This window comes from Streptomyces sp. T028 (assembly GCF_048159505.1).
Classification (GTDB): Bacteria; Actinomycetota; Actinomycetes; order Streptomycetales; family Streptomycetaceae; genus Streptomyces.
On sequence record NZ_JBLRVZ010000045.1, the window covers coordinates 1 to 51753 of the forward strand.

At 70.5% G+C, this 51753-nt stretch carries 50 protein-coding genes and 1 pseudogene; 11 read left to right on the forward strand and 40 right to left on the reverse strand.

Annotated elements, in window-relative coordinates; genetic code table 11:
- Positions 1-89: 89 nt before the first annotated feature.
- A pseudogene (locus tag ACLZN2_RS36990) lies at positions 90-1266 on the forward strand (family 43 glycosylhydrolase); the annotation flags it as partial.
- Here the strand turns inward: ACLZN2_RS36990 and ACLZN2_RS36995 are convergent.
- From ACLZN2_RS36995 to ACLZN2_RS37105, 23 genes are all read right to left on the reverse strand, one after another.
- A complete protein-coding gene (locus ACLZN2_RS36995) occupies positions 1259-2056 on the reverse strand; it encodes an HAD family acid phosphatase (protein ID WP_416983946.1) in 798 nt (265 codons plus the stop codon). The pseudogene ACLZN2_RS36990 and the gene ACLZN2_RS36995 sit on opposite strands and share 8 nt — an antisense overlap.
- A gap of 110 nt (positions 2057-2166) precedes the next feature.
- A complete protein-coding gene (locus tag ACLZN2_RS37000) occupies positions 2167-3279 on the reverse strand; it encodes a right-handed parallel beta-helix repeat-containing protein (RefSeq protein WP_416983947.1) in 1113 nt (370 codons plus the stop codon).
- Positions 3280-3317: 38 nt separating this feature from the next.
- Positions 3318-4481: a dienelactone hydrolase family protein gene (locus ACLZN2_RS37005; protein ID WP_416983948.1), complete on the reverse strand. Its 1164-nt coding sequence runs from the start codon at positions 4479-4481 to the stop codon at positions 3318-3320.
- Complete coding sequence (locus ACLZN2_RS37010; RefSeq protein ID WP_416984086.1) at positions 4465-5514, reverse strand: pectinesterase family protein; 1050 nt, start codon at positions 5512-5514, stop codon at positions 4465-4467. The genes ACLZN2_RS37005 and ACLZN2_RS37010 overlap by 17 nt, the downstream gene beginning before the upstream one ends.
- Positions 5515-5521: 7 nt before the next feature.
- Positions 5522-6640 (reverse strand): pectinesterase family protein, encoded by a 1119-nt coding sequence (locus ACLZN2_RS37015; RefSeq protein WP_416983949.1) that lies wholly within the window; start codon positions 6638-6640, stop codon positions 5522-5524.
- Positions 6641-6727: 87 nt separating this feature from the next.
- On the reverse strand, positions 6728-8041 hold the full coding sequence (locus ACLZN2_RS37020) for a pectate lyase family protein (protein WP_416983950.1): 1314 nt from the start codon (positions 8039-8041) through the stop codon (positions 6728-6730).
- Positions 8042-8117: 76 nt separating this feature from the next.
- Positions 8118-8909: a rhamnogalacturonan acetylesterase gene (locus ACLZN2_RS37025; RefSeq protein WP_416983952.1), complete on the reverse strand. Its 792-nt coding sequence runs from the start codon at positions 8907-8909 to the stop codon at positions 8118-8120.
- Between the two features lie 107 nt (positions 8910-9016).
- Entirely contained in the window at positions 9017-10354 is a 1338-nt protein-coding gene (locus ACLZN2_RS37030; RefSeq protein ID WP_416983953.1) for an ABC transporter substrate-binding protein, read from the reverse strand.
- Between the two features lie 53 nt (positions 10355-10407).
- A complete protein-coding gene (locus tag ACLZN2_RS37035; RefSeq protein ID WP_416983955.1) occupies positions 10408-11418 on the reverse strand; it encodes a pectate lyase family protein in 1011 nt (336 codons plus the stop codon).
- A gap of 115 nt (positions 11419-11533) precedes the next feature.
- Entirely contained in the window at positions 11534-13072 is a 1539-nt protein-coding gene (locus ACLZN2_RS37040; RefSeq protein ID WP_416983957.1) for a family 43 glycosylhydrolase, read from the reverse strand.
- Positions 13069-13920: a PmoA family protein gene (locus ACLZN2_RS37045; RefSeq protein ID WP_416983959.1), complete on the reverse strand. Its 852-nt coding sequence runs from the start codon at positions 13918-13920 to the stop codon at positions 13069-13071. The genes ACLZN2_RS37040 and ACLZN2_RS37045 overlap by 4 nt, the downstream gene beginning before the upstream one ends.
- Positions 13920-15074, reverse strand: coding sequence for a Gfo/Idh/MocA family protein (locus tag ACLZN2_RS37050; protein ID WP_416983961.1), 1155 nt, complete (start codon positions 15072-15074; stop codon positions 13920-13922). Before ACLZN2_RS37050 ends, ACLZN2_RS37045 begins: the two co-directional genes overlap by 1 nt.
- Entirely contained in the window at positions 15071-16375 is a 1305-nt protein-coding gene (locus tag ACLZN2_RS37055) for a pectate lyase family protein (protein WP_416984087.1), read from the reverse strand. The genes ACLZN2_RS37050 and ACLZN2_RS37055 overlap by 4 nt, the downstream gene beginning before the upstream one ends.
- Positions 16375-17274 (reverse strand): carbohydrate ABC transporter permease, encoded by a 900-nt coding sequence (locus ACLZN2_RS37060; protein ID WP_416983963.1) that lies wholly within the window; start codon positions 17272-17274, stop codon positions 16375-16377. The genes ACLZN2_RS37055 and ACLZN2_RS37060 overlap by 1 nt, the downstream gene beginning before the upstream one ends.
- Positions 17271-18206 carry a carbohydrate ABC transporter permease gene (locus tag ACLZN2_RS37065; protein WP_416983964.1) on the reverse strand — a complete coding sequence of 312 codons (936 nt, stop codon included), beginning with the start codon at positions 18204-18206 and terminating at the stop codon, positions 17271-17273. Before ACLZN2_RS37065 ends, ACLZN2_RS37060 begins: the two co-directional genes overlap by 4 nt.
- Positions 18207-18276: 70 nt before the next feature.
- Positions 18277-20022, reverse strand: coding sequence for an L-arabinonate dehydratase (gene araD, locus ACLZN2_RS37070; RefSeq protein WP_416983965.1), 1746 nt, complete (start codon positions 20020-20022; stop codon positions 18277-18279).
- Positions 20019-20930: a dihydrodipicolinate synthase family protein gene (locus ACLZN2_RS37075; RefSeq protein WP_416983966.1), complete on the reverse strand. Its 912-nt coding sequence runs from the start codon at positions 20928-20930 to the stop codon at positions 20019-20021. Before ACLZN2_RS37075 ends, araD begins: the two co-directional genes overlap by 4 nt.
- Positions 20927-21583 carry a GntR family transcriptional regulator gene (locus tag ACLZN2_RS37080; RefSeq protein WP_416983968.1) on the reverse strand — a complete coding sequence of 219 codons (657 nt, stop codon included), beginning with the start codon at positions 21581-21583 and terminating at the stop codon, positions 20927-20929. Before ACLZN2_RS37080 ends, ACLZN2_RS37075 begins: the two co-directional genes overlap by 4 nt.
- Before the next feature lie 154 nt (positions 21584-21737).
- On the reverse strand, positions 21738-22490 hold the full coding sequence (locus tag ACLZN2_RS37085; protein ID WP_416983969.1) for an MBL fold metallo-hydrolase: 753 nt from the start codon (positions 22488-22490) through the stop codon (positions 21738-21740).
- Positions 22491-22593: 103 nt separating this feature from the next.
- Positions 22594-23202, reverse strand: coding sequence for a TIGR03086 family metal-binding protein (locus ACLZN2_RS37090; protein WP_416983970.1), 609 nt, complete (start codon positions 23200-23202; stop codon positions 22594-22596).
- A 29-nt stretch (positions 23203-23231) separates the two neighbouring features.
- The gene (locus ACLZN2_RS37095) at positions 23232-23651 is read right to left on the reverse strand and encodes a DUF6010 family protein (protein WP_416983971.1); all 420 of its coding nucleotides are present in this window, start codon (positions 23649-23651) and stop codon (positions 23232-23234) included.
- 103 nt (positions 23652-23754) lie between these two features.
- On the reverse strand, positions 23755-24918 hold the full coding sequence (locus ACLZN2_RS37100; protein WP_416983974.1) for a hypothetical protein: 1164 nt from the start codon (positions 24916-24918) through the stop codon (positions 23755-23757).
- On the reverse strand, positions 24915-25862 hold the full coding sequence (locus ACLZN2_RS37105) for a 5-dehydro-4-deoxyglucarate dehydratase (RefSeq protein WP_416983976.1): 948 nt from the start codon (positions 25860-25862) through the stop codon (positions 24915-24917). The genes ACLZN2_RS37100 and ACLZN2_RS37105 overlap by 4 nt, the downstream gene beginning before the upstream one ends.
- Before the next feature lie 170 nt (positions 25863-26032).
- Here ACLZN2_RS37105 and ACLZN2_RS37110 point away from each other — a divergent pair, with 170 nt between their 5' ends.
- Complete coding sequence (locus ACLZN2_RS37110; RefSeq protein WP_416983977.1) at positions 26033-26857, forward strand: NAD-dependent epimerase/dehydratase family protein; 825 nt, start codon at positions 26033-26035, stop codon at positions 26855-26857.
- Between the two features lie 106 nt (positions 26858-26963).
- Positions 26964-28142 (forward strand): TerD family protein, encoded by a 1179-nt coding sequence (locus tag ACLZN2_RS37115; RefSeq protein ID WP_416984088.1) that lies wholly within the window; start codon positions 26964-26966, stop codon positions 28140-28142.
- Between the two features lie 182 nt (positions 28143-28324).
- On the opposite strand, the gene ACLZN2_RS37120 is transcribed toward ACLZN2_RS37115, so the two are convergent.
- The 5 genes from ACLZN2_RS37120 to ACLZN2_RS37140 form a co-directional block, all read right to left on the reverse strand.
- Positions 28325-28891: a TetR/AcrR family transcriptional regulator gene (locus ACLZN2_RS37120; protein WP_416983978.1), complete on the reverse strand. Its 567-nt coding sequence runs from the start codon at positions 28889-28891 to the stop codon at positions 28325-28327.
- A gap of 48 nt (positions 28892-28939) precedes the next feature.
- Complete coding sequence (locus ACLZN2_RS37125; RefSeq protein WP_416983980.1) at positions 28940-29191, reverse strand: DUF5959 family protein; 252 nt, start codon at positions 29189-29191, stop codon at positions 28940-28942.
- Positions 29110-29388: a hypothetical protein gene (locus ACLZN2_RS37130; protein ID WP_416983981.1), complete on the reverse strand. Its 279-nt coding sequence runs from the start codon at positions 29386-29388 to the stop codon at positions 29110-29112. The genes ACLZN2_RS37125 and ACLZN2_RS37130 overlap by 82 nt, the downstream gene beginning before the upstream one ends.
- On the reverse strand, positions 29385-29600 hold the full coding sequence (locus ACLZN2_RS37135; protein ID WP_416983983.1) for a hypothetical protein: 216 nt from the start codon (positions 29598-29600) through the stop codon (positions 29385-29387). The genes ACLZN2_RS37130 and ACLZN2_RS37135 overlap by 4 nt, the downstream gene beginning before the upstream one ends.
- Before the next feature lie 108 nt (positions 29601-29708).
- The gene (locus tag ACLZN2_RS37140; RefSeq protein WP_416983984.1) at positions 29709-30917 is read right to left on the reverse strand and encodes a helix-turn-helix domain-containing protein; all 1209 of its coding nucleotides are present in this window, start codon (positions 30915-30917) and stop codon (positions 29709-29711) included.
- A 495-nt stretch (positions 30918-31412) separates the two neighbouring features.
- Here ACLZN2_RS37140 and ACLZN2_RS37145 point away from each other — a divergent pair, with 495 nt between their 5' ends.
- Genes ACLZN2_RS37145 through ACLZN2_RS37155 form a run of 3 tightly spaced genes read left to right on the forward strand, consistent with a single transcriptional unit; the run spans position 31413 to position 34432 of the window.
- On the forward strand, positions 31413-32576 hold the full coding sequence (locus tag ACLZN2_RS37145) for a HesA/MoeB/ThiF family protein (RefSeq protein ID WP_416983985.1): 1164 nt from the start codon (positions 31413-31415) through the stop codon (positions 32574-32576).
- Positions 32573-33790: a hypothetical protein gene (locus tag ACLZN2_RS37150; RefSeq protein ID WP_416983986.1), complete on the forward strand. Its 1218-nt coding sequence runs from the start codon at positions 32573-32575 to the stop codon at positions 33788-33790. The genes ACLZN2_RS37145 and ACLZN2_RS37150 overlap by 4 nt, the downstream gene beginning before the upstream one ends.
- A 30-nt stretch (positions 33791-33820) precedes the next feature.
- Entirely contained in the window at positions 33821-34432 is a 612-nt protein-coding gene (locus ACLZN2_RS37155; protein ID WP_416983987.1) for a DUF6879 family protein, read from the forward strand.
- 35 nt (positions 34433-34467) lie between these two features.
- On the opposite strand, the gene ACLZN2_RS37160 is transcribed toward ACLZN2_RS37155, so the two are convergent.
- From ACLZN2_RS37160 to ACLZN2_RS37175, 4 genes are all read right to left on the reverse strand, one after another.
- Entirely contained in the window at positions 34468-35493 is a 1026-nt protein-coding gene (locus ACLZN2_RS37160; RefSeq protein ID WP_416983988.1) for a 1-aminocyclopropane-1-carboxylate deaminase, read from the reverse strand.
- Positions 35494-35507: 14 nt separating this feature from the next.
- Positions 35508-36146 carry a GntR family transcriptional regulator gene (locus ACLZN2_RS37165; RefSeq protein ID WP_416983989.1) on the reverse strand — a complete coding sequence of 213 codons (639 nt, stop codon included), beginning with the start codon at positions 36144-36146 and terminating at the stop codon, positions 35508-35510.
- 95 nt (positions 36147-36241) lie between these two features.
- Positions 36242-37699: an alkaline phosphatase PhoX gene (locus tag ACLZN2_RS37170; protein ID WP_416983990.1), complete on the reverse strand. Its 1458-nt coding sequence runs from the start codon at positions 37697-37699 to the stop codon at positions 36242-36244.
- 190 nt (positions 37700-37889) lie between these two features.
- On the reverse strand, positions 37890-39320 hold the full coding sequence (locus ACLZN2_RS37175) for a hypothetical protein (protein ID WP_416983991.1): 1431 nt from the start codon (positions 39318-39320) through the stop codon (positions 37890-37892).
- A 259-nt stretch (positions 39321-39579) separates the two neighbouring features.
- Between ACLZN2_RS37175 and ACLZN2_RS37180 the strand changes: the two genes are divergently transcribed.
- Positions 39580-41406, forward strand: coding sequence for an endonuclease/exonuclease/phosphatase family protein (locus ACLZN2_RS37180; RefSeq protein WP_416983992.1), 1827 nt, complete (start codon positions 39580-39582; stop codon positions 41404-41406).
- Between the two features lie 21 nt (positions 41407-41427).
- On the opposite strand, the gene ACLZN2_RS37185 is transcribed toward ACLZN2_RS37180, so the two are convergent.
- Entirely contained in the window at positions 41428-42168 is a 741-nt protein-coding gene (locus ACLZN2_RS37185; RefSeq protein ID WP_416983993.1) for an SRPBCC family protein, read from the reverse strand.
- Positions 42169-42188: 20 nt separating this feature from the next.
- Complete coding sequence (locus ACLZN2_RS37190) at positions 42189-42824, reverse strand: ArsR/SmtB family transcription factor (protein WP_416983994.1); 636 nt, start codon at positions 42822-42824, stop codon at positions 42189-42191.
- 164 nt (positions 42825-42988) lie between these two features.
- On the opposite strand from ACLZN2_RS37190, the gene dapA reads away from it, so the two are divergent.
- Positions 42989-43888: a 4-hydroxy-tetrahydrodipicolinate synthase gene (gene dapA / locus ACLZN2_RS37195; RefSeq protein WP_416983995.1), complete on the forward strand. Its 900-nt coding sequence runs from the start codon at positions 42989-42991 to the stop codon at positions 43886-43888.
- Between the two features lie 24 nt (positions 43889-43912).
- Here dapA and ACLZN2_RS37200 read toward each other — a convergent pair whose 3' ends face one another.
- Positions 43913-45121 (reverse strand): WD40 repeat domain-containing protein, encoded by a 1209-nt coding sequence (locus tag ACLZN2_RS37200; protein WP_416983997.1) that lies wholly within the window; start codon positions 45119-45121, stop codon positions 43913-43915.
- Positions 45118-45675, reverse strand: a complete 558-nt coding sequence (locus tag ACLZN2_RS37205) for a SigE family RNA polymerase sigma factor (RefSeq protein ID WP_416983999.1) — start codon at positions 45673-45675, stop codon at positions 45118-45120. Before ACLZN2_RS37205 ends, ACLZN2_RS37200 begins: the two co-directional genes overlap by 4 nt.
- 141 nt (positions 45676-45816) lie before the next feature.
- Between ACLZN2_RS37205 and ACLZN2_RS37210 the strand changes: the two genes are divergently transcribed.
- Positions 45817-46443 carry a hypothetical protein gene (locus ACLZN2_RS37210; RefSeq protein ID WP_416984000.1) on the forward strand — a complete coding sequence of 209 codons (627 nt, stop codon included), beginning with the start codon at positions 45817-45819 and terminating at the stop codon, positions 46441-46443.
- Here ACLZN2_RS37210 and dapD read toward each other — a convergent pair.
- Entirely contained in the window at positions 46367-47356 is a 990-nt protein-coding gene (gene dapD / locus ACLZN2_RS37215; protein ID WP_416984001.1) for a 2,3,4,5-tetrahydropyridine-2,6-dicarboxylate N-succinyltransferase, read from the reverse strand. The genes ACLZN2_RS37210 and dapD overlap by 77 nt on opposite strands.
- A gap of 33 nt (positions 47357-47389) precedes the next feature.
- Positions 47390-48733, reverse strand: a complete 1344-nt coding sequence (locus ACLZN2_RS37220; protein ID WP_416984002.1) for an MFS transporter — start codon at positions 48731-48733, stop codon at positions 47390-47392.
- A 160-nt stretch (positions 48734-48893) separates the two neighbouring features.
- Here ACLZN2_RS37220 and ACLZN2_RS37225 point away from each other — a divergent pair, with 160 nt between their 5' ends.
- On the forward strand, positions 48894-49799 hold the full coding sequence (locus ACLZN2_RS37225; RefSeq protein ID WP_416984003.1) for a winged helix-turn-helix transcriptional regulator: 906 nt from the start codon (positions 48894-48896) through the stop codon (positions 49797-49799).
- Here ACLZN2_RS37225 and ACLZN2_RS37230 read toward each other — a convergent pair.
- Positions 49747-50325 carry a TetR/AcrR family transcriptional regulator gene (locus ACLZN2_RS37230; RefSeq protein ID WP_416984004.1) on the reverse strand — a complete coding sequence of 193 codons (579 nt, stop codon included), beginning with the start codon at positions 50323-50325 and terminating at the stop codon, positions 49747-49749. The genes ACLZN2_RS37225 and ACLZN2_RS37230 overlap by 53 nt on opposite strands.
- The gene (locus tag ACLZN2_RS37235; RefSeq protein WP_416984005.1) at positions 50325-50645 is read right to left on the reverse strand and encodes a DMT family transporter; all 321 of its coding nucleotides are present in this window, start codon (positions 50643-50645) and stop codon (positions 50325-50327) included. The genes ACLZN2_RS37230 and ACLZN2_RS37235 overlap by 1 nt, the downstream gene beginning before the upstream one ends.
- Positions 50646-50844: 199 nt before the next feature.
- Between ACLZN2_RS37235 and ACLZN2_RS37240 the strand changes: the two genes are divergently transcribed.
- A complete protein-coding gene (locus ACLZN2_RS37240) occupies positions 50845-51723 on the forward strand; it encodes an AbfB domain-containing protein (protein WP_416984006.1) in 879 nt (292 codons plus the stop codon).
- Positions 51724-51753: the final 30 nt, after the last annotated feature.

A 51753-nucleotide genomic window follows, 5' to 3' on the forward strand; every position in this document is an offset into this window, starting at 1 on the left:
GCCACAGTCGTAGCCGCCTGGTCAGGCCACGACCAGCCCGACAGCCCCACCCGAAAGCCCGAAACGGGCATCACGTCACGTACTGCCCTCTCAGTGAGTACGTCGTGTTCTGGGCGTCCAAGGTGTACGCCGACGACGATCCCGAGCACACCGGCTCGACGTACAACAAGATGCTCTACGCGACGACCAAGGACTTCCGCACGTTCAGCGAGCCCAAGGTCTGGGACGACCCGGGTTACTCGGTCATCGACTCGACGGTGGTGAAGTACCGGGACACCTACTACCGGTACACCAAGGACGAGCGCGACCCTGCCTCCAGCTCCCCCTGCTCGAAGTTCATCACCGGGGAGAAGTCGACGAGCCTGACCTCCACGTCGTACGACTTCGTCTCCGACTGCATCGGCAGCGGCTCGATCAGCCGGGGCGAGGGGCCGACGGTGTTCAAGTCCAACACCGGGGACAAGTGGTACCTGTTCATCGACGAGTACGGCGCCCGCGGCTATGTCCCCTTCGAGACCACCGATCTCGACTCGGGCCGCTGGACCATGTCGACGGACTACCAGCTCCCGGCGAACCCGCGCCACGGCACGGTGCTGCCGGTCACCCAGGCGGAGTACGACCGGCTGCTCACCGCCTATCCGAGCACGTCGGCGCCGGTGACGGACGTGACGGCGAAGGGGCAGCAGGGGTACGCGATCGCCGCAGACGTACACGGTGACGGCGGCCGACGGGACGCGCCGCGTCTGGACCGTGGAAGCCATCCGCGTCCGCGGCCTGCCTGCAGATGAGCACCACCATGCCGTACGTAGCGATCCCGCTACAGCTGGTCATGGTCGGGGGTGAAAGCCCGCGGAGGTGCGGGACATCACCCCGGAGAACTTCCGCGAGGGGTCCTTCGTCGTGAAGCGCGGCGGGACGTACTGCTTCATGTGGTCCGAGGACGACACCCGCAGCGAGAACCACCACGTGGCGTACGCGACGGGACCGTCCCCGCTCGGCCCGTGGACCAAGCGGGGGACGATCCTGTCCAAGCGTCCCGAGTACGGCATCCTCGCCACCGGTCACCACGCCGTGGTGAACGTGCCCGGCACGGACGAGTGGTACATCGTCTACCACCGGTTCGCGCTGAACTGTCCCGGCAGGCCGGGCGGTGACGGGATGCACCGGGAGACGACGATCGACCGGCTGAGGTTCGCCGCGGACGGCACGATCGAACCCGTCGTACCGACCCTGGAGTCGATCCGTCCGCTGCGGGGGCTCAGCTGACGAAGTACGTCGGGTTCGGCAGCTTGTACTTCCGGTCGGCGTAGCCGCCCTCGAGGTCGGAGTACTGGTCGCCGAAGTTGGCGATGATCTCGTACCCGAGGTCGTCCTCGATGTGCTTGCGGGTGCCCGACTTGTACTGGACGGTGGTGCAGGTCCAGTTGTTCGCGGTGGCGCAGGCGCTCAGGTAGGACGGCGGGTTGGCCGCGTCCTTGAGGAACATGTGGCCGGCGTCGAGGTTCACATCGGCGCCGACCTTCTTCAGGTTCTCGACGGCCGCGGCGCGCTGGGATTCCTTCAGGCCCGAGTTGTAGAAGACCTCGACGCCCTTGGACGTCGCGTACCGCACCAGCTCCGGGCTGCCGAAGACCGCCGGACGGTCGGCCTTCGCCACGTACTCGGCCCAGGTGGACGAGTTGTACGTGTAGTTGGTCTTCTTCTCGTAGTCCAGGCTGAGCAGCAGCGTGTCGTCGATGTCGAAGACGACGGCGGGCTTCTCGCCGTGGTGGCGGGCCTTGCGGGCCGCCTGGTCGATGTACTTCTTCGCGGCCTTGTCGATCGCCGCGAGGTCCTTGGCGTACGGGCTGGTCGGCGACGCCTGGTACACGCCGTTCGCGTCCGCCGTGGTGCCGTAGTAGGTGTCGATGTCCTTCACCAGGAGCCCGATGTTGTACGGCTCGTGGGTGGAGTTGGCCGTGGACTGGCCGGCCGTGGCCGCGCCGGCGCCGTAGAGCGCGGCACCGGCGACGGCACAGGCGGCGACGGTGGCCGCGATGCGCAGTGACTTATGCATGACAGATTTTCTACGCGCGTCACGCGGTCGGGCGCGAGACCCGTTGCCCGATCGATACGCGTTCGGCGGGCAAAAATCGGGTCAAGCGCCCTGGACGGCTCGGCCGCAGGTCAGTCCATGGTCGCGCCGATCGTCGTCGAACCCGTCGTCAGGAACGTGGTGGCGGGCAGGGTGCCGCTGGAGCTGCGGGCGTTGTACGTCGTCGAGGCGTCCGTCGACCGGAAGGCGGGCGTCGAGACGCCGCTGTCCCAGTTGTTGCCGGCGGAGACCACCGACGAGCCCTTGTTGACCAGTCCGCTGCCGTTGCTCACGGCGAGGTTCTTGCCGAGCCTGGCGGCGCCGGTGGCGAAGTAGTAGCCCCACTTGCTGTTGGCGTAGGCGGTGGTGCGGTTGATGACGATCGCGCCGGTGTTGGAGTTCTCGGTGAAGCCGTTGCCGGCGTTGCCCCAGGCGGCGGAGTTGTTGACGACGTGCGCGACGACCTCGCCGTCGCCGCCCAGTTTGTAGCCGTTGCCGTCACCGGCGAACGCGGAGTCGGACCAGCGGTTGACGCCGTTGCCGAAGGACCAGGTGTGCTCGATGGTGACGGGCGAGGAGAAGGACCAGAAGTCGATCCCGTCATCCGAGTTGTTGTAGAGGCGGGCGCCGGTGATCAGGTTGCCGGTGCCGGAGCCGTACTTGACGGCGATGCCGTCGGCGTTCTCGCCGTGGCCCGCGGCGTCGTAGTGGCCGTAGGAGTCGATGTTCCTGACGGTGTTGTTGACCGTGCCGTCGCCCGTGAGGGTGAAGCCGGAGTCGCCGCCGTTGATGGTCTTGATGTTGTTCCAGACCGTGCCGGTGCAGGACTGGCAGACGACCGCGCTGTCCGGGGAGTTCTGGAAGGTGATGTTGGAGACGTTCCAGTAGTCGGCGGTCAGCTTGAAGATCCAGTCGCCGTCGGGGAGCGAGGAGCCGTCGATCCTCACCGTCTCCGAACCGTACGCGGTGAGCGTGACCGGCGAGGAGGAGGTGCCGTTGGCCGTGGACTGCAGAGTGGCCGTGGGGTAGTAGGTGCCACCCCTGACCTGGATGACGGTGCCCGCGGTGGCGTTCTTGACGGCGTTGGACAGGTCGGTGGAGTTGCTGACGACCACGGTGGCCGCCTGGGCCTGGGTGGGGAGGACGGCGAGACCTGCGCCGAGGGCGAGGGCCGCGATGAGCGCGAAAGCGGTGCGACGAGACATGGAGTGCGGGTCCTTTCTCGTGTGGGGAGAGGGGTGGTTCACAGGGTGAGGTCGAGCCAGTCGAAGACCTCGTCCTGCATGCGGTCGGCGAAGACATGGCCGAGCTCGGGCCAGGTCTTCAGCCGCAACCGCTCCTCGGCGTGGCGGGAGCGCCAGACGGCGCGCAGTTTCTCGTGGGCGGTGCGGACGCCGTCCGTGGGGAAGAGCGGGTCCAGTCCGCCGGAGAAGAACAGCATCGGCCGGGGTGCGGCGATGCTCGCCACGTCGGGGAAGTCGAGGAACCGGGGCAGGCCCGGGTGGAGCATGTAGTACGAGGACTGCCCGCGCAGGGTGTTGTTGCCGGGCACCATCATTTCTTTCAGGCCGGTCATCCAGCAGACGCAGGCGGCGGCGCTCACGGCGTCGGTGAGGGCCGCGGTCTGCCAGGCGCGGTAGGCGCCCATGGAGAAGCCGACGGCCGCGACCCGGCGGGCGTCCACCCGCTCCAGCCCCGCCAGGAAGCCGGCGGCCCTCGCGTCCTCACGCGCCGTCAGTCCGGCGAGCGAGGAGCCGAGGTTGAAGAAGTTCGAGGCGAGCGCCTGCTGCTGGTCGTAGGCGAGGGGGCCGCGGTCGCCCCAGCCGAGGGCGTCCGCGCACAGCACGACGTACCCGCGCCGGGCCAGCTCGTCGCCGACGAACCGTCCGCTGAAGCAGCGGTCCGCCCAGGCCTGCGCGGAGGCCAGCCGGGTGTCGTCGTCCCAGGGCCGGACCAGCTTCTCCTTGCCGATGTCGAACTTCGCCCCGTGGTCGTGCAGGAGCAGCACGGCCGGGAAGGGGCCCGGGCCTTCGGGGGTGAGCAGGGCGGCGCGGACGCGTTCGTGCCGGGTGAGGGAGAGGGTGACCGGCTCGGCCCGGTAGCCGTCCTGTTGGACGGACGGGCCGAACTCGGGGGCGTACGGGGTGCCGTCCTCGCGGTCGACGATCAGCAGTTCGTCGACCTTGGTGCGGGCGGCCCGGCGCCAGGCGCGGAAGTCCCGGATCGGGGAGGTGCCCCAGGCCAGGGGGAAGGTCAGGGCGGCCTTGAGGGCGGGGTGGAAGTCGGGGAGCGGACCGTCCACGACAGCCGCTTCCGCGGTACCGGCGGCCGCTCCCCCGGCGAGCAGCGCGGCGCTCGCTCCGACGACGAACGCCCGCCGTCCGACGGGGTCACGGACGCCGCTCATAGGGCCTCCAGTCCCCGAGGTAGGTCCGCGGGGTGTGCGCGACGGCCTCCTCCGCCGTCAGCTGGGGGCGGTTGTCGGGGACCGTGATCTGCGCGCCGGGGCCGGAGTTGGCGTGCTCACGGAAGCGCATGGTCTGCCAGGGGTAGGCGTCCCGCATGTTGGTGTAGGGGGCGACCGCGTCGATGCCGGGGCCGATCCAGGTGTCCCGTACGACCAGGGAGGGCCAGGCTGTCGTCTCGTACGACGGGACCCAGGGCCGGGCGATCTTGTACGCCGCGTCCTCCGCGCCGGAGGTGATCCGGCCGCGCAGGGCGAGGAAGCCGTAGGGGTTGGCCCGGGCAGTGGAGGGGGCGAAGACCATGCCCTTGGGGGTGAAGGTCACGTCCCTCTGGAGGGTGTGGAAGCGGCAGGCGTCGAAGACGGCGCGGGCCCGCCCGAAGACGAAGTCGACGTCTCCTTCGATGTAACAGCCCCGGTAGTACTGCCGGTCGAAGGCGTCGAGTGCGGTCGTGTCCGCGAAGAGGGTGTCCTGGTGGGCGAGGAGACGGACGTTCTCGAAGTGGCTGCGGTCGCCGGTGACGTAGGCGGCGACGGCCTGGGTGCCGGTGATGTCCGGGTGGTCGGCGCGCAGCCAGTCGTTGGCGAGCGTGAGGTCGTGGACGGTGAGTCCCGGGGCGGCGGAGGTGAAGGTGGCGGAGCCGGCCGTGCCGTAGGTGCCGGAGCCGTCGGGCTTCGGGGTCCCGTTGGCGTTGTCGTGGACGATCACGGCGGCGCGGGGGTCGCGGCTCGCCCCCCGCAGCGTCAACTCCTCTTTGTCTGCTGGGATGTTGACGACCCCACGATACGTTCCGGGGTGCACGACGATCGTCCAGCCGGGGCCGTCGACCGTGTCCACGGCGGCCTGGACGGAGTCGCCGGGGCGGACGTGCAGGACACGGCGGGAGTGGGCGGGGGCGGCCGGGGCGGCGAGGGCCGGAGCCGCGGGGAGCAGGGCGGTTCCGGTGAGGCCCGCGAGGAGTGTGCGTCTGCGCAGGGACATCTCAGCACTCCCCCTTCCACGGCTCCCAGTCGCCCAGGTGGGCCGCGCGGGTCGCCGACTCGGCCTGTTCGTCGGTGAGTTGCGGCCGGTTCTCGGGGACGGTGATCTCGGCTCCCGGGCCGGTGTTGCGGTACTCGGCGAACCGCTGGTTCTGCCAGGGGAAGGAGGCCGACATGTTGGTGTAGGGGGCGACCGCGTCGATGCCGGGGCCGATCCAGGTGTCCCGTACGACCAGGGAGGGCCAGGCGGTGGTGTCGGAGCTGGGGACCCAGGGGCGGGCCAGCTTGTAGAAGGCGTCCGGGGCCTCGCTGCTGATCCGGCTGCGGGTGACGAGGTGGCCGAGCGGGTTGGCGCCCGCCGTGGAGGGGGCGAAGACGAACCCGTAGGGGGCGGCGACCAGGTCGGTGCGGTTCAGGGTGCGGAAGTGACACTGCTCGTAGACGGCGGTGGCCCGGCCGAAGACGAAGTCGACGTCTCCTTCGACATAGCAGTGGGCGTAGTACTGCCGGGCGAAGACGGCCAGGGCGATCGAGTCCGAGTACAGGGTGTCCTGGTGGCCGAGGAAGCGGCAGTGGTGGAAGGCGGAGCGGTCGCCCTGGACCTTGATGGCGACGGCCTGGGTGCCGGTGATGTCCGGGTGGTCGGCGCGCAGCCAGTCGTTGGCGAAGGTGATCCAGCGGGCGGTGAAGCCGTCGGCCTGCACGGTGGTGGTGGCCGAGCCGGTGGTGCCGTAGGTGCCGCCGCCGGGCTTGGGGGTGCCGGCCGCGTTGTCGTAGACGATGACGACGGCCCGCGGGTCCTCGGCGGCGCCGATCCAGGTGGCCTCGGTGCGGGTGGCGTCGAGGAGGACGGTCTCGCGGTAGACGCCCGCGGCGAGGACGAGGGTCCAGCCGCTGCCGGTGGTGGCGGCGACGGCGTCGCGGACGGTGGTGAAGTCGCCCCGGCCGAGCGGGTCGACGTACAGGGTCTGGGGGGTGAGGCGGGCGGCCGGGCTGCCGTGGCGGCCGAAGGGGCCGCGTCTGCCGGTGGCGGCGGCCTGCGCGGGCCGGGCGGCGAGGCCCAGGGCGGCCACGGTGCCGCCGGTCGCGGCGAGGAACCGCCTTCTGGAAGGGGAGTGCATGCGGGTGCTCCTTGGCGGTGTGCGGCGGTGCGGGGAGGGGCCGGGGTGACGACGGGAGGCCGCCGCCCCGGCCTTCGGGGAGAGGGATCAGCCGAGGTGTCCCGCGCCGGCGCCGCAGTCGACGATCCGGGGGACGGACTTCGCGGGGTCGACCTTGGTGCGCAGGGTCGGGGTCCAGCCCGCGCCGGACTCCAGGACCTCTCCGGGGATCTCGGCGTTGTGGACGGCGATCAGGTCGGTGGCGGTGCCGTTGACGTGGTTGTCGTCGGCGGTGACCGGGGAGACGTTCCAGCGCTTGAGGACCTTGGCCGCGCTGACCCCCTCGGGCAGGGTGAACGCGTTGTGCTCGGCGACGAGCTGGGACTCCTTGCCGATGCCGAAGCTGTAGGAGTAGTCGCCGTTCGCGACGAAGTGGTTGTTGTAGGAGTCGACCTGGCCGAAGCGGACGCGGGGCGCGCGTTCGACCAGGTTCGAGAACAGGTTGTGGTGGAAGGTCACCTTCAGGTGGCCCCGGTCCCCCGCCGCGGTCGACTCGCTGTCGCTGTTGCCGATGAGGATCGTCTTGTCGTGCTCGGTGAAGACGTTCCAGGAGGCGGTGACGTAGTCGGCGCCTCGGACGATGTCCAGCTCGCCGTCGTGCTGCTGGTAGAGCATCCCGAAGTAGGTGGGGGCGGCGCTGTCCGGGTGGGAGCCGTCGGTGAAGGTGTTGTGGTCCAGCCACACATGGGTGGCCCCGTAGACGACGGCGGTGTCGTACTCGGAGTTCCAGTTGCCGTTGCTGCCGTCGGTGGGGTCCCACTGCGGGAAGCAGTCGATCGGGGACTCGAAGGACAGGTTCCGGATGATCACGTTGTCGACGGCCTTGATCTGCAGGCTGACGCCCTTGAAGCCGGCGCCTCGGCCGATGCCGACGATGGTGGTGTTGGAGGGGACGCTCGCCTTGATGGCCTTGTCCTGGTTGGCCTGGGAGACGCGGCGCAGCCCCTCCGGGCTGTCGTCGGGCTCGGCGCTGAGGTCGGTGTCGAGCCCCCAGGCCTCGGGTGAGTACTTGGCGAGGTAGGCGTCGAAGTCGTAGCCGGGCGCGGCGAAGGCGTCGCAGCCCTCGGCGACGGCGTCGATGACGCCCTTCACCTTGATGATCTTCGGGGCGGAGCCGCCCGCGGCGAGGGCGGCCTTGAACTCGGCCCAGGTGGTGACGGTGTGGACGTGCTCGGCGTCCGCGGCCGACCCGCCGGTCGTCCCCGTCCCGTACGAGGCCCAGCCGTCCGAGGTGGGCAGCGTCTGCCGGCCGAGGTCCCGGGGCGCGGCGTGGGCCGCGGCCGTACCGGTGACGGACAGCACCAGCGCGGTGCATCCGACCAGGGCAGCGATGACGCGTCCATGACACTTCTGTGTACGCACTGTACGGTTCTCCTCTTGCTTACGACAGCGGCTCTTGCTTGCGACAGCGGCTCTTGCTTGCGACAGCGGCTCTTGCCTACGACGGTTCGGGCCAGGTGATCCACGACGTGGGGATCACCTCGTGCAGCCGGACCACGTCCCGCGGTCCGAGCACCCGGGTCCGCAGCAGCTCCCGCGCGACGAGCCGCGCCACGGCGATCGCGCCCGGCGGATTGAAGTGCGTGTTGTCCTGCTCGGTGTCGGTCCAGTTGAAGTAGGTCTTCGTCGCCTCGACCCCCAGCTCCTGCCAGAGGGCGAGCGACAGCGCCTGGAGGTCGAGCAGCGCCACCCGCTCCTCCTCGGCGAGCGCCCTCATGGCGGCGGGGTACTCCCCGTGCGTCGGCACGGCGTTCCCCTCGGCGTCGAACCTCCGCCGCTCCACGGGCGTGGCGAGCACCGGCCGCGCCCCCTTCGCCCGGGCACCGGAGAGGTACATCCGCAGATGGTCCTGGTACGTCGTCCAGGGCTCGGTGTAGCGGGTGGGGTCGGTGGTCTTCTCGTCGTTGTGCGCGAACTGGACGAGCAGGAAGTCCCCCGGCCTGATGGCCGCGAGGATCGCGTCCAGCCGCCCCTCGTCGACGAAACTCTTGGAACTGCGCCCGTTCACCGCGTGATTGGCGACGGACAGACCGGAACAGAGGAAGAAGGGCAACGCCATGCCCCACCCGGTCTCGGGCGCGGCGTCGGAATACTTCTGGGCGGCGGTGGAGTCACCGGCGATGAAGACGGTACGGGACCGGCCGTGGGCTTCGGCGGTACCGACCGCGACGGCCGCGAGCGGAAGGGCGGCAAGGGCCGCGGTGGTGACCTGCCTACGGGTAAGAGACACGAAGTGCACCTCTCAAGAAGGGTGAGCGGATTCCCTTGAGGGGCGCGGGGAACTGCGCGACCAGCCACAACGGACCCGCAGCCGCCCCGCGACCCGAACCACCCGAGCTACCCGTGGTTCTTCTTCCAGTCCGCCTGCGCGGCGTTCAGCTGCTCGGCCAGCGTGTCCAGGAACTCCTTCGCGCTCATCTTCCCGAGCAGCACCTTCTGGAAGTTCGGCTCGTTGTCGGCCTTGGAGATGGTGTTCCAGTCGGGCAGGTAGTAGGGAAGCTGCACGATCTTCGTGCCGTCCCCGGACAGCGCCTCGGCCGCCAGCTTCGTCGGCTCCGACGACTGCACCCAGCTGTCCTGCGCCGCCTCCAGGTTGGCCGGCACCTGTCCCGCCGACTCGTTCCACTTGCTGTTCGCCTCATGACCGGCGGCGAACTCGATGAACTTCCAGGCGGCGGTCTTGTTCTTGCTGGACTTGAACAGCCCGAGCCCGTCGACGGGGTTGGACACCTGCACGCGCGTGCCGTCGTCCTGCGTCGGCGCGGGGATGCCCTTGAACTTTCCGGCGAGTGCTTTCTGGTGGTCGGCGTAGGAGCCGAGGTTGTGGCTCAGCATGCCGATGGTGCCGCTGTCCCACTGGGCGACCATCTTGGTGAAGTCGTTGTTGACGTCGGCGGCCGGGGTGTCCTTCTTGTACAGGCCGACGTACTTCTCCAGCGCGGCCACGTTCTTCGGGTCGTTGACCGTGGTGTTGTCGCCGTTCCAGAACTCGGTGATGCCGCTCTGGCCGTACGTGGCGTCGAGCGCCTGGGCGATGGACCCGGCGCCGCCGCGGATGGTGTAACCGAACGCGTTCTTGCCCTTGTTGGTGAGCTTGTCGGCGGCCGTGTAGAACTTCGTCCAGGTCGTCGGCGCCTCCAGGCCCGCCTGCTCGAACAGGTCGGTCCGGTACCACAGGGTGCCGTTGTTGGCGGAGGTCGGCACGCTGTACGTCTTGCCGTCGACCCCGGCCGCCTTGACGCTGTCCAGGAACTTGGCGTTGAGCTGGTCCTTCAGGTCGCTCTCGGCGAGGCGGTCGTCCAGCGGCTCGAGGGCGCCCTGGGCCGCGACCTCGGCGAGCATCGCGGTGCCCACACCGCCGACGTCGGGCAGACCGCCGCCCTGGATGGCGGTGTCGTACTTGGACTGGACGCTGTCGGCGGGGACACCGACGTACTTCACCTTGATGTCCGGGTTCGCCTTCTCGAAGTCGGCGATGATCGTCTTCCAGATGTCGGTGCGGACACCGCCGTTGTTGTCCCAGAAGGTGATCTCGCCCTTGCCCGAGCCCTCGCCTCCCTTGTCCCCGGCGCTGCCGCTGCCGTCGTCACCGCAGGCGGTGGCGGTCAGCGCGAGCACGGAGCCCAGGGCGACGGCCAGTGCGGCGCGCCTGCTTCTGCGGATGCTGCTCTTCATATGGTCGGCTCTCTTCTTCTTCTGGGTCCAACGGAGGTATGAAGTTGTGGGGGTCAGTGACCGATCCGCGCCTGCGGACCGGAGAAACGCTCGACCAGCGCGGGGACGGCGGCGGCCGGGTCCAGGCGGTAGTCGTAGAAGGCGTGCGGGTCGAAGGCGGTACCCCACGCGTCCGTCCGCCCGCTCGTGTTCTTCAGGATCGATCCGCGCTGCACCAACTCGGCCGTGGCATCGGCCTGGTAGGGGTGCTGGACGCCGTCGAAGTAACTGTTCTCGATGACCATCCGGGTGTTTCCGCGCGACCAGTTCCCGTACGTCCACACCGGGTCGCCGTCCGCGACCTGCGCGGAGAGGTAGTTGTTGTAGAGGTGGGCGTAGGCGCAGTTGTCCGCGGACGGGTTGCGCTGCTTGGTGCCCGTGAACCAGTTGTGGTCGATGGTGATCTGGGTCAGGACGTTCGTCGTCCAGCCGATCCCGAAGGCCTTGTTGTGGCTCGTGAACCGGTTGTAGGAGACGGTGATGTACTGGCTGTCCTTGCGGATGTCCAGCAGCCCGTCGCCCATGTGCGTGAAGCGGTTGTGGTCGATCCAGACGTGGTCGGCGGTGTCCATCTGGATCGCGTCGAAGTCGGTGGTCTTGCCGTCCCAGTCGCCCTCGACGTACGAGTCCCGGATGGTGAGGTTGCGGATGATGACGTTGTGCGTGCCGGGGGCGAGGTGGAGCTCGCCGTGGACGATCTCACCGGTGTCACCGACGCCGATGATCGTCTTGTTCGAGCCGACCACGATGTCCGAGCCGAACGGCTCCACCGCCACCGAGCCCCTGACCCGGATGACGTACGGCTCCTCGGCCGCCGCGTACTTCGCGAGCGCGGCCTGGTCGGTGACCGTGACGACCTTGCCGCCGGCCCCGCCGGTGGTGCCCCCGGCGAGGGAGGCGAAGCCGTGGGCGCGGTCGGTCCAGCGGTCGGGGGTGGGGGCGGAAGACACCGGGTCGGCGGCCCTCGCCTCGCCGGTCGCGCCGAGCCCCAGGGCGGCGACGAGGCCGACGATCGCGGCGAGCACCGCGCCCGCTCGCGGTCGTGGTCCCGGTCCCGGTCCCGGTCTCGGTCGCAGTCTCGGCAAGCGCTTGCTATGGAAGTGCGTCATTGCGGCTCCCAACGGCGTGTGGGGGAAGAGGTCAGAGCGGTCTGATCCGGAACTGCGTGAACGAGGCCGCTCCGGCGTGCCCCGGTCCCGAGGGGGCGAGTGCGAAGAGACCGAGCAGGGCGCCGACCCAGCGCCAGGGGGTGGCGGCGAAGACGGGGCCGGAGTGGCGCAGGCCCTCGCCGATGTCGTAGGCGAACCGGCAGCGGGCGCCCGCGCCGATCTCGATCCGCAGCCGTGCCCGGCCCTCGGGCGCGAGCCGTGCAACGGCGGCGTCGCGCTCCCCTTCGGCGACCGCTTCGGCGAACCGGTGGACGAGCCGGACGCTTCCGTCGCTCCCGCGCTCCAGCCCGATCCAGGCGAACGCGTCGCCGAGGACCGCGAGTCCGGCGCGGGCACCGGGCTCCTCGCCGGGCAGGCTCAGCTCCACCTCTGCGGCCGACGGGACACCCGGGAGTCGCTGGGTGAGGATGCTCGGCAGCCTGCGCAGGTCGTGGGCGTCGGCCGTCCGGACGCAGGACAGGCGCAGACCGTCGCCGGAGTGGTGGGTGGCCCAGCCGTCCTGGGGGTTGGCGGTCCAGGTCCACTGGCGGCCGAAGCGTCCGCCGGGGAAGTCGTCGTCGGTGGCGGGCGCGGCGGGCGGCTGTGCGGGCAGGTCGGGGCGCCGGTGGACGAGGACGGGGGCGCCCTCGTCGCCGAGCACCGGCCAGCCGTCCTGACCCCAGCGCATCGGCTGGAGGTGGACGACCCGGCCGTAGGCGCCGCGCTGCTGGAAGTGCAGGAACCAGTCCTCGCCGGACGGGGTGCGCACCCAGCCGCCCTGGTGGGGGCCGTTGACCTCGGTGTCCTTCTGCTCCAGGACCACCTTCTCCTCGTACGGGCCGAAGAAGTCCCGGGCGCGGAAGGCGCCCTGCCAGCCGGTCTCCACTCCCCCGGCGGGCGCCAGGATCCAGAACCAGCCGTCGTGCCGGTAGAGCTTGGGGCCTTCGAGGGTGAACCAGCCGGGGATGCGGTCCCCGTCGACGATCAGCTTGCCCTCGTCGAGGAGGGAGGTGCCGTCGGGGTGCATCCGGTGGCCGGTGAGCCGGTTCTTGACGCCCGCGCGGGACTTCGCCCAGGCGTGCACGAGATACGCCTCACCGGTCTCGTCGTCCCACAGGGGACAGGGGTCGATGAGTCCCCTGCCCTCCTTCACCAGGTGCGGCTGGGTCCAAGGGCCCCTGATCTCGGGAGCGTTGACCTGGAAGATGCCCTGGTCGGGGTCGCCCCAGAAGATCCAGAAGCGGTCGTCGTGGTGGCGGATCGAGGGGGCCCAGACCCCGCAGTCGTGGCGGGGCGCGGTGAACTCCGCCGCCGGTTCGAGGCGTTCGAGGGCATGGCCGACCAGCGTCCAGTTGACGAGGTCCCGGGAGTGCAGCAGCGGCAGGCCGGGGGCGCGGCCGAAGCTGGAGGCGGTGAGGTAGAAGTCGTCGCCGACCCGTACGACGTCCGGGTCGGACCAGTCGGCGTTCAGGACCGGGTTGGTGTAGGAGTCGGCGGCCAGGACGGGGCTGGTGTAGGAGTCGGCGGTCACTGGCTCACCGCTTTCCTGGCCAGCGCCGCGGCCTCGTCGCGGCCCAGGCGGCCGTCGGCGACGACGGTGACGATCCGGCGTACGGCGGTGTCGCCGGGGGCGATCGTGAGGCGGGTGTGCGAGGCCAGCGAGGAGCCGACGCCCGGGTACTCGGCGGTGCGGACGAACCAGGGGTCGCGGCGGGTGGTGTCGGTGGCGCCCGCGAAGACCAGGGTCCAGTCGGCGCCGGCCATGGCCAGCCAGTCGGCTCGGCCGCCGTGGACCTCCGTCTCGCCCTCGGCGTCGGCGGTGAAGACGTCCGGAGCGGTCTCCTCCTTGCGGGCCCGCCAGAAGTAGCCGCCGTAGGCCGCGCCGGGGCGTCCGTTGGTCGCCGGGCTGCCGATGGACAGCTCGGCGTCGGTGACGTTGGTGAGGGAGAAGGTGAAGTCCAGCGCCCAGGCGGCGTCGGTGAGTTCGGTGGCGGCGACGGTACGGCGCTCGCGCAGCAGCTCGGCGCCCGAGGCGACCCAGCGCAGCTCCTCCACGAAGCCGTCGGGGTCGCGGAGCTGGAAGGAGGCGTGGCGCTGGACGCCGTGGTTGTCGAGCTCGGTCGGGCCCCGGTCGCGGACGTAGGTGCGGCCGCCCCAGAAGTTGTTCCCCTCGACGTCGGGTACGGCTACACCGACGCCGAGGTGGTGGAGGTGGTCGGCGGGGGTCAGCTCGGTGACCTCGGTGCCGGCCAGGGTGGTGACGGGGTGGAGGTAGGGGCGCGGGGAGAGCCGGGCGGGCAGCTCGGGCCGGGTGACGTAGCGGCCGACCGGGCGGCCCGCGACGCGCAGCACGACCGGTGCGTCGGGTGCTGGTGCCATCAGGTGCTCACCTCTTTCGGATGCGCGGTCGTGAGCGCCCAGGGGGCGCCCAGTTCGGAGTAGAGGGCGAGGGTGTCGGCGGCGGCCGCGACCAGCCCGTCGATACCGGGGACGACCCTGCGGTCCTCGTCCTTCAGCAGGTGCCAGGTGTCCTGGTCCAGTTGCACGGGGTCGGGGGCGACGCGGATCGCCTCGACGACCCGCATGAACGCCTCGGTGGCGGCCGGCGGGACCAGCAGGTCGGTTCCGTCGGTGAGGTGCTCGACGAGGTTGTCCAGCAGGTCGGTGCGGCCGTACTCGAACTCCTCGGGGCCGTGGTCGGCGCGCTGGAGCAGGACGCGGTCCTGCTTGTACCAGTAGGTGATCCGGCCGCGGTCGCCGTGGACGACGACGTACGGGTCGTCGGGGTCCTCGGCGCACAGGGTCGCGGCGACCACGATCGGCAGGCCGTCGGCGGTGGTGACACGGACGCAGGAGGTGTCGTCGGACTCGATGGCGTTGGCGTGGGCCAGCTCGGTCTCGATGCCGGTGACGTCCTCGGCGCGGGTGGCGCCGGCCAGGGCGAGGGCGGTGGCGACGGCGTGCGCGAGCGGGTTGGTGAGGGCGCCGTCGATCACGTCGACGCCGTTCAGCCGCCGCTTGCCCGCCCAGGGTGCCCGCCGGAAGTAGGCCTCGGCACGCGCCCAGGCCCCGGCGCCGCCGACCCCGGCGATCTCGCCGATCACCCCGTCGGCGATCAGCCGGCGGATCGCGGGCACGGCGTGCGAGCCCAGCGACTGGAAGCCGATCTGGCAGACCACGCCCGCCGCGGCGACCCCGTCGGCCATACGGCGGAACTCGGCGTAGGACGGGGCGGGCGGCTTCTCCAGGAGAAGGTGCACGCCGCGGGCGGCGGCCGTGAGGGCGAGGTCGGTGTGGGTCGGGATCGGGGTGCAGATCACCGCGATCCGGGCACCGGTGGAGTCCAGCAGGGCGCCGAAGTCGGCGGACTGCTCGGGGGTGCCGAGGCCCTCGGGGATCTCGTCCGGGGTGAGCGGGGTCAGCTCGCAGATGCCCGCCAGCCGGACGATGCCCTTGTCCTGGAGCCGGCGGATGTTCTCCAGGTGCCAGTGGCCGTGGCCGCGCGCGCCCGCCAGAACGATGTCGATGGTCATGGGATCCTCCCTGCGCCCGCGCCGTGGGCCACCTCGTGGTCGGCCACCTCGGCGCTGTCGATCTTTCCGTGCAGGGTAGGCGTCCAGCCGACGTCCGCGGTGAGATCGCGCTCGCTGCCGCTGTTGTAGGCGTTGTGGATGGCGAGGAGGTCGACGGGCCAGCGGTTGAAGAGGGTGCCGCTCTGGTGCAGGGCGGTGCCGTTCCAGCTCTTGACCAGGTCGGCGACCTCGACATGGCCGGGGGTGTGGAAGGCGTTGTTCTCGGCGAAGATCCCGGACTCGGTCGACACGCCGAACGAGTAGCGGTACTCCGTGCCCTCGGGGACGACGTACCGGTTGTCGTAGACGTGCACCTGTCCGAAGCGGACGCGCGGGGCGCGCTGGACGACGGACTCGAACTGGTTGTGGTGGAGGGTGACCCGGAGCTTGCCCCGGTCCCCGGTCGCCGAGTCGCCGCTGCCGATCAGCATCGCCTTGTCGTGGTCGGCGAACCGGCTCCAGGACACGGTGACCAGGTCGGAGCCGTTGGTGATGTCCAGCAGGCCGTCGTGGCGCAGGTAGTTGCGGGCGAAGTAGGTGGGCTCGTCCGCGTCGGGGTGGCCCTTGTCGCTCGTCGTGATGTGGTCGACCCAGACATGGGTGGCGCCGGTCAGCCAGATGTTGTCGTACGCCGTCTTCCAGTCGCCGAGGCCGCCGGTGTTGGGCTGCCAGACGGGGAAGCAGTCGTAGGCGTCGCGCAGGTCGAGGTTGCGGAGGATGACGTTGTCCGCGTTCCTGACCTGGAGACTCGCGCCCTTGAGGACGGCGCCCCTGCCGAGGCCGACGATCGTGGTGTTGGAGCCGACGGTCAGGACGATCCGCTCGGCCTGCCGGGCCGCCGAGGCCTGGCGGGCCTCCTCCTGGGCGCCGGCCGGCTTGGCGGAGCCCCAGGTGCGGGGATCGTAGGCGGCCAGGTACTTCCTGGTCGTGTAGCCGTCGGTGGCGTAGTCGGCGCAGTCCAGGTGGTCGCCGTCGTCGTCGGTGTTGGCGTCGATCGTCCCGGCGATCTTGATGATCTTGGGGGTGGCGCTGCCGCCGTCGAGGGCGCGGACGAGTTCGGCGCGGGTGGTCACCGTGTGGACGTGGGCGTCGTCGGCGGCCGCGCCTCCGGTGGTGCCGCTGCCGTACGCCGCCCAGCCGTCGTCCGTGGCGAGGGTGTCGCGGCTGATGTCCCGGGCCTCGGCGTGCGCGGGGACACAGAGAAGACCCAACGCGGCGGCCACCACGGTGATCTGACGGAGTCTCACCAGATGGGGTTTCATCATCCCTTCACCGCCCCGGCGCTGAATCCGGTGATCAGCCACTTCTGGATGAAGGCGAACACGATCACCACGGGGACCGCGGCGATGATGCCGCCCGCGGCGAGCGCGCCGAGGTCGACGCTGTCCGCGCTCATCAGGGTGTTGAGGCCGACCGGGATCGTCTGCTTGGTCTGGTCGGAGAGGAACATGAGCGCGAAGAGGAAGTGGTTCCAGGCGTGCACGAAGGCGAAGGAGCCGACGGCGATCAGCCCGGGGCGGAGCAGGGGAAGGACGACGATCCGGAACGCGGTGAGCCGGTTGCAGCCGTCGACCCAGGCGGCCTCCTCCAGGGAGTAGGGCACGTTCCGGATGAAGCCGCTGATCAGGATCATCGACAGGGGCAGCTGGAAGACCGTCTCGGCGATGATGACGCTGCCGAGTGAGTTGATCATCTTCAGTTCGGCGAAGATCTGGAACAGCGGGACCAGCAGCAGCGCGCCCGGTACGAACTGGGTGCACAGCAGGGCCAGCATGAACCCGCGCTTGATCCTGAAGTCGAAGCGGGCGAGGGCGTAGCCGCCGGTCAGCGCGACGAGCGTGGTGAGCAGCAGGGTGGCGACGCCGGTGAGCACGCTGTTCTGGAAGTAGATCCCGAAGTCACGTTCGTTCCAGACCTTCTCGAAGTGCTCGAAGGTCATCGGCCAGGGCACGAGCGAGGTCGAGCCGGCCGGGCGGAGTGCGAAGAGGAGGATCCAGTAGAACGGGATCAGGGTGAAGAGCAGGTAGATCGACAGGGGGACGTAGATCTGCCAGCGGGGGACCTCGTCCCAGGCGCGGTGCTTCCCGCGCGGCCGCTGGTCGGCGGCGGGGGTCACGGGCGCGGGTACGGGCGCGACCTCGGTGGCCTCCTTGGTGATCACTTGCCTTCACCTCCGAACTTGCTCAGCCGCAGATAGACCATCGAGCAGAAGAGCAGGATCACGAACGCGACCGTGGTGAGGGCGGACGCGTAGCCGAAGTTGTGGGCGTCGACGGATGTGTTGGCGATGTAGAGCGGGAGGGTGGTGGTCTCCCCCGCCGGGCCGCCGCCGGTGAGCGTGTACAGCAGGTCGACGTTGTTGAACTCCCACACCGCGCGCAGCAGCGTGGACAGGACGATGGCGTCCTTCAGATGGGGCAGGGTGATGTGCCAGAACTGCTGGAGCCTGCTTGCCCCGTCGACCTCGGCGGCCTCGTAGAGGTCCTTCGAGACGGACTGGAGGTCGGCGAGGATGAGGATCGCGAAGAAGGGGACACCGCGCCACAGGTCGGCGACGATCGCCGCCGGGAACACGGTGGAGGTGTCCGACAGCCAGCTGGTGCCGTAGGAGCCGATGCCCGCGTCGGCGAGGTAACGGGTGATGCCCGTCTGGGAGTTGTAGAGGAGCACCCAGATCGCGGAGGTCAGTACGCCGGAGACGGCCCACGGGGAGAAGACCAGGGCGCGGCCCAGCGCCCGGCCGACGAAGGTCTGGTTGACGATCAGCGCCAGCGCCAGACCGAACAGCAGCTGCAGCCCGACCTCGACGACGACCCACTTGGCGCTGAAGGTGAGTGTGTCCCAGAACTGCGGGTCGTCGGTGAAGGCGTGGACGAAGTTGTCGAAGCCCGCGTAGCCGTTCCGCCACGGCTTGGTGGGGTTGTAGTTCTGCAGGCTGTAGTAGAAGACGCTGATCACCGGGTAGGCGATGAAGCCCAGCATCAGCAGGGCCGCCGGCGCGATCAGCAGGTACGGGAGCCTGCGGGGCGTGGCGGAGGCACGGCGCCGCCGGGGTGGCGCGGGCGGTTTCGCCACGGCTGCGGCTTGGGCCATGAGTGGGAACTCCGTTCGTGTGCGGGGGCGCGGCCCCTTGAAAGCACGGGGTACCGCCAAGTCAGAGCGTTCAGCCTGCGTATGGGTCCTGGACCTTGCCCGGCCTTGACAGGAACTCGAAGTCGCAGCCTGTGTCGGCCTGGGTGATCTGGTCGTTGTAGAGGGCGCCGTAGCCGCGTTCGTAGCGGGTGGGCGGGGGTGTCCATTCCGTCTTGCGGCGGGCCAACTCCTCGTCGTCAACGTTGAGTTGGAGGGTGCGCGCCTTGACGTCGAGGGTGATCTGATCTCCGCTGCGGACCAGGGCGAGCGGTCCGCCGATGTACGACTCCGGCGCCACGTGCAGCACACAGGCGCCGTAGCTCGTGCCGCTCATGCGGGCGTCGGAGATCCGGACCATGTCCCGTACGCCCTGCCTCAGCAGGTGGTCGGGGATGGGCAGCATGCCGTACTCGGGCATGCCCGGGCCGCCCTTGGGGCCGGAGCCCCGCAGCACCAGCACGCTGTCGGCGGTGATGCCCAGCTCGGGGTCGTTGATGGTGCGCTGCATGGTCCTGTAGTCGTCGAAGACGACCGCGGGACCGGTGTGCTTGAGCAGGTGCGGCTCGGCGGCGATGTGCTTGATGACGGCGCCGTCCGGGCAGAGGTTGCCACGCAGCACGGCGACCCCTCCCTCGCTCGCGACCGGGTTGTCGCGGGGCCGGATGACGTCGTCCTGGTGGACCTGGGCGCCGGCGAGCTGCTCGCGCAGGGTGTCGTACGAGACGGTCGGCCGGTCCAGGTGGAGCAGGTCCGGGATCCGGGAGAGGAAGCCGGGCAGGCCGCCGGCGAAGTGGAAGTCCTCCATGAGGTACTTCTGGCCGCCGGGGCGGACGTTGGCGAGGACGGGGACCGTGCGGGCGATGCGGTCGAAGTCGTCGAGGGCGAGGCGGACGCCGGCGCGGCCGGCCATGGCGATGAGGTGGATGACGGCGTTGGTGGAGCCGCCGAGGCCCAGGACGGTGGTGACGGCGTCCTCGAAGGCTTCGGCGGTGAGGATCTCGGAGAGGACGCGTCCCTTGTGGACTTGTTCAACGATCCTCATGCCGGCCTGTGCGGCCATCCGGTCGTGTCCCGAGTCGACGGCCGGAATGCTCGACGCCCCTGGGACCGTGACGCCGAGTGCCTCTGCGGCGGCGGTCAGGGTGGACGCCGTGCCCATCGTCATGCAGTGGCCCGGCGAGCGCGCGAGGCCGTTCTCCAGTTCGGCCATCTCGCAGTCGCCGATGAGGCCGGCGCGCTTGTCGTCCCAGTACTTCCACATGTCGGTGCCGGAGCCGAGGACCTCGTTGCGCCAGTGCCCCGGCAGCATCGGTCCGGCGGGCACGAAGACGGTGGGCAGGTCGACGCTGGCGGCGCCCATGAGCAGCGCGGGGGTGGTCTTGTCGCAGCCGCCCATGAGGACGGCCCCGTCGACCGGGTAGGAGCGCAGCAGCTCCTCGGTCTCCATCGCGAGCAGGTTGCGGTAGAGCATCGGCGTCGGCTTCTGGAAGGTCTCGCTGAGTGTGGAGACCGGGAACTCCAACGGGAAGCCGCCCGCCTGCCAGACGCCCCGCTTGACCGCCTGCGCGCGATCACGGAGGTGTACATGACAGGGATTGATGTCCGACCAGGTGTTGAGGATCGCGATGACGGGCTTGCCGAGGTGTTCCTCGGGCAGGTAGCCGAGCTGGCGGGTGCGGGCGCGGTGGCTGAAGGAGCGCAGGCCCTCGGTGCCGTACCACTGGTGGCTCCGCAGCTCCTCGGGCCGCTTGCGGGGAAGATCGTCGAAGCGCTTCACAGGGACCACCCCGCGGCGATGGCGGCAACCTCGGCCCGCTCGCTCTCGGGCAGCCCGCGGCTCGGCGGACGAACCTCGCTGCGGCACAGACCAAGGGAAGCAAGGGCTTCCTTGACCACGGTGACGTTGTTTGCGGAGCCGTTGGCCGCCCGGAGCTCCTCGAAGCGGCGGATCTGCTCCCAGACCTTCATCGCCGCCGGATAGTCCCCTGATCGAAGCGCTTCGATCATGTTCAGCGAAACGGCAGGGGCGACGTTCACGAGCCCCGAGGTGAAGCCGGTGGCGCCCGCCGAGAAGTAGGAAGGGGCGTAGGGCTCGGCGAGGCCGGCCACCCAGACGAAGCGCTCCAGGCCCGCGTCCCGGGCGAAGGCGGCGAAGCGGGCCGCGTCCGGGACGGCGTACTTCACGCCGATGACGTTGGGGCAGGCGTCGGCGAGTTCGGCGAGGCGTTCACCGTGCAGTTGCGCGTTGCGGATGTACGGGACGACGCCCAGCTCCGGCACGGCCTCGGCGATGGCCCGGTGGTAGTCGACCCAGCCGCGCTGGGAGACGTAGGGGTGGATGGGCTGGTGGACCATCACCATCCGGGCGCCCAGCTCCCGGGCCTGCCGGGCGGAGGCGACGGCGGTGGGGATGTCGTGCCCGACCCCCACGAGGATCGTTGAACGATCCCCCGCCTCGTCGATCGTCAGTTCCGTGACGAGCCGCCGCTCCTCGGGGGTGAGGGCGTAGAACTCCCCGGTGTTGCCGTTCGGGGTGAGGGTGGTGATCCCGCCGTCGAGCAGACGGCGCAGCAGGGCCCGGTGGGCGACCCGGTCGACGGAGCCGTCCTCGGCGAACGGGGTCACCGGGATCGCCACCACGTCGGCCAGGGCCGCACGCTGGGTCTCGAACGCCACGCTGCTCATTCCTGACCTTCCTGGTTCGCTGCCTCGGGGAACGCTCGCTCGACGAACGACGCGATGTGGGCGTGCAGGGCGCGGGCCGCGCCGTCGGCGTCGCCGTCGAGGGCGAGCCGCAGGATCTCCCGGTGCTCGCCGGCCTCCCGCTCCCACGAGGGGGAGGCGGCCCAGGCGACGGCGGAGACCAGGGCGGCCTGGTCACGGACCTCGTCGAGCATCCGGCCGAGCAGCGGATTGCCGCACGGCAGGTAGAGGGCGCGGTGGAACTCCCGGTTGGCGAGGGAGCGTTCGGCGGTGTCGGTCGCGTCGTCGGCCCGGGCGAGCGCGTCACGGGCGGCGTCCAGCGAAGCCCCGCGCCTGACGGCCCGCCTGAGCGCCTCGGGCTCCATCAGCAGCCGTACGTCGTAGACCTCGCGCGCCATGTCCGCGTCCACCATGCGCACCGTGACGCCCTTGTACTGGCTCATGACGACCAGTCCGGTGCCGGCCAGGGTCTTGAGCGCCTCGCGCACCGGGGTCTTGGACACCCCGAACTGCGCGGCGAGCTCGGTCTCGACCAGGGCCTGGCCCGGCGTCAGCCGCCCGGTGAGGATGCGGCGTTTGATCTCCTCCAGCACGTACTGCGTGCGGGAGGGGATCGGCGTGGGCACAGAGGTCATGCGCGCCTCTCGGATCTCAACGGATCGGATCTCAAACGGATGGGATCTCGCGTCTCATATATGACGTACGAAGTACGACGCGTTGAAGGTAGGGAGGGCCTCTGTGTTTCGTCAATGCTTCTGACAGAAGAAGCCGGAAGGGGCTCGCCGGAGATCAGAAGGGGATGGTTTCGCCTTCGCGAGCGGTACGGGTCGTCCTGCCGAAGGCCGCCCCCGCCCGGGCGGTCGCGTCCTCGCGGGTCAGCTCCGGGCCGACATGGGTGACGAACAGCTCGCCCACACCGGCCTTGCGGGCCGTCTCACCGGCGTCCTCGGGTGTCAGATGCGCCTGTTTGCCTTCGCGACGCCGGTCGATGTCGGCCTCGCACAGGAACAGGTCCGCCCCGGAGGCGAGTTCGGTGAGGGCGTCACACGGTCCGGTGTCCCCGGAGTACGCGAACACGCTCCCCTGGCACTCGACGCGCAGCGCGTACGCCTCGGTGTCGTGGGCCACCGCGCGCGTGGTGAGCCGCAGGTTCCAGTGCCGCACGGTGTGGCCGTCGTACAGCGGGCGGAAGTCGAAGGCCCCGCTCAGAAACCGGATGTCCGCCCGCCCGAAGAAGCCGGCCAGCCGCAGCGCGCAGTCCATGGGCGCGTACACCGGGATCGGGGCCGGCGGGGTGAGCCCGCCGAAGGCGAAGGCATAGGAGGCGGCGAGGAGATCGGCGCTGTGGTCGGCGTGGAGGTGGGAGATCCAGATCGCGGTGAGCCGGTCGGGATCCGTGTGCCGCTGCAACGCGGCGAACGTACCGGGCCCCGCGTCCACCCACACCTCGGCGCCCGCCCCGCGCAGCAGGTAACCGGAGCAGGGGCGGCCCGGCCTGGGGTACGGGGAGGCGGTGCCGAGGACGGTGAGACTGAGGGGCATGGTGGGGAGCGTACGGATCGGGCCACCGGTAGGGGGCCGGTTTGCGTTTGTCTACGCCGCGTGCGGGGGTGACGTACACCTCCTGGCCCGCCCGCCCCGGCGATCACGCCTCTGCCGACCCGGCCCACTGCGGGTCCCGTCCGCTCAGCCCGAGCGCCCGGTCCAGCAGCGGGGCGTCCTCCGGGACGGGCACCACGGGGCCGAAGATCCCGCCGCCGCGGCTGGGATCGTCGGCGGCCGCGAGCAGGAAGGCGTACGACGCCTGCAGCGCGCCCGGGTCGGGGGTGTACTCCTGGCCGGTGGCCCGGGCCAGATCCCAGCCGTGGATCACCAGTTCGTCGGTGGCGACGGCTCCGGCGACCGCGCCGGGCAGGTCGACGGCGCCGGCCCGGGTCATACCGGTCCAGGCGGCGGGGTCCCGCCAGGCGTCGGCCAGTTCGTCGAGGACCCGGGGCAGCTCGGTGCGCCAGTCGGGCCCGAGCCGGGGTTCGGCCTCGGTCGGCGCGGTGTCGGTGGTGGGCCCCAGATCCTTGCGGGCGGCGTCCCGGAAGGCGGCGGCGAGGCCGGTCAGATGTCCGAGCATGGTGCGCACGGGGTACGCCGGGCAGGGCGTGCCGTCCGCGAGCTGCTCGTCCCGGACGGCCGCGGCGAGACGCGCCACGATCCGGGTCTGGGGTCCGAGGTCGAGAATGCCGGTCGTCGTGTCACTCATACACGGTGGACTGCCCGGGACGCGGGAACTCATCGCACCTCGGTCAACCTCCCGCGCGCCGGTCGCCAGGCCCGCAGCAGCTCGGCCGGTGTCCGTCCGCCGCCCAGGCACCACACCGCGATCACGGGATCGCAGATCGCGCAGCCCAGCGAGGAGTCGTGGGCGAAGGGGACGATCGGGTTGCCCTTGAGGTGATGGACGACGTCCCACGCGGTGTGCAGCAGCCAGCCGACGCCGATGAACGTCCAGGAGTCCAGTCCGCGGTAGGCGACATAGGTGGCGACCGCGGTGAACGCGAACTCCCAGCCGCCGAGGCCCCCACCGCTGAGGTAGGCGGCACCGGCCCCGGCCACCATCACGGCGTTGAGGCGGCGCCGGTGCGGTGCACGTAGGAGGCACATGAGGAGGACGTAGAGGAGCCCGATCAGGACGGGAGCGGCGTAACTCATGGCCTCGACGCTAGGGCCGACGCGGGACGCGCCCCAGGGGCGTTGTCGACAGGTTCCGACGGATTCCCGCCGGGCCGCCCAGGCCTGGAGCTGTCCCCGGTGCTCAGCGGGCCGCCAGTGCCTCCCGTACGGCGGTCAGGTCGGCGTCGGAGGCCAGCCCCGCGTGGTACAGCCGGATCTCCGTCGCGCCCAGCTCACGCGCGCGTGCCGCGTCCGCGGTGAGCGTGTCCGGGCTGCCGCCCATGCCGGAGACCACGCCGAAGTTGGCGGCGATCACCGCGTCCGCCCGGCCCTGCCCGGCGAACGGCGTCAGCAGGCCCGGCCCGCCCGCGCACGGCACCACCACGCCGTCCGCGACGGACAGGACGTGCGCGGGGTCGACGCCCGGGTTGGCGCCGACGTGGTACGTCACGGGGTCGGCGTGCAGCAGCACCTGGAAGCCCTCGGGGGCGGCCGCGCGGACGGCGGCGACCGCCGTCTCCTGGAGCGTGCGGGCGGTTTCGTCGCGCCACGCGCGCGTGGCGGCCGCCGTCTCCTCCCCGAGCAGCTTCTCGACACCCGCCCAGCCCCCGTCGTCCGGCGTACCTCGCCACAGCGGCTCCAGCGCCTCGCGTACGGCGGTGGCGAGCGCGTCGGCGTCGAGGCCCTGGGCGCCGTAGCCGGCCCGGCAGGCGGGGCAGAAGCAGAGCGCCATCAGGTACTGACCGGCGTCGCCGAGGCCGACCCCGCCGGTCTTGTCGTGAGCGTGCAGATGCTGCAGGCCGTACCAGCCGAGGGACTCCAGTTCGGTGCCGCGCGCGCCGGGGCGTACGGCGGCCTCGGCGGCGAGGTCGACAAGGTACGCGCGTGTGGCGGGCTGGGCGATGCACGGCGCCCAGGGGTAGTGGTCGCCGTAGGCGTTGACGACGGAGGTGTCCGGATGGTCGGCGCCCAGACGGGAGTTGTGGGCGAGGACCACCCAGGTGTGCACCTCCAGACCGGCGCCCGCGAGGGCCTCGGCGGCCTCCCCGTAGGCGTCGCCGGGGGCCCAGTCGCCGGCCGGGTACGGGCGCAGTTCCCGGCCCTCCCAGCGGGCGTCCGCCGGGTAGAGCACGGCCGCGTGCTCGGCGGTGACGATGCGGTGGCGAGGATGGCGGGGGGTGAGGGCGCGGGTGGAGTGGTAGGCGGCGGCGAGGGTCACCTGCTCCACGCCGAGGGAGGCGATGCGGGCCGGGGCCGCCGGGTCGCCGTTGACGTCCCAGGGGTAGACGAACGTTGACGCCTTCACTTGGTGGTGTCCTCCTCCAGGAGCGCGTGTCCGCGCTCGATCACCTGGGCGAGCTGCTTGAGATGATGCTCGCCCGGTTCGTGCAGCGGCGGGCGGACTTCGCCCACGTCGAGGCCGCGGAGCCGGACGCCCGCCTTGACGAGGGAGACGGCGTATCCGCGGCCACGCGCGCGTAGTTCGACGAACGGGCGGTAGAAGCCGTCGAGCAGGCGGTGGGCCGTCGCCTCGTCGCCGGTGGTGAGCGCGCGGTGGAAGGCGAGGGCGATCTCGGGGGCGAAGCAGAACACGGCGGAGGAGTAGAGGGTGACGCCGAGGGCGCGGTAGGCGAGCTGGGTCTGCTCGGCGGTCGGCAGGCCGTTGAAGTAGAGGAAGTCACCGGGGACCCCGGTGCGCACGGCGCTGATGATCCGCTGCATGAGGTCGAGGTCGCCGAGGCCGTCCTTGAGGCCGATGATCCCGTCGGTCCGGGCGAGTTCCACGACGGTCTCGGGGGTGAAGACGGCGTTGTCGCGCTGGTAGACGATCACGGGGAGCGCGGTGGCCGCCGTCATCTCCCGGTAGTGCCGCAGCAGGCCCTCCTGGGCGGCGAGGACGAGATAGGGCGGCAGGGCGAGCAGCCCGTCGGCGCCGGCCTCCTCGGCGAGGCGTGCGTAGCGTACGGCGAGGGCGGTCCCGTACCCGGCGCCCGCGACGACCGGCACCCGTCCGCCGGTCTCCTCGACGGCCGCCCGGACACAGGCCTGGAACTCCTCCGGGGTGAGCGCGTGGAACTCCCCCGTACCGCAGCAGGCGAAGACGGCCGCGGCGCCGTCCTCCACGCCCCGGCGGACATGCGCGCGGTAGACGTCGAGATCGACGGAGCCGTCCCGGCCGTAGGCCGTGACGGGGAAGAACAGCGGTCCGCTGGGGATGCCGAGTCGAGTGGCCAGGTCGGCGGGCGTCACGGGCTCTCCCTGGAGTCAGTACCGAGGTGTATGTGCATGCTTCTGATCGGAGTTTATATTTATGAACACGCCTTGCGCCACCCTTGACCGGGCAAGCCGGTGATCCTTAACTTGTCCATGAATGTGAATACCGTGCACGCAGGAAGCCCGTGACTCAAGGAGACCCGAGGATGCCCGCTCCCCGCACTGTCCTGCTCACCGGGGCCGCCGGCGGCCTCGGCACCCTGATGCGGGACCTGCTCCCCGCCTACGGCTACGAGCTGCGCCTGCTGGACCTGCGCCCGATCGAGGGCGAACCGGACGCGATCGTCGCCGACCTCGCCGACCGGGAGGCCCTGCGGGAGGCCGTCCGGGGTGTCGACGCGATCCTCCACCTCGCGGGCATCTCCCTGGAAGCCCCCTTCGAGAAGATCCTCAAGGCCAACATCGAGGGGACGTACAACCTCTACGAGGCCGCCCGCGAGGAGGGTGTCGGACGGATCGTCTTCGCCTCCTCCAACCACGCCATCGGCTTCACCCCCCGCCCCCAGGGCGACACGCCTCTTGATCCGAGCGTGTTGATCCCGGTCGACACCCCGCACCGCCCGGACACCTTCTACGGCCTGTCCAAGTCGTTCGGTGAGGACCTCGCCCAGCTCTACTGGGACAAGCACGGCCTGGAGACGGTGTCGGTGCGCATCGGCTCCTGCTTCGGCGAGCCCACCAGCGTGCGCATGCTGTCGGTCTGGATGAGCCCCGCCGACGGCGCCCGTCTCTTCCACGCGGCCCTGACCGCCGAGAACGTCGGCCACACGATCGTCCACGGCTCCTCCGCCAACACCCGTCTGTGGTGGGACCTCTCCTCCGCGCGGGCGCTCGGCTACGAGCCGCAGGACGACTCCGAGCCGTACGCCGAGAAGCTGATCGCCGAGCAGGGCGAGCTGGACCCGGAGAACATCGCGCACGCCCACCTGGGCGGCCACTTCGTCAGCGACCCGCCGATCTGGCCGTACTGACTGTCTTCGACTGGAACTCCGCGGACACCTGGGGCCGGACCCGCCCGTTCGGCCGCAGGTAAGGGAACGGCAAAGTGGTCTCGTTCGTTCCCCCTGCATGACAGCTATGACCCCCGGCTCGAACATCCCTCTCCCCGCCGCGCGCGTGACGGTGGACGTCGCCGCTCCGGTGCGGCTCGACGTATCGGGCCTGCTGCTCACCGCCGACGGCAAGGTGCGCTCCGACGACGACTTCATCTTCTACAACCAGCCGAGCGGCCCCGGCGTGACGTACCGCTCCGGCGGCGGTACGTCACCGGACGCGATCACGGTCGACACGGCCGCCGTCCCCCCGGGCATCGAGAAGATCGTCGTCACGGCGAGCCCGGACGCCGCGGGTCAGACCTTCCAGGGCATCGAACCGACGGCGACGATCCGCAACGCGGACGACAACAGCGTCCTCGCCACCTTCACTCCGCCGCAGCTCGGCACCGAGACGGCGCTGGTGGTCGTGGAGATCTATCTGCGCAACGGCGCCTGGAAGGCCCGGGCGGTGGGCCAGGGATACGCCAACGGCCTGGCGGGCATCGCGACGGACTTCGGCGTGACGGTGGAGGAGCCGGCCGCTCCGGCCGCCGCCGCGCCTGCGGCCCCGGCTCCGGTGGCCCCGGCCACCCCGCCGATGCCGCAGACCCCGCCGCCGCCCGCCCCGCCCGCGCCGGGCACCGGGAAGATCAACCTGGACAAGGGCAGGGTCAGCCTCCAGAAGAACCAGACCGTGTCCCTCGTCAAGGGCGGCCGCCCGCTGCTCTCGCAGGTCAAGATGGGCCTCGGCTGGGAGCCCGCATTCCGCGGCGCGGACATCGACCTCGACGCGTCCGTGATCGCCTTCGGCCCCCAGCGCAACCACATCGACAGCTGCTACTTCGGCAAGCTCACCATCGTGAACGGCGCGATCAAGCACTCCGGCGACAACCTCACCGGTGAGGGCGGGGGCGACGACGAGGTGATCGTCGTCGACCTGGGCCGGCTCCCCCAGGAGGTCACCGGCCTGGTCTTCACCGTCAACTCCTTCTCCGGCCAGAAGTTCACGGAGGTCGCCAAGGCCTACTGCCGCCTCCTCGACGCCGCCACCGGCGAGGAACTCGTCCGCTTCGACCTCACCAACGCCGAACCCCAGACCGGCGTGATGATGGCCAAGCTGATCCGCCAGTTCTCGGGAGAGTGGGAGATGACGGCGATGGGCGACTTCGTCAAGGCCCGCACGGTCCGCAACATGGTAAAGCCAGCGGCACAGGCGCTGTAAGGAAACGAGTACGGGCGCAGCTGCGGGCAATCGTGCCTCCCCCAGTGCCTTAAAGGCCTGGGAGGTACCCCCAGGCGGCACGGGTGGGCGCAGCGGCACCCGCAAACGCGGGCAAGCGAAGCCCCCCCCCCCCCCGCCCCCGCCGCCCCCCCCCCCCCCCCCCCCNNCCCCCGCCCGGCCCGCTACGCCCCCAGCCCCTCCACCAGCAACCCCACATACCGCCGGATCACAGCCCCGTCCCCCTTCGCCAGCTCCGACGCCGTGGCCACCCCGTGCGCCAGCCGCAGCACATCGATCGGCTCGACGTCCTCCCGCAGCGCCCCCGCCTCCTGCGCCGCCGACACCAACCGCGTCGCCGCCCTCTTCACGCTCGTCCCACAGGCCGTCGCCGCCGCCACACTCCCGTCCGTGACGGCGGACCCCAACAGCGCCTTCATCCCGCGCACCTGGATCGTCCCCACGCACAGCTCGTTGAGCCACTCCACCAGCGCCTCCCCCGGCGGCAGCTCCTCCCCCAGCTCGTCGGCCCGCGCCGCCAGCGCCTCGATCCGGTCGACGTACGCCGCCTCCAACAGCGCCTGACGCGTGGGGAAATGCCGGTACAGCGTGCCGGAGCCGACCCCCGCCCGCTTGGCGATGTCATCCAGGGACGCCCCCTCCCCATGCTCGGCGAAGGCCTCCGCCGCCACCTTCAGCAACCGCTCATAGTTGCGGCGAGCGTCCGCGCGCATGGGTCTGACCTGCGTCATCCACCTACTCCTTGCGAACCGGGGGCTCTCTCCGTACTTTATCGAGCACTAGACGGAGAAATCCCCCGAAGGGAAAGGGGACATGGCCAGTCGACCACTGACGAAGCTGCTCGTGATCAGGACCTCTGCGTCGAGCTGGTCGTGAAAATGCAGCAGACCCGGCGACCGACGCCCCAGCACACGCACCCGGAAGCCGTTGTCTCCATCCGAGAGGCTGATCAGTTCCACCGCGCACCCTCTGCTCTGCCCACCTTCGCCCGCCCGCCAGGGCCCATGGTGCTGAACCAAAGCTTCAGCCACAACCAGACGGTGTGGTGCGACGGGTTCTCGCCACAGTGCTCCAGCACCCAGCTCTGCGGTTCGACGAAGTCCTCGCCGACCACCGAGGACTTCCCGCACACCACGCACTCCATTGCATACGTGATCGCCTCCGCATCCGGCTCGCGGTCCGGCGTAAGCGTCCACGTCTCATGGCGAATCACCGAACGCGCGCTCACAGCTTTCGCTCCGCCCGCAGGTTGGCCGCCTTCACGCGCGCGCTGAGCCGTTCCGCGGAAGTGGCCGGGCGGATCTGGACAGGGTCCGCCTCCCATTCCCGGCCGCCGCCCACCGGGCGCAGCATGGCGTAGGGACCGGCCATGTCCTGGTACTCCCCGACCTTGCGGCTTGCCGGGTCGTACACCAGCTCTCCACGCTCAGGGAGGGCCATCTGTGCTTTTGTCCTGCCTTGAGTCGCCATACAGATGACGCTACGTAGTCACGCGAACGCACCTCAATGGCACTTTGGCGACGCGGCAAGGTCAAGTACCACTCGGCGTCACAGCGGGACTCCGATCGCGTCGGCAAGGCTTCGCATCTCCGGCGTGAGGGTGCGCCGCCGGCCGATCACTCGGCCGAAGATGTCCCGCGCGTACCGCTGGTTGGGGAGCCACTGAGGAGCGTCCGCGCGGATGCCCTGAAGTACTTCGACGGTCTTCGCGTAGTCGCGTGAGCGGGCGTGTGCCTCCGCAACGTCCAGGAGGTGACGGTTGCGGTTGTTGGATGTGGGGCGCATGCCGCCGGTCGGGATACGTGCCGAGAGCTTGAGCACCAAGTCAGGCTTGTCGACGATCATGGCGTTCTCGGCCCGCTTCAGAGCCACCGTGACCGGGCCGAACGCCTGCAAGAAGTCGTCACGCGGAGCGAACTCCCGCCCCATCGCCACCGCCGCCGCGTTGGCATGGCGCAAGGCGTCCTCCGCCTCTCCCGGCCGGTTGTCCCGGATCGCCGCAGCGGAGGCCCGCAATAGCAGCCAGCCCCACGCGCTCAGCTCCGCCGGAGTCGCCCGCGAGATGCGGGGCTCCACCTCGTCGGCCCACCGAGTCGCCAGCTCCCGCGCCGCAGCCAGACGACCGCGCCGCAGCAGGAGCCAGCACTGTGTGTTCACTGTCGCCGCCGCCTGAAGCCGGTCCGAGGACTCCTCCAAGGACCGGGACAGGGCGACGTCCGCCGCCTCGAACTGCCGGGTCTGGGTGAGCAGCCAGCCCGTGAGCTGTGAGAGCCGGACGCGCACCGCTCGCCCCCCCGGGCCACTCTCAGCGATCAGATCAGCGTCCCGCAGCAGGGGCGGAAGGATCACGCTCAGCTCTGCGAAGCGATCACTGGAGAAGAGCGGGATGGCCGAATCCAGAGCCTCCTGTACGCCGTCCACGGTCGGCTCTTCGGCCACTCCGTCCGCACGCACAGGAGTCACGAGTGCACGCCGGACCCCTTCCCAGCGATCATCCGCCCCGGGCGCCGTTTCCGGCTCGTCCTCGTGTTCGGCGAGGAGGTTCGTCGTCGGCACCCGTAGTGCCTGAGCCAGTTGGCGCGCGGTTTCCAAGCGCGTGTCAGCCCGCTCCCCTTGCTCCAGCTTCCTGATCAAGGACAGGGATACGCCGGACTCGCTCGCAAGCCGGCGCTGCGTCAGACCGCGCCGCTTGCGTACCTCCTGGAGCCGTTTGCCAAGGTCGGCACTCATGATTCGAGCGTACGACGCCCGCACCATTGGCGCAGGATTCCATCACTCCTCACCCCATACGTGGCAGAAGCTCCGCGCAGAGCCTTCACCCCGCACCGGGACCGACGAGAATTTCTTCGCAGCTCAGCCCGGAAGCTGAACTCGGATCGTGAGAACGCCTGGCCCGACGGTTCCGCCTGATCGCCCTGACAGCCCTCCTGGTCACAGTCTTCGCGATCACCGGCAGGAAACCCCGGACCACCAGTTGCCGGCGAATCCCACCGACTCCGGTGCCTCGCCGAACAACGGCCTCAGGGCCTCCCCGCCATTGCACGAGGGCCCCGAGACCGTCGAACCGGCCTGCTCGAACGCGGTTAGTTACTCGTCCCCGCGCTGTTGCCCGTGGTCTCCTTCTTGTCGAGCGGCCGAATCGTGATCTTCTTCATCATGAGTGCCTCCGAGTGAAGAGCGGACAGGGCCTTGCCAAGGATCCAGGAGTTGCACAGTATGTCAAGTGCCCTTTAAAACACGGGAGTTGCTCAGGTGACGAAACCTGAAACACGGGACCAGAGCACGACTTCGCTGCGGCGTCCGCGGGTCAAACCCGAGCACCGTCCGTATCTCACCGTCGACGGCCATGTGCGCATCGGGAGTGTCATCCACGGAATCGGCGCGGAGATCGAGGACCCGGACGGCTGGGTCTGGGCGCTGACGCAGGCTCTGAACGGCACTCGCACACCGGCCGAGATCGCCGCGGAGATCGTCGGCACCCGCCCCGGTCTCATGACGGAAGACGTGCTGCGGGCGGTGGCCGATCTCGCTGAGGCAGGCTTCCTGGAGGACGCGGCGGCCACGATGCCCGCGGCGTTCTCCGACCGCGACGCCGAACGCTACGGCCGCGGGGTCGCCCTGCTGCGCTGGATGGACCGCTCACCACGCCTCAGCAGCTGGGAGCTGCAGCTCCGGCTGGCGAAGGCACGCGTAGTCGTCGTCGGTCTAGGCGGTTCAGGGGGCATCGCGGCCCAAGGGCTCGTCGCATCCGGTGTCGGGCGCCTGCACTGTGTGGATCCCGATGTCGTGGAGCTCTCCAATCTCAACCGGCAGGTCCTCTACCGGGAGAGGGACATCGGCCGGCCCAAGGTGGACGCGGCCCTGGAGTCACTGCGCGCGTTGAACTCCGACGTCGTGGTCACCGGCGAGCGCTCGGAGATCCGCGGACCCGACGACTTGGAGAGGCTCCTGCGGCGCGAAGCGGAGAGTGACGGCTACGACCTGCTCATGCTCAGTGCAGACCGCCCGCCGGCGATCCGCCGCTGGGCGAACCAGGCCTGTCTCGCGACGCGCACACCCTGGGTGGAAGGCGGCTACCGGGGACCGTTCATCACGGTCGGCGTGTACGCGCCGGGGCACGGCGCCTGCTTCGAGTGTCACCGGGACCAGGACGCCGACTCCCGAGACCTGCGGCTCGCCGCGGGCCAGGACGACGAGTCCATATCACCGCGTATGAACTGGGGCCCAGTCAACGCCGCCACGGCCACCCTCTCCGGAGGCCTGCTCGTGCACGCCGCACTCAGCGCACTGACCGGGGTGCCGCGGGAAGAGCCGGGCTTCCGGTACGGCATCAACCTGATGGTGCCGGGAGAGCCGGAGCTGAGCCGGTATCCCCGCCGTCCCGCCTGCCCGGCCTGCGGCGGTATCGCCCCGTGAGCGGTGCCGAGTCGGCGGCGACCGTGGTCGGACCGGACACCCGGTTCCGGCTGCACGCCCTGACCTGGAGAGAGGACGGCGCCGAGTGGATCGTCGGGCGCCGGGAGACGAGAACGTTTGTGGCCATGCCCGAAGCGGGCATCAGGGCGATCCGACTGTTGCAGCAAGGCCTGAGCGTCGCGGGGTGTGAGGAGCGGCTTCTGGCCGAGACGGGCGATGAGGTCGACGTCGCTGATTTTGTACGCGCCCTCATCGGCCTGGGCTTCGTGGCGGAGACGGAAGGCCGCCCTGTGTGCTCGGATCCCGTCCCGCCGGCCACGCTGCCGCGGCTGCGGCCGGAGCACGTCCGTTTCCTGCTGAACCCGCTGGTGCCGTTGCTGCCCGCCGTCCTTGTCATCGGGGCTTTGGCGGCTCTCGTATGCCGCCCCGAGCTCATGCCCACATACCACGACCTGCTCTGGAGTGACCGGGGCAGCGTGGTGATCGTCTCCGGTGCCGTAGTGGGCTGGTCGATCCTCCTGTTGCACGAACTCGCGCACCTGGCCGTAGCCAGGGCCGCCGGTGTCCCTGGCCGGATCGGTTTCGGGACCCGGCTGCAGTTCCTGGTCGTCCAGACGGACATCAGCGGCATCGAACTCGCGCCCCGGCGGCACCGGCTGACGGCCTATCTGGCCGGCATCGCGGTCAATCTCAGCGCGGGTGCCACGGCGTTCCTGCTCCTGACCGTCACCTCATCGGGTTCGGCGACACACCGGCTGCTCGCCGCGACGGTTCTGTGGGCACTGCTGCCGCTCACCTTCCAGCTCATGATGTTCATGCGTACGGATGTCTACTTCGTGCTGCAGGACCTGACCGGCTGCCGTGACCTGTACGGGGACAGCCGCGCATACGCCCGTCACCTCGGGGCCCGTCTGCTGCGGCGGGACGCCCCGACCTCCGATCCCAGCCGGGCACTCCCTGCGGCGGAGCGGCGCGCCGTACGGATCTACAGTGTGGTTCTGGTCATCGGAACCGTGCTCTGCCTGGCCGGACTGGCGGCCTACACCGTCCCTGCGGAGATCCGACTGGTCATCACCGCGGTGAGGGATCTGCAACGGGCGCACACGGGCCTCGACCTCGCCGACGCCCTCTTGACCCTCCTCTCACTCGCAACCATCCACGTACTGTGGCTCACCACGCGCCTGCGCGACCGCGCGTCCCGCCGAACGGGCTGAAGAAGAAACCGAACCGGAAGGTGTCCCTCCATGGCAGACCTGCTCCCCGCCTCGGGAGGCACGCGGCTCGATCAGGGTGCGTACATCGACGACTTCGGGCGGAGGTTCTGGCGGACCGGTGGGTCGGGATTCTGGAAGCTGGAGCGGATGCAGGGGTACGACGAGGGGGACTTCGCGAGCTGGCGGGCGCTGGTGCGGGGGGACTGGGAGGAGTCACTGCGGCTGATCGAGGAGCTGCGTCCCGAGTTCGAGGAGTACTACGGGAAGATCGCCGCTTCGGGGTTCGCGCTGCACCGGGTGCGGATCGTCGAGCGTCCGCTCGTGCCCTACATCCAGTGGGAGTTGAACCTTCTCCGGCTCAAGCGCGAGTACGGGGAGCGGGTCTCGGTGGTCGATGCCGTCGAGGTGGCGCCGTACGAGGACCGGGGGCCGCTGCCGGAGCTGTGTGTGCTGGGGAGCGAGGCGGTGTACGTCCTCGACTACACCTCGTCCGGAGTGCCGGACGGGGCCGTGCGGCACACGGACCCGGCCGTGGTCCGGCAGGCGCGTGAACTCGTTCAGCGGCTGCACTCGGACGGTAAGGACCTTGAAAGCTACTTCCGGCGGGAGGTCGCGGGGCTCGCCGCTCCCCGCGGGAAGTGAGCGCGGGGAGCGGGCAGAGGTGGTCGGCCCGTGGGTCAGAACAGGGCGCTGTACGCGTTCAGGGCGGGCTGACCGCCCAGGTGGGCGTACAGCACGGTGGAGTCGGTGCCGATCTCGCCGCGGGTGACCAGGTCGATCAGGCCGGCCATCGACTTGCCCTCGTAGACGGGGTCGGTGACCATGCCCTCGGTGCGGGCGGCGAGGCGCATCGCCTCCAGGGTGGTGTCGTCCGGGATGCCGTAGATGCCCGCGTGGTAGCGCTCGTCCAGCTCGATGTCGGAGACCGTCACCTCGCGTTCGACGCCGATGAGTTGTCCGGTGCCGTGGGCGATGCGGGCGATCTGCTCGCGGGTCTCGGCGGGCTTGGCGGAGGCGTCGATGCCGATCACCCGGCGGGGCCGGCCGCCGGCCTGTTCCAGCGCGGCGAACCCGGCGACCATGCCGGCCTGGGTGGAGCCGGTCACCGAACAGACGATCACCGTGTCGAAGAAGACCCCGGCCGCCCGCTCCTGCTCGGCCACCTCGTACGCCCAGCCCGCGAAGCCCAGTCCGCCGAGCGGGTGGTCGGAGGCGCCGGCCGGGATGGCGTACGGCTTGCCGCCCGACTCCTCGACCTCGCGCAGGGCCAGTTCCCAGCTCTCTTTGAAGCCGATCCCGAAACCGGCCCGCACCAGGCGGACGTCGGCCCCGGCGAGCCGGCTGATCAGGATGTTGCCGACCTTGTCGTACGCGGAGTCGGGCCACTCCACCCAGCTCTCCTGCACCAGCACGCACTTCAGCCCGGCGCGGGCGGCGACGGCGGCGACCTGGCGGGTGTGGTTGGACTGCACCCCGCCGATCGAGACGAGGGTGTCGCAGCCCTGCGCGAGGGCGTCGGCGACGAGGTACTCCAGCTTGCGGGTCTTGTTGCCGCCGTACGCGATCCCGGAGTTGCAGTCCTCCCGCTTGGCCCACAGGGCGGCGCCGCCGAGGTGGGCGGTCAGCCGTTCCAGCGGGTGGATCGGCGAGGGGCCGAAGAGGAGGTGGTAACGCTCGTACGAGGAGAGGGACTTCGCGGACATGGAGCCTCCTTGGCTCAGTCGGTGTCGGCCAGGTCGGCCAGGGTGCGCCAGATCTCCGCCGTGACCCGGACGGCCTCGTCCACGTCGCCTTCGGCGCAGGCCCCGATCAGCCGACCGTGCAGCCCGGCCGAGCGGCAGGTGCCGCCCTCACCGAAGCGCCGTCGCTCCAGCCGCCGGATCAGGGGGGTGTAGCGGGCGATGGTGGCGGCGGCCGCGCGGTTGCGGGCGACTCGCACGAGGACGTCGTGCAGTTCGTCGTCGGCGTGCAGGGCGGCGTCCACGTCCCCGTCGCGTACGGCGGCGGCGAACCGTTCGTTGGCCGTGCGCATCGCCTCGACGTCGGCGGCGGACAGACGCGGCACCGCGCCCGTCGTCACCAGCTCGTGCATGGCGCCGACCACGGCCGCCGCGTCCCGTACGTCGGCCGCGACCACCGGCGTCACCCGCGTGTAGCTCTGCGGCTTGCTCTCCAGCAGCCCCTCGTCCACCAGCCGGGAGAACGCCTCCCGCACCGGCGCCCGGGACAGCCCGAGCAGCTCCGCGAGATCGGCGTCCCGCACCACCGCACCGGGCTCGATGGCCCCGGTCACGATGGCGTCCCGGATCGCGGCGTAGGCGTGGTCCCTGAGCAGGGTGCGGGGTACGGCCTCCATGAACTGAAATGTTAGATGTCAGTTCCGGGCGCGGACAAGGGTGTGGCCCGCCCCCTTCGTGAGGGTGCGGGCCACGGTTCGGTCCGGGGCGCGGGTCAGCCGCGCTTCTGGCGCTTCCACGGGCCCGTGATCGCCAGCATGATGCCCGGGTCCTGGATGTTGGCGAAGAGGGTCCTGCCGTCCGGGGAGAAGGTGACGCCGGTGAATTCGCTGTACTCCGGCTCCTCCTCGGTGCCGGTGTTCAGGTCGTTGCGGGCGATCGGGTAGGTGCGGCCGCTGTCGGTGGCGCCGAAGAGGTGCTGGATGCCCTCGCCGTCCTCGGCGATGACGAGACCGCCGTACGGGGAGACCGTGATGTTGTCCGGGCCGTCGAAGTCGCCGTCCGCGTCCGGGTCCGGGTTGACGCCGAGCAGGACCTTGAGGGTGAGGGTGCGGCGCTTGGGGTCGTAGAACCAGACGGCGCCGTCGTGCGCGGTGCCGGGGCTCTCGGTGCGGGCGTAGGAGGAGACGACGTAGGCACCGCCGTCGGCCCACCACATGCCCTCCAGCTTGCGGGCGCGGGTGACCTGGCCGTCGGTGAACTGCTTGCGGACGGCGGTCGTCCTGGCGTCGCGGTCGGGGACGGTCACCCAGTCGACGCCGTACACGGTGCCGATCTTCGTGGCGCGGGAGAGGTCGTCGACGAACTGGCCGCCGGAGTCGAAGCACTTGAAGGCCTCGAGGACGCCGGCGTCGTCGGCGAGGGTGCGCAGCTTGCCGCGGCCGTGGCAGAAGTGCTCCGGCGGGGTCCAGCGGAAGAGCAGGCCGTTGGGGTTGGAGGCGTCCTCGGTGAGGTAGGCGTGGCCTCGCTTCGGGTCGATGACGACCGCCTCGTGGTCGTAGCGGCCGAGGTACTTCAACGGCTTGGGGTCGAGGTTGGCGCGCCGGTCGTGGGGGTCGACCTCGAAGACGTAGCCGTGGTCCTTGGTCATGCCGTTGACGCCGGCCTTGTCGGAGTTCTCCTCGCAGGTGAGCCAGGTGCCCCAAGCAGTGCTGCCGCCCGCGCAGTTGGTGGAGGTGCCGGCGATGCCGACCCACTCGGCGACGTGGCCGCCGGGGCGCACCTCGACGACCGTGCAGCCGCCGGACGCGGCGGGGTCGTAGACGAGACCCTCGGTGAGCGGCACCGGGTACTTCCAGTTGGCGCGCGGGCCCTTGAGCTCGTGGTTGTTGACCAGGAGGGTCGTGCCGCGGGGGCCGTCGAAGGTGGCGGTGCCGTCGTGGTTGGAGGGAGTGAACTCGCCCGACTCCAGCTTGGTCCTGCCGCTGTAGGTGATGATCCGGTACTTGAACCCGGCGGGCAGCGCGAGGATGCCGTCGGGGTCGGGGACCAGCGGCCCGTAGCCGACGCCGCCGTGTGCGGCCGCGGACTCCTCCGTCGCGCTCTCGGTCTCGGTCTCGGTGGAGGCGAGGGCGTTCGGCGCGGTGGCGAGGGCGCCGACGGTGCCCGCCAGTGCCACCCCGGCACCGGTGAGCGCGGATTGTCTGGCGAAGTCCCTGCGGGTGAGCGACATGAAGTCTCCTGAGACGGTGGACGTGCCGTGGAGGGTGGTGGACCTCGGTTCGGGCGACACCGTCCCGCCCATGTCTGAACGGGAGTTGAACGGCGGGCGGCGGACGGGGACCCGCTTCCATGAATCCGCACGGATCCCAGCCACGCAAGCCGGAAGAGACATCTCCGGCCGCTGAAACATGGTCGGGCGGTCAGCCGCTCTGCTGGGATCTCGCCTTGAAGGCCGCCTTGCGGGCCTCCTTCGCGATGCGCTTGTCGGGGTGGAGGCGGCCCATCGCCTCCAGGACGTCGGGGGTCGCGGGGTGTTCGACGCGCCAGGCGGCCGCGAAGAAGCCGCTGTGCTGGGCGGCCAGTCCCTCGACGAGGGCCTGGAGTTCGGCGGAGTTGCCCTCGGCGGCGAGCTGCGCGGCGACGGTGTCGATGGTGAGCCAGAAGACGAGGTCCTCGGAGGGGGCGGGTACGTCGCTCGCGCCGAGCTCGGTCAGCCACACCCGGGCGAGTCCGCCGAGCTCGGGGTCGTCGAGGACCTCGCGTACGGCGGGTTCGGCCCGGGCGCCGACGAGTGAGAGTGCCTCCTGGCAGCGGAGCCTGCGCAGCGGGGCGCCGGGGTCCGTGCCGCGGGCGGCGGCGAGCAGCTCCCGTGCGGCGTCGAGGGGTTCGCGGCGGGTCAGCCACTGTTCGGTCTCGGCGCGGGCGGCGCGCGGGCCGTACCCGGCGCTCCCGTCGAGGAGGACGTCGGCGCCCTTGTCGGAGAGTTCACCGACGGCCGGCGCCGCGAAGCCGGACTCCAGCAGGCGCGCGCGCAACCCGTAGAGCCCGAGCGGGGTGAGGCGGACCATGCCGTAGCGGGAGACGTCGGTCTCGTCGACGGGGGTCCCGGCGCCCTCCTCGTCCGCTTCGGTCATCAGCGCCTCGTCCACCGGCTGGTACGTGACCAGGCCGATCGGCTCCAGGAGCCGGAACTGGTCGTCGAGGCGCATCATCGCGTCGGAGACCTGTTCCAGGACGTCGTTGGTGGGCTCGCTCATGTCACCGGGGACGATCACGGAGGCCGCGAGGGCGGGCAGCGGGACGGGGCCGTCGCCGGGGCCGTCCTCGCCGGCGGTGAGGAGGTAGAGGTTGCCGAGCACGCCGTCGAGGAAGGCGGCCTCGCCCTCGGGGTCCCAGTCCAGCTGGGAGAGGTCGACCTCACCGATCGCGTCCATGGCGTCCATCAGCTCGTCGAGGTCGGGTACGGCCGCCTCGGCGATCACCGACTCCAGGGCGCCGAGCCAGACCCCCAGCACCTCGTGCGGGCTGCCGCCGGTGAGCAGTGCGAGGTCCTCGCCGGGGCGGACGGTGCCGGCCTCCTCGTCGACGACCTCCACCAGCCCTGTGTCCATGGCGGCCCGCCAGGCCTCGCTCGCGTCGGCTGCCGCGTCGTCGCCGGTCAGCCCGAGCAGTTCGGCGGCGGCCGGCAGCTGTTCCTCCACCAGCCGGCCCCCGGCGTCGACGCGGGTGTCGGGGCCGGCCCAGCGGGCGAGCCGGGCGGCCCGGGAGAGCAACGGCGTGGACAGCGCTTCGCGCGCCAGCTCCGCTTCGGGGTGCAGCCGTACGGGCGGCAGGGGGGAGCTGTCTGACATCGGCTGGGTCTCCTAGGGCGTCGTACCACTCAGGCGTTCAGCCTAGAGGGATTTCCACCCATCCCGTCCGGTTCATCTCCCCGCCGGGAGCCATACATGGCTCAATCCTTGACAACTGGCCTGATCACACAGGAGATTGACGCGCGTAGAAGTCGGGGGAACGACTGTTCACTCATTTCTGCGCGCATTTCTACGCGCGTCATACGCGCTCACGCTCCATCTCGTCCCGGCGCCCACGCATGTCCCCGGAGGGATCACGTTGCCGAGCAAGAAGTCCGCGCGCGTCGCCGCGCTCACCGTCGCCGCCGTCTGTTCCGCGGCGTCCACCATCGCCCTCACCTCGCCCGCGCACGCGGACACGGTGGCGATCCATGACATCCAGGGCACGACCCGGATCTCGCCGTACGCCGGCCAGACGGTCAGCGGTGTGACCGGAATCGTCACCGGTGTGCGCACCTACGGCTCCTCCAGAGGTTTCTGGATCCAGGATCCGAACCCGGACGCGGATCCGGCCACCAGCGAGGGCGTCTTCGTCTTCACCAGCTCCACCCCGAAGGTCGCGGTCGGCGACTCGGTCACCGTGAACGGCACGGTCTCCGAGTACGTCCCCGGCGGCACGGCGTCGGGGAACCAGTCGATCACCGAGATCACCAAGCCGACGGTGACCGTCGTCTCCAGCGGCAACGCGGTCCCGGCCGCGACGGTGATCGACGCGCGGTCGGTCCCTGCCGTGTACGCCCCGACCGGGGACAGCGCCGCGAACAACTCGGTCAACGCGCTCACCCTGGAGCCGAAGAAGTACGCCCTGGACTTCTACGAGTCCCTGGAGGGCACGAACGTCCAGGTCGCCGACGCCCGTGTGGTCACCGCCACCGACCCGTACAGCGAGCTGTGGGTGACGGTGAAGCCGCGGGAGAACGCCAGCCGCCGCGGCGGCACGGTGTACGGCTCCTACACCTCCCAGAACACCGGCCGGCTGCAGATCCAGTCGCTCGGCTCGACGGCCTCCTTCCCCGTCGCGAACGTCGGCGACACGCTCACCGGCACCACCACGGGCCCGCTGGACTACACCCAGTTCGGCGGCTACACCCTGGTCGCGAACACGCTCGGCACGCTGAAGAGCGGCGGCCTGGAGCGGGAGACGACCCAGAAGCAGCGGAAGGGCGAGCTCGCGGTCGCGACGTACAACGTCGAGAACCTCGACCCGTCCGACGCCACCTTCGAGGAGCACGCCTCCGCGATCGTGCACAACCTGCAGTCGCCCGACATCGTGTCCCTGGAGGAGATCCAGGACAACACCGGTGCGAAGGACGACGGGACGACCGCGGCGGACGTCACCGTGACCAAGCTGATCGACGCGATCGCCGCGGCGGGCGGCCCGACGTACGACTGGCGCTCGATCGACCCGGCGAACGACACCGACGGCGGCGAGCCGGGCGGCAACATCCGCCAGGTGTTCCTGTTCAACCCCGAGCGGGTGTCGTTCACCGACCGCGCGGGCGGCGACGCGACCACGGCCGTCGGGGTGGACAAGGTGCGCGGCAAGGCTCGGCTCACCGTGTCCCCGGGCCGGATCGACCCGGCGAACACGGCCTGGAACGCCAGCCGCAAGCCGCTGGTGGGTGAGTTCGTCTTCCGGGGGCAGACCGTCTTCGTGATCGCCAACCACTTCAACTCCAAGGGCGGCGACCAGGCGCTGCACGCGCAGTACCAGCCGGTGGTGCGCAGCTCCGAGGTCCAGCGCCACCAGCAGGCGACGCTGGTCAACGCGTTCGTCAAGGACCTGCTGAAGGCGCAGCGGAACGCGGACGTCATCGCGCTCGGCGACATGAACGACTTCGAGTTCTCCGACACCGCGAAGATCCTCGAGGGTGACGGCGAGCTGTGGTCGGCGATCAAGTCGCTGCCGAAGAGCGAGCGGTACTCGTACGACTACCAGGGCAACCAGCAGGTCCTGGACCAGATACTGGTCAGCCCGTCGGTCCGGCGGTCCTGCGGCTTCGCGTACGACAGTGTGCACATCAATTCGGAGTTCCACGACCAGATCAGCGACCACGACCCGCAGGTGCTGCGCTTCGAGCCGTAATCCCGCCGGAGCCGTGACCCGCTAGCGGGCCTGGCTGTACACCGCGTCCAGCCAGGTCTGCCAGGCGGTCTCGTTCGCCTCGGCGTCGGCGTCCGCCGCGAAGTCGTGGACGCTGATGCCGACGGGGGCGCCCCAGTGGTTGCGCCCGAAGACGCGGATCAGAGCGTCGTCGGTGCGCAGTCCGACGAAGTAGGGGTTGCGGTAGTCGAGCACGGCGTCGAACTCCCGCGGACCGCGCACCGTCACCCGGGCGCCCTCCGCGGCGTCCTCGGCCAGGCCCAGTGCCCGCTCGACCTCGGTGAGCGCGCCGGGGGTGATGGACGCCTCCGGCCCGTTGAGCTGGGCGAACGTGACCGGGCGGGGCGCGAAGTGCACGAGGTACTCGCGCAGGGTGTGCAGATAGAAGTCGGTGTGCCGGCTCGCCCCGTCGTACTGGTTGTCCCAGTCGTCGGTGAGGATCCCGCTGTGCACGTACCGCACCCAGGCACGCCGGCCGCCGTCCCGCTCCTCGATGACGTGCTCGAGCTGGTTCAGGCTCTGGACGGGGCTGCCGACGTCGTCGCTGCGGATGACGAGGTGGTGCGGCGGGTCGTACGCGGTGACGGTGGACCCGAAGGCCGCCGTGCCGCCGACCTTGGGCTCCGGCGCCTCCATCGGCCACAGGTAGGCCCCGGTGCCGTGGGTGATCGCCTCCCACACCTCCTCCGGTGTGGCGTCCACATCGAACTCGCGGACGATCTCGAATTCCTTTTCCTTGGACATCTTCTGCTCCTGAACCGGTCTCACGGGTGGGAAAGTTCGGGGTGTTCCGGGTGTTCGGGGTGTTCTGGGTTCTGCGGCTTGAGCGTGGGATGGACGGCGACGACGATCCGGTGGTCGCGGCCGCCCTCCGCGTCGGGGGCGTCGTACTTGCGGACGAGGGCGCTGACCCCCGCCGTGAGCTCCTCGATGAACGCGGCGCGGTCGGCGGCGGAGGCGAAGCGGACCTCACCGTCCAGGGCGTAGGTCGCCAGCCGTTTGCGGGCCTTCGCGGCGCCGGTGATCAGCGAGCCGACGTCCCGTACGAGACGGGCGCCGAGCGCGAGCAGCCAGCGTGCGGAGAGCTGGTCGCGGAAGCGGTCGGGGTCCGGCTGCACCTCGGCGAGGGCGAGCGGCGAGATGACGTACGAGGCGGCGGTGGCCCGCATCAGCCGCTCGGTGACATTGCCCTTGCGGCGCTCGCCGGCCAGCTCGACCAGGCCGTGCCGCTCCAGGGCCTTCAGGTGGTAGTTCACCTTCTGCCGCGGCAGGCCGACCTTCCCGGCCAGCATCGCCGCCGACGCCGGCCCCGCCGCCAGCTCGGCCAGCAGCCGGGCCCGTATGGGGTCCAGGGAGACGGCGGCGGCCTCGGGGTCCTCGATCACGGTCACATCCAGCATGCGTCCACCGTCTCACCGAAAACTTTTTTTGTCCAGGAGGGATGACTTTTCGGTGGACCGCCGGGCGCGCCCCGCCTGCGCCTGGCAGCAATCAAGTGTTGCTTACGAATATCTCTTAGAAGATTTAAGTGGAGCTTCACGATCGTGCGGCCGAGACTACTGCCATGACGAACTCAGCCGCCCCGAACCGTCCCTTCGGCCGCGCCCTCTGCGCGATGGTCACGCCCTTCACCGAGTCGGGTGCGCTCGACCTCGACGGGGCACAGCGGCTCGCCGACCGGCTGGTGGGGCACGGCTGCGACGGGCTGGTGCTGTCCGGGACGACGGGCGAGTCACCGACCACCACGGACGCCGAGAAGGCGGATCTGGTCGCTGCCGTACGGGAGGCGGTCGGCGACCGGGCCTCCCTCGTCACCGGCGTCGGCACCTTCGACACCCGGCACACGGTCGAACTCGCCCGGTCCGCCGAGAAGGCGGGCGCGGACGGGGTGCTCGTCGTCAGCCCGTACTACAGCAGGCCCCCGCAGGACGCCCTGGAAGCACACTTCCGGGAGGTCGCCGACGCCTCCGGGCTGCCCGTGATGCTGTACGACATCCCCGGCCGCACCGGCACCCGCATCGAGCCGGAGACCCTTCTGCGGCTAGCCGGTCATCCCCGGATCGTCGCCGTCAAGGACTGTTCGTACGACTTCCTCGGCGCCCAGAAGGTCATCGGGCAGACCGGGTTGGCTTACTACGCGGGATGCGACGAGCACAATCTCGCCCTGTACGCGGTGGGCGGGGCCGGGTACGTCAGCACGGTCGCCAACGTCGTACCGGACCGGCTCCGCGCCGTCCTGGACGCGTTCGAGGCGGGCGACACCCCCGTGTCCGCCCGCCTCCAGCAACGCGCCACGCCGCTCATCGAGTTGATGATGGCGACGGGCCTGCCCGGCACCGTCACCGCCAAGGCGCTCCTCAACGCACTCGGCCTGCCCGCGGGCCCGGTCCGTGCCCCGCTGCGCCCGGCGGGCCGCGAGGCGGTCCACGGGCTGCGGGAGGCCTACGAGCGACTGGTCGCGTGACGGTGACACAGGCTCTGGGGACCGTCATCGGTCCGCGAAGACCGGCTGCCAGCGGCCCAGGGTGTTGTCCTTGGCCGAGCGGAAGTCGCTGAGCGGGACCACCTCGTCGCTGTCGAGCGTCACCAGGACCAGTCGCTGGTGGAACTCGTTGCCGTCCTTGCCGATGTCCCAGGCGATCAGCGAGGAGTCGTCGGCCCAGGCGAGCAGCTGCTGACCGTGCGTCTCGGTGATGTTCTCACCCGTCTTCGGGTCCAGGATCCAGGACGACGTCTTGTATTTCTCGCCCGCGAAGTCACCGGCGAGCTTCCTGCCGTCGGGAGAGAGACCGGCGTCGACGTACCACCGCACGTACTTCCCGTCGGCCGGCGGGGCGACCTCGTCACCCTTCCGGTCGTAGTACTGATAGCCCGGCTGCTCGGGCGTACCGGTCCAGACGAGGCTGCCGTCGTGGCTGAAGGCGAAGTCCTGGCGGCTGTTGATGGAGTAGGGGTCCGCCGTGTCGACCTGGCTCCACTCCCCCTTCCCGGACGCCACGTCGAGGACGAAGAAGCCGGTGCGGTGCGAGCTGGTGGCCTGGGTCTCTTCGCCGCCCCCCTTCAGTTTCTTCGGGATGGGACGGAGGTCCGGGTTCTCGCTGTACGTCGTCGCGACGAGTTCCCGTCCGTCGCGGGAGAACGCGAGCCCGCCGACGGCGTGGTCGACCTGGATCCACCGCTTGACCTCGCCGCTGGCCATGTCGAGCAGGCCGATCCGGCTCACGGGCAGGTTCTGCTCCAGGACGGCGGCGGTCTTCAGCCCCGGGGCGACGGCCACCCAGGACCACTTGGTGGTCTTCTCGTACTTCTTCGTCGCCGGGTTCAGCAGCCAGTACGTGCGCGTCGCCACCGCCATGTCCTTCGACTGCGCGACGGAGGTCGTCCCGTAGTACGCGGCCAGCGCCGTCCGCCCGGCGGCGATCAGGTCGCTCGGCGGGGACTGGTCGGGGTGCGCGGCGAGCCGGTTCGGCGGTGTGACGTCCGCGGGGCGTACGTCCCTGGTCCCGCCGGACTCCAGCATCGGCACCGCCACGGTGACGGCCACCACGGCGGCGGCCACGGCCGCCATCGACACGAGCCTGCGGGTACGGCGGCGGCGACGCAGCCCGAGCACACGGTCGGCGAATCCCGGCCCGGCCGGGGCCTGCTCCTCGGCCTGTTCCCGCAGGGAGTCCCGCACGAGTTCGTCGACGTTCACGGACGCACCTCCACGGGCGAGAAGTCACGGGACGGCGGCTGCTCCACGTCCGCGGGGCCCAGGGCGGCGAGTTCCGGCGCGAGCGAACGCAGCCGGGCGAGGGAGCGGTGGGTGGTGGACCGTACGGTGCCGACCGAGCAGCCCAGGATCCGGGCCACGTCGGCCTCCGGGAGGTCCTCGAAGTAGCGCAGCACGAGGACGGTGCGCTGGCGGGCGGTCAGCCGGGACAGCGCAGCGCGCATCACGACCCGCAGTTCGGCGGCGGACGAGGTGTCCGGGTTCGCGCCGGGTTCCGGCGGCTCGGCGACGCTGACCTCCCGGCGGCGCCACTTCAGCCGCCAGCGGCTGATCTGCTGGCGGTAGAGGACCTGCCGTACGTACGCCTCGGGTTCGTCGATGCCGTGCCAGCGGCCAGCGGCCTTGGCGAGGGCGTTCTGGAGCAGGTCCTCACCGGCGTGTCGGTCGCCGCCGCTGAGCAGGACGGCGGTCCTCAGCAGCGCGGACGACCTGCTGTCCACGAAGTCTCGGAAGCTCTCCAGTCCCTCGGCATCCATCGTCACCTTCTCTTCCCCCCGGAAGCGGACCCACTGCCCGACCCCTGTGCCCCTTGTGACGCCTGCGGGCACGCACCGCTATGCCTGCGCTCCGGAAACAATTCCGCCGACTTCGGAGCGGCGCTGCCCTACGGTGACCGCATGAGCCGGCCGCTGTTGTTCCTCGACGTCGACGGACCTCTCAATCCGTACGCCGCCAAGCCCGAGCGGCGCCCCGACGGCTATACGACGATCAGGGCGTCCGTGCGGCCGGGCCGGCCCCTGCGGGTCTGGCTGAACCCGGGACACGGGGCGGCGCTGCAGCGGCTTCCCTACGAACTGGTCTGGGCCACGACCTGGATGGCCGAGGCCAACCGCTGGATCGCCCCCGTGGTGGGACTGCCCGAACTGCCGTACGTCGACTTCGGCCCGGCCCTGCTCACCGATCGGGCCGACGGGATCCACTGGAAGACGGAATCCCTCGTCGCCCACGCGGCGGGCCGCCCCTTCGCCTGGGTCGACGACGAACTCTCCCCCACGGACTCGGCCTACGTCGCCGCCCATCACCCGGGTCCGGCGCTGCTGCATCACGTCAGTCCGCGGGTGGGACTGAAGGACGGGGACTTCGAGGCGTTGTGGGGGTTCGCGAGGGGGCTGGGCGGCGAGAACGCACGAACGCCCTCCCCGGCCGTGGGAGGGCGCTCTGTTGGGGTCAGTTGTGGCTGTGGAGGATGTCGTTCAGGCCGCCCCAGACCGCGTTGTTCGGGCGGGCCTCCACCGTGCCGGTGACCGAGTTGCGGCGGAAGAGGATGTTGGACGCGCCGGAGAGTTCGCGGGCCTTGATGATCTGGCCGTCGGGCATCGTCACGCGGGTACCGGCGGTGACGTAGAGGCCGGCCTCGACCACGCACTCGTCGCCCAGCGCGATGCCCACGCCCGCCTCGGCGCCGATGAGGCAGCGCTCGCCGATGGAGATGATGACGTTGCCGCCGCCGGAGAGCGTGCCCATCGTGGAGGCGCCGCCGCCGATGTCCGAGCCGTCACCGATGATCACGCCGGCCGAGATGCGGCCCTCGACCATCGAGGTCCCGAGGGTGCCGGCGTTGAAGTTGACGAAGCCCTCGTGCATGACCGTGGTGCCCTCGGCGAGGTGCGCGCCGAGGCGGACGCGGTCGGCGTCGGCGATCCGGACGCCCTTGGGGGCGACGTAGTCCGTCATGCGCGGGAACTTGTCGATGGACGTCACCTGGAGGTGCAGGCCCGCGGCGCGGGCGTTCAGGCGGACCTTCTCGACGTCGTCGACGGGGACCGGGCCGAGCGAGGTCCAGGCGACGTTGGCGAGGTGGGCGAAGATGCCGTCCAGGTTCTGGCCGTGGGGGCGGACCAGGCGGTGGGAGAGGAGGTGGAGGCGGAGGTAGACGTCGTGCGCGTCGAGCGGCTTGGCGTCCAGGGAGGCGATGACCGTGCGGACCGCTACGACTTCGACGCCTCGGCGGGGGTCCGGGCCGGTCGCCGCGGTCGCGCCTTCGCCGAGGAGCTCTGCGGCCTGGTCGGCGGAGAGGCGCTCGGTGCCGGAGGGGCCGGGGTCGGTCACGAGTTCGGGGGCCGGGAACCAGGTGTCGAGGATCGTGCCGTCGGCGGCGATGGTGGCGAGGCCGGTGGCCACCGCGCCGGTGGTGCTCGGAGCAGTCGTATCGGTCATAGGAAAAACCTAACCGGACGAAGAGTGCGGAGGCTAACCAGCGGGGCGTTGTCTCAGGTAGCGGGCCAAGGGGGTGGGAAGCGGGGGGTCGGGCTCCTCGTCGTGGCGCCCTCGCGGCTTGCGGGGTGCGGTGGTGAGAGCCTGTGTCATATCCCCGGCCGGATCAGCGCGCGGCGTCTGGTGCGTGCGATCGCAAGGCGCCGGAGCGCCCTCGTGGCGGAGCCACGTGGGCGTTTCGGCAACGCGGCGAGCGTGCGTGCCAGGCGTCGCGCGCCCGGCCGGGGATATGACACAGGCTCTGAGTACCGCGGCTCCGGCCAGCATCGCCAGCGTCGCGCACAGGGGCCACAGGGTGGTCGGGGACGCCTCGTAGAGGGTGCCTCCCAGGGGGGCCGCCAGGACTACGCCGCTGATCGACGCGCCCGCGTAGAGGGACTGGAAGCGGCCCTGGACGTGGGGTGGGGCCTCGTCGGCCATGTAGGCCGTGGCCGTTGTCTTGTAGAGGAGTTCGCCGAGGGTGAGGAGGGTCATCATGGCGGCTGCCGTGGTGACCGTCGCGCCCAGGAGGAGGGTCGCGTAGCCGGCGCCGACCAGGAGGAGGCCCGTTCCGACGATGCGGAGGGGGGCGTGGCGGCGCAGGGCCAGTGCCGCCGGGAGTTCCAGGCAGAGGAGGACCGCTCCGTTGACGGCCAGGAGTGCGCCGTACACGCCCGTGTCCATGTGGTGGTCGGCCAGGTACAGGGGGAAGGTGGAGTACTGCTGGCGGTACACGATGTCGGTGATCAATATGGCGACGAGCAGGGTGAGCACCGCCGGGCGTGCGCGTAGCGCCGGCCAGAGGCCGCCTGCCTGGTGGGGGGTTCGGGTGGTGCGCGGGGTCGCCCCCTGGGGGACCACCCGGGCCGTCCAGGCCGCCAGGGCCAGGCCACTGATGCCTTCGGCCGTGTAGAGGTAGTCGTAGGAGAAGTGGGTGGCCACGAAGGCACCCAGGACCGGGCCGATCGTGAAGCCGCCGTTCGCCGAGGCGCGGACCAGGGCGAAGGCCTGGCGGCGAGCGCCCTCGGGGACGATCACCGCCACCAGGGCGGCGTTGGCCGCTCGTTGTACGCCGGCGGTGTACTGGGCCAGGGGCAGAGCGGCATAGAGGGCCGGGGTGGGGAGGAAGGGGACGGCGGCGAGGAGTGCGCCGGAGGCTGTCGCCGAGGCGAGGAGGACTCTGCGGTGGCCCAGGTGGTCGCCGTACCAGCCGCCGGTGAAGTTGCCCGCCACCAGGCCGGTGCCGCCGAGGCCCACCAGCAGGCCCGCCTCGCCGGGGCTCATCGCGCGGGGGCCGGTCAGGTAGAGGAAGACGAAGACGAAACTGACGCTGACGGTCATGTTGGCGAACGTGCCGGCCGCCAGCAGCCACACCGGTCGCGGTAATTGCCGCAGCCCTCGCACCTGCCCCCCTTGAGTGAGTGCCCTTTGAGTGAGTTTCCTTTGGGAACTCACTGTGTCAGCATGGCAGCCTCGGGTCAACGGAGAAAGGAGCCCTTCCATGGCCCGCAGGACGAGCCTCGAGGACTCCACCTGTGCGATCGCGCAGGCTCTGGACGTCGTGGGCGACTGGTGGACGCTGCTGATCGTGCGGGACGCGGCGCGCGGGGTGCACCGGTTCGATGCGCTGCAGCGTGAACTCGGGCTGTCCCGGAAGGTGTTGACCGAGCGGCTGCGACTGCTGGTCGAGGCCGACGTACTGGTGCGGGTGCCGTATCAGGAGCGGCCTGTGCGGTACGAGTACCGGCTCACCCCGAGGGGGCGTGCACTGCTGCCGGTGCTGGTCGCCCTGCAGGACTGGGGGGACGCGTGGGTGCTCGGGGACGGGGGGACCACGGCCACGGGCGAGGAGGCGTCCGCCGAGGGGCGGCGGGTGCACGCGCTCGTGGGAACCCGGGTGCCGGAGCTTCGGCTTGTCGACGACCGGGGGGACGTGCGGGATCCGGTGGATGAAGGGGTGCCGTACACCGTCCTGTACTGCTTTCCGGGGGCTTTTGCCCATGGGGAGTCCTATCCCCCGCGTTGGGGGGACATTCCGGGGACCGCCGGCTGCACGCTCGAGTCATGTACGTATCGGGACCTGAATGAGGAGTTCCGGGCCGCGGGGAGTGCCGTGCGGGGGGTGTCCACCCAACGGGCCGACGAGCAGCGGGAGTTCTCCGAGAAGGAGGGGCTCGGGTTTCCGTTGCTGTCGGATGCCGACCTCGCGCTGATCGGGGCTCTGCGGCTTCCCACGTTCCGGGCGGCGGGGGTCAGCCGGCTGAAGCGGCTGACGCTGGTGGTGGATCGGGAGCGGGTGGTGCGGAACGTGCAGTATCCGGTGACCGATGTCGTGGGGAGCGTGGAGGCCGCGCTCAGTGCGGTGCGGAGGATGGGGGCGGGGACGGGGACGGGGACGGGGGCATGACTCGGGAGAAGGCCTCGCGGGCGTACCGCTCGTCGTAGGGGGTGTCCGTGAGCAGGACCTGCAGACAGATGCCGTCCATGAGCGCGACCAGCGTGCGGGCCGTCGGGGGGTCGGTGCGGTGGGCCAGGAGGGCTGCCATGCCGTCGGCCCATTCGGCCGCCACCGGGCGCAGGGCGGGTCTGCGCAGAGCCGCCAGGTAGAGCTCGTACTCCAGTTCCACGCCGGTGCGGTCGCCGGCGAGCCATTCGCCGAGCCAGGCGGCCAGTTCGGTGGGCAGGTCGGCCCGGGGGTCCGACAGGGCGCCGCGGGCCGCGATCACCTTGGCGAAGCCCTCGCTGGCCTGGCGCAGGGCGGCGGTCATCAGGTCGTCGAGGGTGGTGAAGTGGTACGTGGTGGAGCCCAGGGGGACATCCGCCTCGGCCGCCACCGAACGGTGGGTGAGGCCGGCCAGGCCCTTGCGGCCGACCACGCGGATCGCCGCGTCGATGATCCGCTGGCGGCGCTCGGGGTCGTAGCGGCGGGCCATCAGTGGGCACCGCCGAGGTTCAGGACCACCACTCCGCCGATGATCAGCAGGATTCCGGCGACCTTGGTGAGAGTGAGGGACTCGCCGAAGAGGGCGAGACCGATGACGGCGATGGTCGCGGTACCGGCCCCGGACCAGATCGCGTACGCCGTACCGATCCCCACGGACTTGAGGGTCTGGGCCAGGAGGACGAAGGACACCAGATACCCGACGGCCGTCAGGAGGGTGGGCCAGAGCCTGCTGAAGCCCTCGCTGTACTTCATGGCGGTCGTCGCGGCGACCTCGGCGGCTATGGCTGCGGAGAGCGTCAGGTATCCCATGTGTACGAGCGTACACAACGAATGGGGTGATATGTACAGCCGTACGTATATGACGGGCGGAGAGCTGCGAAAGCGTTATCGAAAGCGCTCACTCAAACGGCTGAACGTGGGCCACGGCTTCCACTACTGTTTCACCGTTCACATACCGGGCCATCGCAGCCGCGGCCGCCGTCAGCAGCGCCGCTGGAGGAACTAGCGCATGCCAGAAAACAAGTCCCGGCCTCCCCTGGATCAACCGTGGGAGAACGGCTGGGCCCCGGACACCTCCCGGGCTCCCGGAACCCGACGGCTCTGGCTGGCCGGCGGCCTCGCCGTGGCCACCGTCGTCGCCTGCGTGACCGCGATCGCGGTCAACGACCGGGATTCCGAACGCGGTTCGGAAGCGCGTGAGGGGCGGACGCTGTCCGGCGACCCGAGCTCGGAGGGGCTCATCTCGTTCGCCACGCCGTCGACCTCCGCCAGCGAAACCACCTCCTCGACTGCGGGCAGCCAGAAGGGCCCCAACAGCCCCTCCCCGTCCGCCTCTTCCTCGCCCTCGGCCGCCGGGGAGGCCTCCTCGACCGCCTCCGCCGGGACGGACGAGAGCAGTCCCTCGTCGCACACCTCGGGCAAGGCCTCGGCGTCGCCGACCAAGAAGCCGTCCGACCCCACGCCGACCAGCTACGAGCGCTCGGTACGGTCGGTCAACTACCCCGACCGCTACTGGCATGTGAGCAGTGGTCTGGTCAAGCTCGATCCGCTGCGCGGCTCGGAGTCCCGCGAGGACTCCACCTTCACCGTGGTCAAGGGGCTGACGGACAGCTCCTGTTACTCCTTCAAGACGGACGACGGCAGGTACCTGCGGCACCGCAACTTCGTCCTGCGCGCCGACAGCAACGACGGCTCCTACCTGTTCAAGCAGGACGCCACCTTCTGCTCCCGCAGCTCCTCCTACTCCGGCGCCGTCATGCTGGAGTCGGTGAACTACCCGGGCCGCTATCTGCGCCACAAGGACTTCCAGATCCGCCTCGACCGGTACCAGGACAGCAGTCTGTACCGCGCCGACTCGGCGTTCCGGTTCGTGGCCGGGGTGAGCTGAGCCGAGCCGAACGCATGCGGACGGAAGCGG

Coding starts and splice junctions, on each gene's coding strand:
- ACLZN2_RS36995 (WP_416983946.1), bottom strand. CDS start 2,056: ATGCATAAGTCACTGCGCATCGCGGCCACCGTCGCCGCCTGTGCCGTC.
- ACLZN2_RS37000 (WP_416983947.1), bottom strand. CDS start 3,279: ATGTCTCGTCGCACCGCTTTCGCGCTCATCGCGGCCCTCGCCCTCGGC.
- ACLZN2_RS37005 (WP_416983948.1), bottom strand. CDS start 4,481: ATGAGCGGCGTCCGTGACCCCGTCGGACGGCGGGCGTTCGTCGTCGGA.
- ACLZN2_RS37015 (WP_416983949.1), bottom strand. CDS start 6,640: ATGCACTCCCCTTCCAGAAGGCGGTTCCTCGCCGCGACCGGCGGCACC.
- ACLZN2_RS37030 (WP_416983953.1), bottom strand. CDS start 10,354: ATGAAGAGCAGCATCCGCAGAAGCAGGCGCGCCGCACTGGCCGTCGCC.
- ACLZN2_RS37045 (WP_416983959.1), bottom strand. CDS start 13,920: ATGGCACCAGCACCCGACGCACCGGTCGTGCTGCGCGTCGCGGGCCGC.
- ACLZN2_RS37050 (WP_416983961.1), bottom strand. CDS start 15,074: ATGACCATCGACATCGTTCTGGCGGGCGCGCGCGGCCACGGCCACTGG.
- ACLZN2_RS37055 (WP_416984087.1), bottom strand. CDS start 16,375: ATGAAACCCCATCTGGTGAGACTCCGTCAGATCACCGTGGTGGCCGCC.
- ACLZN2_RS37065 (WP_416983964.1), bottom strand. CDS start 18,206: ATGGCCCAAGCCGCAGCCGTGGCGAAACCGCCCGCGCCACCCCGGCGG.
- ACLZN2_RS37075 (WP_416983966.1), bottom strand. CDS start 20,930: ATGAGCAGCGTGGCGTTCGAGACCCAGCGTGCGGCCCTGGCCGACGTG.
- ACLZN2_RS37080 (WP_416983968.1), bottom strand. CDS start 21,583: ATGACCTCTGTGCCCACGCCGATCCCCTCCCGCACGCAGTACGTGCTG.
- ACLZN2_RS37085 (WP_416983969.1), bottom strand. CDS start 22,490: ATGCCCCTCAGTCTCACCGTCCTCGGCACCGCCTCCCCGTACCCCAGG.
- ACLZN2_RS37090 (WP_416983970.1), bottom strand. CDS start 23,202: ATGAGTGACACGACGACCGGCATTCTCGACCTCGGACCCCAGACCCGG.
- ACLZN2_RS37095 (WP_416983971.1), bottom strand. CDS start 23,651: ATGAGTTACGCCGCTCCCGTCCTGATCGGGCTCCTCTACGTCCTCCTC.
- ACLZN2_RS37110 (WP_416983977.1), top strand. CDS start 26,033: ATGCCCGCTCCCCGCACTGTCCTGCTCACCGGGGCCGCCGGCGGCCTC.
- ACLZN2_RS37115 (WP_416984088.1), top strand. CDS start 26,964: ATGACCCCCGGCTCGAACATCCCTCTCCCCGCCGCGCGCGTGACGGTG.
- ACLZN2_RS37120 (WP_416983978.1), bottom strand. CDS start 28,891: ATGACGCAGGTCAGACCCATGCGCGCGGACGCTCGCCGCAACTATGAG.
- ACLZN2_RS37135 (WP_416983983.1), bottom strand. CDS start 29,600: ATGGCCCTCCCTGAGCGTGGAGAGCTGGTGTACGACCCGGCAAGCCGC.
- ACLZN2_RS37140 (WP_416983984.1), bottom strand. CDS start 30,917: ATGGTGCGGGCGTCGTACGCTCGAATCATGAGTGCCGACCTTGGCAAA.
- ACLZN2_RS37155 (WP_416983987.1), top strand. CDS start 33,821: ATGGCAGACCTGCTCCCCGCCTCGGGAGGCACGCGGCTCGATCAGGGT.
- ACLZN2_RS37160 (WP_416983988.1), bottom strand. CDS start 35,493: ATGTCCGCGAAGTCCCTCTCCTCGTACGAGCGTTACCACCTCCTCTTC.
- ACLZN2_RS37165 (WP_416983989.1), bottom strand. CDS start 36,146: ATGGAGGCCGTACCCCGCACCCTGCTCAGGGACCACGCCTACGCCGCG.
- ACLZN2_RS37170 (WP_416983990.1), bottom strand. CDS start 37,699: ATGTCGCTCACCCGCAGGGACTTCGCCAGACAATCCGCGCTCACCGGT.
- ACLZN2_RS37175 (WP_416983991.1), bottom strand. CDS start 39,320: ATGTCAGACAGCTCCCCCCTGCCGCCCGTACGGCTGCACCCCGAAGCG.
- ACLZN2_RS37185 (WP_416983993.1), bottom strand. CDS start 42,168: ATGTCCAAGGAAAAGGAATTCGAGATCGTCCGCGAGTTCGATGTGGAC.
- ACLZN2_RS37190 (WP_416983994.1), bottom strand. CDS start 42,824: ATGCTGGATGTGACCGTGATCGAGGACCCCGAGGCCGCCGCCGTCTCC.
- dapA (WP_416983995.1), top strand. CDS start 42,989: ATGACGAACTCAGCCGCCCCGAACCGTCCCTTCGGCCGCGCCCTCTGC.
- ACLZN2_RS37205 (WP_416983999.1), bottom strand. CDS start 45,675: ATGGATGCCGAGGGACTGGAGAGCTTCCGAGACTTCGTGGACAGCAGG.
- ACLZN2_RS37210 (WP_416984000.1), top strand. CDS start 45,817: ATGAGCCGGCCGCTGTTGTTCCTCGACGTCGACGGACCTCTCAATCCG.
- dapD (WP_416984001.1), bottom strand. CDS start 47,356: ATGACCGATACGACTGCTCCGAGCACCACCGGCGCGGTGGCCACCGGC.
- ACLZN2_RS37220 (WP_416984002.1), bottom strand. CDS start 48,733: ATGACCGTCAGCGTCAGTTTCGTCTTCGTCTTCCTCTACCTGACCGGC.
- ACLZN2_RS37225 (WP_416984003.1), top strand. CDS start 48,894: ATGGCCCGCAGGACGAGCCTCGAGGACTCCACCTGTGCGATCGCGCAG.
- ACLZN2_RS37230 (WP_416984004.1), bottom strand. CDS start 50,325: ATGGCCCGCCGCTACGACCCCGAGCGCCGCCAGCGGATCATCGACGCG.
- ACLZN2_RS37235 (WP_416984005.1), bottom strand. CDS start 50,645: ATGGGATACCTGACGCTCTCCGCAGCCATAGCCGCCGAGGTCGCCGCG.
- ACLZN2_RS37240 (WP_416984006.1), top strand. CDS start 50,845: ATGCCAGAAAACAAGTCCCGGCCTCCCCTGGATCAACCGTGGGAGAAC.